This window comes from Rhodomicrobium sp. Az07 (genome assembly GCF_018619475.1).
Classification (GTDB): Bacteria; Pseudomonadota; Alphaproteobacteria; order Rhizobiales; family Rhodomicrobiaceae; genus Rhodomicrobium.
The window spans coordinates 1-44,362 of the sequence record NZ_JAHFZG010000022.1 but is presented as its reverse complement, the minus strand read 5'-3'; the positions used below and the strand labels follow the sequence as shown (position 1 = coordinate 44,362).

Below are 44,362 nucleotides of genomic sequence, written 5' to 3'. Positions count from 1 at the left end.
GAGGAATGTTGGCGGACATCGACTGGCAAGCGCACGCTTGTGAGCCGTCTTTGACGACTGTGCGATGTCAGAGAAAGGCTTTCTCTTTACATCACTCGCGTGAGGGCAGAATGTAACCAAGTAAGAATCGCACGGGCGATCTTTGCTTTTAGACGGCATAAGGACTGCGCTGACTATAGAGGACGCGTTTTGACGTGCAGGGCTGCTGGTTAAGCGGTTCTCAATTTTATGTAGCGCTGAAAAGAGCACAAATGGGAATTGATAATGAAATGGTGGCGCTCGACTCCAATGCTATGACCTATTTGATCGACGGGCTCAATTGCGTGAGCGGTCCTCCATTAGGCCCTGAATCAGAGTCGAAAAGAGCGCTTGTTCAGAGTTTTTTATATCTTCCGGATTGCTCCTGCTTTCATCTAACGCCAACTGTTGAGGTCGAATACAAGCGGATCAAAGATCGATTGAAGCGTGATAATCACGATAGTTGGGCGATGGTACATTTTTTATCAGTGCACCCTATTTTAGATCAAAATCAATTTATAATCAGAGTTCATCAGCTTCAGATGCACCATAGAGGTCATGGTGATTGCAAAGTGCTTGCAGAGTGTGAGATGAGTGGGATAAAGGCGCTAGTTACGAGAGACAGAGAATTCAAGGAACGCCTCGCGCCTCAAGCAGTTGGTGTCCGAGTCTACACGCCGCTAGAATATTGGCGGTCGCTAGGGATCGCCCCTGGTACGCCTCCGCGCCGCATTCCCAAGCATAACAACCCACTAAGTCGAACTGATTGGTGGCACGCTTAGGGCCGCTATTGTCGTTTACTTGGCCTTTTCACCGCAACGGCCAAACGGATCTCCCGCCTCCAGCCCGCGTTTCTCTCTGACAAGCAGCTAGACCGCGCAGCGGAGTGAAGCAGGGCGGATCGCTCCGCCCGCCCCCGGCGCCATCACTTCCGCCCGTTGAGTCCCGCCTTGCGGAACGCGTCCGCGAACGCGCCGCCGCCAGCCTCGGGCCGGGCGCCAGCCTTCGGCGCGGCGCTCATCTTCTTCGGCGTAGGCGCGCGGCTTCCCGCCCCCTGCGGACGCTCGCTCTCCGCGCCAACCGGATCGTCGAGCCGCAGCGTCAGCGAAATGCGCTTCCTCGGCGCATCCACCTCCAGCACCTTCACGCGCACGACATCGCCCGGCTTCACCACGTCGCGCGGGTCTTTCACGAAGGTCTTCGACAGCGCGGAGACATGCGCGAGGCCGTCCTGATGCACGCCGATGTCGATGAACGCGCCGAACGCGGCCACGTTCGTCACCACGCCTTCGAGCACCATGCCGGGCTTCAGGTCGGAGATCTTCTCGACGCCCTCCTGGAAAGTCGCGGTCTTGAAGGCGGGGCGTGGGTCGCGGCCGGGCTTCTCAAGCTCGCGCAGGATGTCGGTCACGGTCGGCAGGCCGAATTTCTCGTCGGCGAACTGCTTCGGCTGGAGGCCGCGCAGCACCGGCGCGTTGCCGATGAGCGTCTTGATGTCCACCTTCGCCGCCGACACGATCTTGCGCACCACGGGATAGGCTTCCGGATGCACGGACGACGCGTCGAGCGGGTCGTCGCCGTTCGGGATGCGCAGGAAGCCCGCCGCCTGCTCGAACGCCTTCGGCCCAAGGCGCGGCACCTCCTGAAGCTCGGCGCGACGCTTGAACGCCCCCTTCTGGTCGCGATAGGCCACGATGTTCTTGGCGAGGGTTTCGCTGATGCCCGACACGCGCGCGAGCAGCGGCACCGACGCCGTGTTGAGGTCCACGCCCACGCCGTTCACGCAATCTTCCACCACCGCGTCGAGCGAGCGCGACAGCTTCGTTTCCGACAAATCGTGCTGATACTGGCCGACGCCGATGGACTTCGGGTCGATCTTCACCAGTTCGGCGAGCGGGTCTTGCAGGCGACGCGCGATGGACACCGCGCCGCGAATCGACACGTCGAGGTCCGGCAGTTCGGCGCTGGCATAGGCGCTGGCGGAGTAGACTGACGCGCCCGCCTCCGACACCATGACCTTCGTCAGCTTCAGCTCCGGCGCGAGCGCCACGAGTTCGCCCGCGAGCTTGTCCGTCTCGCGCGAGGCGGTGCCGTTGCCGATGGCGATGAGGTCGACATTGTGCTGCTTGCACAAGCGGCCGAGGATCGCGAGCGATTCCGTCCACTGCCGCTTCGGCTCATGCGGATAGATCGTGGCCGTCGCGGCAACCTTGCCGGTCGAGTCCACAACCGCAACTTTCACGCCCGTGCGGAACCCCGGATCGAGGCCCATCGTGGCGCGGGTTCCGGCGGGCGCGGCGAGCAGCAGGTCGCGCAGATTGCCCGCGAACACCTTCACCGCCTCCTCTTCCGCTGCCTGCCAGAGCCGCATGCGAAGGTCCACGGAAAGGTGGCCCTGAATGCGCGTGCGCCACGCCCAGCGAACCGTGTCGTTCAGCCATTTGTCGGCGGCGCGGCCCTTGTCGGCGATGTTGAAGCGCCGCGCGATGCGCGCCTCATACAGCGACGGCCCGGAGGGCGCGGCCTGCGCCGGGTCTTCCGGCTCGAAATTCAGGTCGAGGAAGCCTTCCTTCTCGCCGCGGAACATCGCGAGGATGCGATGCGACGGCATCTTGTTGAGCGCCTCCGCCTTGTCGAAATAGTCGGCGAATTTCGCGGCTTCGGGTGAGTCCTTCTTGTCGTCCTTCGCCTTGGCCGCGAGCCGCCCGCGCCCCCACATCTCTTCGCGCAGGCCGCCGATCAGGTCCGCGTCTTCGGCGAAGCGCTCCACGAGGATCGCGCGCGCGCCATCGAGCGCCGCTTGCGCATCGGCCACGCCCTTCTCGGCATCGATGAAGGTCGCCGCAATCGCGTCCGGCAGCTTCGTCGGATCGGTCAGCAGCGCGTCCGCCAGCGGCTCAAGCCCGGCCTCCTTCGCGATCTGCGCCTTGGTGCGCCGCTTCTGCTTGAAGGGCAGATAGATGTCTTCGAGCCGCGCCTTCGAATCCGCCGCCATGATCCGCGCCTCAAGCGCATCGTCGAGCTTGCCCTGTTCGCGGACGCTGTCGAGGATCGCCTTGCGCCGGTCCTCCATTTCGCGCAGATAGCGCAGCCGCTCCTCCAGCGTGCGGAGCTGCCCATCGTCGAGCATGCCGGTCGCTTCCTTGCGGTAGCGCGCGATGAACGGCACCGTGGAGCCGCCGTCGAGGAGATCGACCGCCGCCTGCACCTGCGCGGGGCGCACGCCAAGTTCTTCCGCAATCCGCTGTTCGATGGACTTCATCTGTCTCGCTCTTCCGCTGATGGGGGCCGGCGCGGGAACGGGCCGGCGCGAATCGCCCGATCATACAGAACGCCGCACCCTCGGTTCAAATGATGAAGTCGCAATGGCGGCGATGCGGGTTTCGGCCTCACCCGAAAGGATGTTGCGGCATTGCATCATGAACGCCACCAAACCGGGATCCGCCGGTGCCAAAGCCGGGGCGTGGCGTCCAGCCAATTGATCGAAACCGCGTTTCCGGCGGTGCCTTGCTGGCGAGTTGAAAAAAGGGTAAACGAATGTTGCAACCGGAGGGCAGCGGATGAGCGATCGGCTTGAGACGGACCGCGTAACGCTTGAAAATCCTCCCGTTCAGATCGAGACCGAAACCGGCATCGACACCGTCCCCGGCCAGGCCATTCCATCGGTCGTTGCGGAAAAATTCATAACGGTGGATCGCGGGGAGATCATTGACCGCGCGATCGACAAGCTCTTCGAAACAGGCCAGCGCGTTCTCGCTGGAGAAGTCTTCCAGCATATTTGCGCCCTGCGGCAAGCGGAGGCGGCACGCTCGCTCGACAGGCTCGTGGACCTCTACGATCCGTTCAATCCGGACGACGAAACCGTCAACACTCGCAAGACGGGCGCGGACGCCCGCAAGCAACATCTCGAAAAGCTCAAGAAGAAGATCATAGAAACTGCCACGGCGGCAAATTACTTAGAGATCGATCAGGAAGAGCTGGATAGAATCCTCGGCGCGGAAAATCATCAGGGATTCGCCGCCGAAGTCGATCTGAAAGAGTTCGACTTTAATCTTCTCTTCTATCGGGGAGACATAAAGGTCAAGGCAAAGACAACGTCGTGGAAGACGGCATGGCTTATCGAGCGCGAGATCGAAGTGGAGGCCTATCGGCGGCTGTTCATCGGCCTCAAGCTGAAGCCGGTGGAAACGCGCATCGCCGAAATCGAACGCATCGAGAAGATTTCCCACGAAAAAGCTAAAAAGCGCGTTCGGAAAATCCGGAACCAGAAGATGCTGGAAGGGGTCTCCGAAGAAACGCTGCACCTCAAGATCTTCCGTCGCATCCCGAAATCAGACATCGAAATCCTTTTTCCGAACGCGAAGATAAAATTCAACCTGTTCGACAAGCTGTGGCTCTGGGTCGGCTCCGGCGGGAGCACCCTTTTCGCCATCACCATGGCCGTGCTGAAGTTCCTTGCCGCCGTCGCGATCAGCGTTTTCTTCGTCATTTTCACGATCGCGGGCGCCGTCGGCGCGATCATTCGCAGCTTCACGAGCTTCCTCAACACGCGCACGCGCTACATGGCGAAGCTCGCGCAGAGCCTCTATTTCCACAACATCGCCAGCAATCAAAGCGTGCTCGCCGCGCTGAACGACGATGCCGAGGAAGAGGACATCAAGGAAGCCGTGCTGACCTACGCCCTGCTGCTCCGCCACGGTCATCTCGGAACCGAGTCGACGAAAGCCGAGGCGGAAAAATTCCTCAAGGACGAGTTCGGCGTGGCGTGCGATTTCGACATCGCCGACGGCTGCCGCCATTTGCGAAAGCTTGGCCTGCTCGTCGAGGACGAGACCGGAGCGCCGCGCATCCGGGATCTTGAGGACGCACGCGCGCACCTCGAAGGGCTGTGGCGCGCCGTGCCTACTGCGGCCGCGTAGCTCGTTCCGGCAAGAAGAGGCTTGCGCCGAATGCCGGAGCCGATCAGTCTCGGCGTTGCTCCATTCCATTAAGGCGATCCGCCTCATTCGGGGTTCCCATGCGATTGACCCACAAGACGGTGTTGAACTTTGCGTCCGAGAACGAGGCGGTTGCCGCAAGCGAGATCCTCGGCGAAGTGCCCGACTTCGAGGAAACGCCGGTCGTCGCGCTTGAAAACGCGGATGGGAAGCGCTGGTCGGTCGAAATCTATGATGACGGCGCGCTCTGCGATGTCGCAACGGCGGCGCTGGCGGAGGCGGGCATCGCACCGGCCGCGACCGCCGTGGAGGCCATCCCCGATGCGGACTGGGTGAGCGAGACGCAGCGCGCGCTGCCGCCGGTTCGCGCGGGCCGCTTCATCGTCCACGGTAGCCACGACCGCGCGCGCATAGCCTCGCAATGGGCCATCGAAATCGACGCGGGCCGCGCCTTCGGGACCGCGCATCATGGCACGACGAAGGGCTGTCTGCTGGCGCTGGAGCAGCTTTCGCCTATCGGCGTCGACCGCGTGCTCGACCTCGGCACCGGCTCGGGCGTGCTCGCCATCGGCGCGGCGAAGGCGCTGGCGCATTGCCCGCACATCGTGGCGGTGGATGTCGATCCGATTGCGGTTGAGGTCGCGCGCGAGAACGTGCGCCTCAATGGCGCGGGCGCGGACATCGCGCTGTTCACCGGCGACGGCTCCAAGCCGCGCGACGCCTATGCGCTGGCGCCGTTCGATGTGATCGTCGCGAACATCCTCGCGAAGCCGCTGCTGAAACTCGCGCCGCGCATCCGCGAACTCACCCGTATCGGCGGCACGGTGATCCTCTCCGGCCTGCTCTCCGGGCAGGCGCGCGAAATGGTGGCGCGCTACCGCGCCACGGGCTTCGTGCTCGTGCAACGCCGCGACCTCGAAGGCTGGGCGACACTCACGCTGCGGCGGGTGGGTTAGAACGGGCGGCGTTCAAACTGCGCCATTGTTGCCCGTCTGCGACTTTCGTATAATTCGCGCCCGCGCCATATGCCGAATAGCGCTCGCCCATTCAGCCGAGGTTAGCCCAATGCCGCACACCCACGAAAGCCGCCTCGCCGCGCTGCGCGACGCTCTCGCCGCCGAAAAGCTCGCGGGCTTCATCGTCCCGAAAGCCGACGAGTTCCAGAACGAGGCGGTGCCCGCATGCTGGGATCGCCTCGCGTGGCTGACGGGCTTCACCGGCTCGGCGGGAACGGCGGTGGTGCTCGCCGACAAGGCCGCGCTGATCGTCGACAGCCGCTATACGCTCCAGGCGAAGGCGCAGGTGGACACGGCGCTATTTGCGGTCGAGCTGTTCCCGAAGGCGACGCTGGCGAAATGGCTCGGCGAGCACGCGGGCGAGGGCGCGGCCATCGGCTACGACCCGTCGCTTTTCACGCAGGCGAGCTTCAAGCCGCTGAACGCGGAGGCGGAAAAGGCCGGTTTCGAGCTTCGGGCGATCAAGGCGAACCCCATCGATGCGCTGTGGGAGGACCGGCCCGCGCCGTGTTTCGCGCCCATCGTTTTCCACGACGAGGCGTTCGCGGGCGAGAGCGCGGCCTCGAAGCTTGAGCGCGTGCAAAAGGAGATCGCCGCGCGGAAGGCGACCGGGCTTGTCGTCAGCGCGCCGGATGCGGTGGCGTGGCTGTTCAACGTTCGCGGCGGTGACGTGGCGCATACGCCGGTGGCGCTTGCCCGCGCCTATGTGCCGTTGAAGGGGAAGCCGACGCTGTTCGTTTCGCCGGGCCATGTGACGGATAAGAACCGCGAAGGGCTGGAAGCGCTGGCCGCGCTGCATCCGCTCGGCGATTTGTGGAAGGTGCTTCCGCGCCTTGTGGGAGCGGCCGCGAAAGTGATCGCCGATCCCGCGCATACGACGCTTCGCGTGGCCGATATCCTCAAAGCAGCGGGCGCGAAAATCGTCGAGGCCGACGATCCGGCGATCCGCTTCAAGGCCGCCAAGAACGCAACCGAACTCGAAGGCGCGCACGCGGCGCATCTGCGCGATGGCGTGGCTGTGGCGCGTTTCCTCGCGTGGCTCGATGCGAACGCGCCGTCCGGCACGGTCGACGAACTCGCGGCGTCGGACAGGCTCGAAGCCTTCCGCCGCGATACGGGCAAGCTCGTCGACCTGAGCTTCGACACGATATCCGGCGCGGGGTCGAACGGCGCCATCGTGCATTATCGCGCCACGCCAGAGACGAACAAGCCGCTTCTGCCGGGCACGCTCTATCTGATCGACTCCGGCGGCCAGTATCGCGATGGCACGACCGACATCACGCGCACCGTCGTTATCGGCGAGCCAAGCGCGGACATGCGCCGCCATTTTACGCTCGTGCTGAAAGGCCACATCGACATCGCGGCGGCGCGGTTCCCGGCGAAAACCAACGGCGCGGCGCTGGACAGCTTCGCGCGGCGCGCCCTGTGGGACGCGGGGCTGGACTACGGGCACGGCACGGGCCACGGCGTCGGCAGCTTCCTTTCGGTGCATGAAGGCCCGGCGAGCATTTCGTCGCGCGGAATGGCGCAGCTTGAGCCGGGCATGATCCTCTCGAACGAGCCGGGTTATTATCGCGAAGGGCATTACGGCATTCGGTTGGAAAACCTCATTGCCGTCACGCAGCCGCAGGCTATCGACGGCGGCGAGACGGAGATGCTCGGCTTCGAGACGCTGACGCTCGCGCCGTTCGACCGTCGGCTGATCGATGCGGCGCTACTTTCGCCCGGCGAACGCGATTGGCTCAACGCCTATCACGCACGCGTCCGCGCGGCGCTTGGCTCCCATCTCGATGACGCGAGCCGTGCGTGGCTGGATGCAGCGACGGCGGAAATCTAGCCGCCGCCCTGCTCCGCCCAATTCGGCTTGCGCTTCTCGATGAAGGCTGCGAGACCTTCCGTGCCTTCCGGGCCGCGCGCCGCTTTCGCGAAGACGGCTGCGGCGTGTTCGACCAGCGCGCCCGCATCTTCGAAACGCGCGCGCCGCAACAGCGCCTTGGTTTCCGCCACCGCGCCCGGCGCGCAGGCGAGGATCTGGCGCAGCGTTTCGGCGAGCGCGGCGTCGAGGTCCGCAGCCGTCTCGCAGACACGATGCACGAGCCCGATACGATACGCTTCGTCCGCGCCGAAGCGTGCACCCGTCACCCCCAGTCGCTTCGCTTGCCCATAGCCGAGCCGCTCCACGAGGAACGGCGCAATCTGCGCCGGGATCACGCCGAGCGATGTCTCCGGCAGGCGGAAATCCACGTCGCGCGAGGCGAGCGCGACATCCGCCGTGCAGGCGAGGCCGAAGCCGCCGCCCATGACGCTCCCTTCCAGGACCGCGACCACCGCCAGCGGCGAGCGGGCATAGGCCGCGCAGACATGGCCGAACGCCGCGTTCGAGGTGGCGATGGGGTCCGTCGTGCCGACGGGAGCCATGCGCGCCGCCGCCATGTCGCGCAGATCCGCGCCCGCGCAGAAATGGCCGCCCGCGCCGCGAAGCACGACAATACGCGCGCCGGTCGCCTCCGCATCCGCGAGCGCGGCCAGCAATTCCGCGAGCATCGCCTGCGACATGGCGTTGCGGACCTCCGGCCGGTTGAGGCGGATCGTCAGCACGCCGCCGTTGCGCTCCAGCGCCAATGTGGTTGGATCGGCCATCGTTCAATCCTTCCTCTCGCGCGGCAACGTGCCTTCGAGCTTGCAGATGATGCCGAGCATCACTTCGTCCGCGCCGCCGCCGATGGACACGAGCCGCCCGTCGCGCATCGCGCGGCTCAGTGGATTGTCCCACGTGAAGCCCATGCCGCCCCAATATTGCAGGCAGGAATCCGTCACCTCGCGAATGAGCCGCCCGCATTTCAGCTTCGCCATCGAGGCGAGTTTCGTCACGTCACGGCCCGAGACGTATTCCTCCACCGCGCGCCATGTCAGCGAGCGCAGCGCTTCCACTTCCGTGCGCAATTCCGCGAGCCGGAAATGCACCACCTGATTGTCGAGGATCGACTTTCCGAACGCCTTCCTCTGGCGCGTGTAGTCGATGGTGGCGTCGATGAGTCGGTCGAGCATGGTGAGCGAGTTCGCCGCGCCCCACAGACGCTCTTCCTGGAATTGCAGCATCTGGAACGTGAAGCCCATGCCTTCCGCGCCGATGACGTTCGTTTGCGGCACGCGCACATCGTCGAAGAAAAGCTGCGCGGTGTCCGACGAGAACATGCCCATCTTGCGGATTTTCTGCCGCGTGATGCCCTTTGCGTCCATGGGCACGACGATGAGCGACTTGTTGCGATGCGGCTTGTCGTCCGACGTATTGGCGAGCAGACAGCACCAGTCGGCCTTCATGCCGTTGGTGATCCACATCTTCGAGCCGTTGATGACGTAATCGCCGCCGTCTTTCCGCGCCGTCGTCTTGATCGACGCGACATCCGAACCCGCACCCGGTTCCGACACGCCGATGCAGGACACCATCTCGCCCGCGATACTCGGCGCGAGCCATGCGCGCTTCAACTCCTCGCTGCCGAAGCGGTGCAGCGCGGGCGTCGCCATGTCGGAATGCACGCCGATGGCCATCGGCACGCCGCCGCAGTCGCAGGTGCCGAGCGCTTCCGCGACCGTCGCCGAATAGGAGAAGTCGAGCCCGAGGCCGCCATAGGCTTCGTCGTATTTCGTGCCCAGCACGCCCAGCGCGCCAAGCTTCCGGAAGAGCTCGTGCGAGGGAAATTCCTCCGCGCGCTCCCATTCATCCACGAACGGGTTGATCTCGTTCTTGACGAAGCGCTCCACCTGGTCGCGCAACTGCTCATGCTGCGGCGTCAGAAGCATCGCGGTTTCCCCCTTGTTCTTTCTTAGGGCGCAGGCGCCCTTTTTCTCAGGATGACACGGCTACCGAAAAAAGTGAATTGCACTTGAGGTGAGCATCGCGCGGCGTGTTGGCGGGCCGCTGCTCGTGATTTCCGCTCATCGCTGCCATGTTGGGTCTGAAATCGTTTGGTTCGGGAACGCCTTTCCGGCACGCTGGCGAAAAACGGAGCGAGGATGCGATGGGGTTCGAGACGGAAGCCGAAAAGAAACTGATCGTGGCGCTGGATTTCCCGCATGCGGACGAAGCGGCGGCCTTCTGGCACAGGCTTGCCCTGCCGCATGCCGTGGCGAAAATCGGCCTCGAACTTCTGATGACGGCGGACGGCGTGGCGCTCGTCAAGCGGCTCGCGGATGCGGGCGCGAGCGTGTTCGTCGACGCTAAGTTATATGACATCGCCGCTACCGTGGAGAGGGCGACGGCCCGCGTGGCAGCGCTCGGCGCGTCGTTCCTGACGGTGCATGCGCAGGACGACGCGACCGTGACGGCAGCGGTGCGCGGCGCGGCAGGGACGCCGCTCAAGCTGCTCGGCATCAGCCTGCTTACGAACGCCCGGCCGGAAAGCCTTGCAGGGCAAGGCATCACGCTGTCCGCCAGCGACCTCGTTCTCACGCGCGCGGCCTTCGCCGCCGAGGCGGGGTTTCACGGCGTGGTTTCGTCGGCATGGGAGGCGCGCGCGCTGAAAGACGCCTTCGGCTCGCGGCTTGCGGTCGTCACCCCCGGCATTCGCCCGGCAAGCGCCAGCGTCGCGGGCGACGATCAGGCGCGCACGGCGACCCCGGCCGAGGCTATCGCCGCGGGCGCGGATTACATCGTCGTCGGCCGGCCGATCACGCGCGCCGCCGATCCGAACGCCGCCGCCCGCGCCATCGTGGGGGAGATGGCCGTCTTCTTGCATGGGTAGACAGGGTATTGGCAGTTTTTGGGCTGCCCCCCGGCTCGCCGCGATGCCCAGTTCCGTAAGGTTGCTCTAAAATGCAGAAAACTGAACTGGCGAAAGCCAGCCCGAATGTTTTGGCTGGGTTTGCCAGCGGCGGCGCGATTGGCGCGCTCGGTGGCCTCATCGGCTTGGGCGGAGCTGAGTTTCGGCTTCCGGTCCTGATTGGACTGTTCCGGTTCGCCGCCCTGGAAGCAGTGATCCTCAACAAGGCGATGAGCCTGGTTGTAGTTGCGACGGCGCTGCCCTTTCGAGCCGGAACGGTGCCGTTTGGCGCGCTAGCGGAAAACTGGTCGATTATCGCCAATCTCTCGCCGGCAGCCTTGTCGGCGCTTGGTTCGGCGCGGGCTGGGCCACGCGGCTGAAATCGGAAACGCTTTATAGGGTCATCGCCATCTTGCTCGTGGCCATAGCGCTCGTTCTCGTGGTCGGCCACGATACCACGGCACATCAAGCCCTGCTGACAGGCCCGGCTCAGTTGTTCGTCGGCGTTGTGTCCGGCTTCTTCATCGGAGTCGTCGCTGCACTGCTTGGGGTAGCAGGCGGCGAGCTTCTAATTCCGACGCTCGTTCTACTTTTTGGCGTGGACATCAAGCTCGCGGGCAGTCTCTCGTTGGCCGTAAGCCTTCCGACGATGCTTGTCGGCTTTATCCGTTATAGCCGCGACAACAGCTTTTCCGTATTAGCCCGCTACAGGCCGTTCGTTCTCGTCATGGCGGCGGGCTCCGTTGCTGGAACCTTTATCGGGAGTTGGCTGCTCGGTATCGTGCCGACCGACGTTCTGCTTCCGATTCTCGCTGCGATCCTTATGATCTCGGCCGTGAAGGTTTGGCGCCATGCGTAGCCGGAAAGCGGCTCAAAGCCCCGTCAGAATGCGGGCAACCTCGTCATAATCGCGCGCGATGAACGTCGCGCCCGCCGCGACGAGCGCCGATTCGTGGTCGGGCGGCAGGTGCGACGCGGCCACAAGCCCGATCACGCGCATGCCCGCCGCCACGGCCGCACGGACGCCGCTCGCGCTGTCCTCGATCACGATGGCGTCGCGCGGCTCGACGCCTTCTTCGTGTGCAGCTTTCAGGAAAATATCGGGGAACGGCTTGCCGCGCGCCACGGTCTCGGCGCTGTAGATGCCGCGCGGGAAGCGGTCGGCAAGACCCATCACGCCGAGACACAGGGCGATGCGGCGCGGCGAGCTTGACGACGCGATGCAGCGCGGCATGTCCGCGTGGCGCGCGATGAAATCGGCGACGCCGGGGATGGGGCGCAGCGAGCGCTCGAACAGCGCGAACGTGCGGCGCTCAAGCTCGGGCAGGAAGTCCGGCAACGGGCGGCCCGCCAGCGCTTCCATGGTGGCGACCTCGTCGGACGCGCGCTTGCCGACGAACAGCTTCGCAGCTTCTTGCCAAATCATGGGCGCGCCAAGATCGCCCGCATAGGCGGCGAGCGCCTCGCAGGCCAGCACTTCGCTGTCGGCGATGACGCCGTCGAAGTCGAAGATGATGAGGCGTGGCGGCGTGGTGTTCTCCGCCACTAATCCAGATCCTCGATCTTGGCGGGGCCGCCGCCATGGACGCGCTGCGCCAGCGCCGCCTCGATGAAGGCGGTGATGTCTCCGTCCAGCACGGCCGCCGGGTTCGTGTTCACGATGCCCGTGCGCAGATCTTTCACCATCTGATAGGGCTGGAGCACGTAAGAGCGAATCTGATGCCCCCAGCCGATCTCTGTTTTCGAAGCGGCGGCGGCATGCGCGGCATCCTCGCGCTTCTTCAGTTCCATCTCGTAGAGGCGCGCTTTCAGCATGTTCCACGCGGTGGCGCGGTTCTTGTGCTGCGAGCGCTCCATCTGGCATTGCACCACGATGCCGGTCGGCACGTGCGTGATGCGCACCGCCGAGTCGGTGGTGTTGACGTGCTGGCCGCCTGCGCCGCTCGCGCGGTACGTGTCGATGCGGCAGTCGCTTTCGGCCACCGCGATATCGATGGTCTCGTCCACGACCGGATAAACCCAGACGGACGCGAAGCTCGTGTGGCGGCGCGCGTTGGAATCGTAGGGGGAGATGCGAACGAGACGATGCACGCCGGACTCGGTCTTGAGCCAGCCGAAGGCGTTGGAGCCTTTCACCTGGATCGTGGCCGACTTGAGCCCAGCTTCTTCGCCCGCCGCGCTTTCGATAAGTTCGACCTTGTAGCCCTGTTCCTCGGCCCAGCGCATGTACATGCGCAGCAGCATTTCGGTCCAGTCCTGGCTCTCGGTGCCGCCCGCGCCCGCGTGAACTTCGAGGAAGGTGTCGTTGCCGTCGGCTTCGCCCGAAAGCAGCGCTTCGACTTCGCGCTTCTGCACTTCGGTTTGCAGCGCGGCGAGCGAGGCCTCGGCCTCGTTCACAACCTCATCGTCGCCTTCTTCCTCGCCAAGTTCGATGAGGCCGACGGCGTCGTCAAGGCGCGCGGCGAGCTGCGAATAGGCGGTGAGCGCCGTGTCGAGGTGTTGCCGCTCGCGGAGCAGCTTTTGCGCCCGCTGCGGATTGTCCCACAGCGTCGGGTCTTCGACGATCTCGTTCAGGCTCGCGAGGCGGGCTTTCGCTTTATCCCAGTCAAAGATACCTCCGCAGGAGCGAGAGGGACTGCTTGATTTCGTCGACGATGGCTTGAGTTTCGGGGCGCATGAAAAGGTTCCGTCTGTGAGGCTGAAGCCGGAGCGAAAGACTGGCATCCGGGTCCGTTATTACAAAACTGTGAAGATTGAGCCGGCATGGCGTCAGTACGCTGCGCGCGCTTGCCGGGCGTTGGGGCTGGTTTCGACAATTACACCGGGCTGCGCTGAGTTCCAGTCTTAATGTCTAGCCTGTCTGCATCCGGTGTCCCGCCCCGGACGCAGATGGGATGACAAAAAGCTAGTACAAGCCTCCGGGGCTAGGCGCGGTCCGCCCGTAAGGCGGCGGATAGCCGCCCACTGTGCCCTGCTGGTTCGGAGGCGTTGGCTGCGGCTGGCCCCATCCGCCGGATGAGGGCTGAGGCGGCTGCCTCCAGCCTCCGTTGTTGTCGCCAGGGTATCCGCCCTGCTGGCTGTAATCCTGTTGCTGATCGCCGGCCACCGGGTAGGAGGCCGAAGCAGTCGCATAGCCTTCCGGCGGCTCGGTGCCCGGCTTGAAGTATTCGGTAATGGCGTCGGGATCGGCCGGGTCGGTGCGCTGGCCGGTGCGCTTGTTGACGCGGACCTGCCGGATGTCTGCCGGCGTGCGGAACGGAACCGCGGGCTTGTCCTTAAGTGCCATCTTGAAGAAGTCCGCGAAGATAGGCGCTGCCAGTTCGCCGCCCGTTTCACCGTGGCCCATCGGCTGCGGGGAATCGTAGCCGATGAAGACGCCCATGGCGATGTCGGGCGAAAAACCGATGAACCACGCATCCTTTTCGTCGTTCGTCGTGCCGGTCTTGCCGCCGAGAGGCTTCTGCACCCGCTTCCAGACCATGGAGCCCGTGCCACGCACAACGACGCCTTCAAGCATCGACGTGACCTGATAGGCCGTTATCGGGTCGATGATCTGCGCGCGTTCGTCGGTAAGCTGGGGCTCGGCCTGACCTCGCCACGCTTCGGCATTGCAGCTTTCGCAGGGGCGGTTATCGTGCCGCCAGATCGTCTGGCCCATGCGGTTCTGGATGCGGTCGATGAAGGTGTAATTGATCTTCTTGCCACCGTTCGCAAACATGCAATAGGCGGTCGTCAGCCGTATGAGCGACGTCTCGCCCGCGCCGAGCGCCATGGAGAGCAGCGGCGGGAGATCTTCATAAACCCCGAAGCGGCGCGCATATTCGCTCACGATCGGCATGCCGAGATCCTGCGCGAGGCGCACCGTCATAAGATTTCGAGACTTCTCGATGCCAATACGAAGCGGCTGGAGGCCGTGCACCTGCTTGTCGTAATTCGAGGGCTTCCATTCGCCCTGTCCGTTGCCCTGATCGATCGAAAAGGCCGCGTCGTTCACCACGGACGCGGGCGTATAGCCGTTGTCGAGTGCGGCGGCGTAGACGATCGGCTTGAACGACGAACCCGGCTGCCGTCGCGCTTGCAGTGCGCGGTTGAACTGGCTTTCGGCGAAGCTGAAGCCGCCAATAAGCGCAAGAACGCGGCCGGTATGCGGGTCCATGACGACGGTCGCGCCGCCGACCTGCGGCACCTGCATCAGCGACCAGGCTGGCAGCAGCGTCTTGCCTGCCGCGAGCTTGGGATTGCGCTCGCGTTCCTTCATGAGGTCGATTTCGTTCGGCGGGGAAACGTAGACTACATCGCCGAGACTGAGAATGTCGCTGACGCCGATGGGCCCTTTCGTTTTGACCTTGAGCTTGTCCAGGGCCCATTTCACGCCATCCTTGCCGAGTTCGACAGTCTCGCGCTCGGCTTCGAGCGCATTGTTCGGCATGCGGCCCGGCTGCAAGCCGATAACCGCCTTGTCCTTCGCGGTTTGCAGGACGACGCCGAGCCGCCATGGTTCCACGTCCGACAGCGCGGGCACCTCGGCAAGCTTGACGCCCCAGTCGCCGGCCAGGGCGAGATCGATCTTCGTGATGGGCCCGCGCCAGCCGCGCTTGCGGTCGAAGCTTACGAGCCCGGCGCGCAGCGCGGAGCGCGCCATCATCTGGAGGCTGGGATCGAGCGTGGAGCGCACGGAGTATCCACCCGCATAAACGCTCGAATTGTCGTCGTTGTCTTCGAGGCCGTACATGTCGGCGAGCGTGCGGCGAACTTCTTCGGCGAAGTATTCCGCGGCGAAGGTCGACGGGCCAACGGTGCGGGCCACCATTTCGAGCGGCTGCTTCTTCGCCTCTTCAGCGTCTTCCTGCTTAATGAAGCCGAAACGCACCATGTTGTTGAGGATGTCGTTGCGCCGCAAGAGGGCATCCTTGAAGGCTTTGCTGCCGGGTCTCGCGGTGGTGAGCTGAAGCTTCGTCGGCTCTTTCGGCAGCGCGGCGAGATAGGCGACCTCGTGCAGTTGCAGGTCGTTCAGTTCCTTGCCGAAGTACCGGAGGGCAGCCGCCGCGACGCCGTAGGTGCCGCCGCCGAGATAGATCTGGTTCAGGTAAAGATCGAGGATGCGTTCTTTTGTGTACGCGCGCTCGATGCGGATGGCGAGGATCGCCTCCTTGGCCTTGCGGAGATAGGAACGCTCGCTTGTCAGCAGGAAATTCTTGGCCACCTGCTGGGTGATGGTGGACGCGCCTTCCTTCCTGTTTTTCGTCAGGTTATTGTAGACGGCGCGCAGGATGCCGCGAAAATCGAGGCCGCCATGTTCCCAGAAACTCTGGTCTTCGGCGGCGAGGAATGCATTGATGAGCGGCTTCGGCATGACCTGAACGGGCACGTAGATTCGTCGCTCCTTCGCGAACTCCGCGATCAGGCGCCCGTCGCCGGCATGCACGCGCGTAATAATGGGCGGCTTGTAATTAGCGAGCTTGTCGTAGTCCGGAAGGTCTTGCGTAATCGTCCAGAGAAAATAAGCAGCTCCCGCCGACGCAGCGATAAACATGAAAACGCCTGCCGTGAACGCAAACCCGAGAAAGCTCAGGAAGAGACTCCTGTGGCGCTTTTTCTTCGCGGGGGGCGGAAGGACAGGCGACTTGCTTTGCATCGGTTCCACGCTTGATTATTCGGCCGTTTCCACGATCAGACCAAACAAAGCGACCGGAGGGATTCAGGCGCCGCCATCACGAGCATAACGGCTTGCCCAAATTGTGACAGCATATATGCCTCATCTCATACCGCTAACCACAACTTCGTATTCTGCACAATCGCAGGTTAACGCGAGCACGACCGCAGCCGCGGTTTTACAGCGGAATGTGTGCCTGCCGTTCCGCCATGAATGCGTTAACCGCCTCCCCCAAAGCCGATGCGATCGCTTCCCGCCACTCCTCCGAGATGAGGAGCTTTTCATCGTCTTCGTTGCTGAGGTAGCCGAGTTCGATCAGGACGGCGGGCACGCCATGCGCTTTCAGCACGCGGAAATTCGCCGAGCGCTGCGGCCTGATGTTGAACTTCATCTTGCCCTTCATGTGGTCGATGAGGTAATGCGCGAGAGAGGCAGACCGGTTCCTTTTGATCCGGTTTTCGAGATCGTTGAGGATCGAGGCTATTTCCTCGGAGACGACCGGCGTTGTCTGCTCGTTCTCGACACCGGCTTGCACGTCGACCTTGTTTTCGTTCTGTGCGATAACATTCGCCTGCTCGTCGGAGGCTTCTTCCGACAGTGTGTAGATCGTGCCCCCGCGAACTTCCTTCAACGCTTTCACGCCAAGGCGCTTCGGGTCGAGGGCGTCTGCGTGGATCGAGATGAGAAGATCCGCCTGCGCCTTGACCGCAATAGCCGCCCGGTCGTCGAGGGAAACGAAGACGTCCGACGTTCGCGTCAGGAGGATGCGGTAGCGCGTCGTCGCTTCGAGCTTCGTGGCGAGCTTCCGGCAGAAGTCGAAGACAATGTCCTTTTCAAGTGTATTCGTAACCCGGCCGACAGCGCCCGCGTCGATGCCGCCGTGTCCGGGATCGATGACGATGAGCGGCCGCCTGTCCCCCGCGTCCGGCTTCGCGGCGGCGCTTTGCTGCTCGTCGGGCTTCGGCGTCGGCGGCGGGGTTTTGGCGGAGGCGAAGAAGGTCTTGTGTGTCGTGCGAGCGAGGTCGATCACAAGCCGGGCTGGTAGATCGTTCTCCGGCGGCAGCAACTCCGCTTTCTCAATGAGCGCGGGCGCGGCGAGGTCGATCACGATCCGCGACTTGCCCGGCGCCAGCAGGCCCGAGCGCGATGAAAGGATCAGCCCGCGCCCCTTTGCGCCCGGCACCTGGATGTCCGTCTCGGGCATGTCGATCACGATCCGGTAGGGATTGGCCATGGAGAAGGCGCGAAACTCGACCGCTTTCGAGACGAAGGCGACGAAGCGGGTGCGTTGGCTGTCGCCACCGATCTGCGCGCTTACCACGATGTCCTCGGCGCGGGCGCTCCCCATGAAAAAGGCGAGGACGAGGATGGTGCAGCACGCCGCGAAAGCCACTGATGGTCTCAGGCCGGTTTTCATGTTCGATGCCCCTGGTGCAGGAATTTTACGTTTGATTCACGCCCGCTGGTGGCACCATCGAATGTGAATTCGAAGCTGCACTAGATCGATTGGTTGCTAGTGTGCTCTCGGAGGCGCATACGTTTGCCTGAGATCGTGCAGAAAAGTGGACCAAAGTATGCGCCCAGGGCACCTGCGCCTCGTCCTACAGTATGGGCTTGTTCGCGTCCACCCCGGCACCGCCGGGACGCTTCGGCGTCCGCAATTTCACCATTTCGTCGACCGTCGCTTATGTCTTGCTTGCGGCGGGGTCAAACACAACGTATTAGAGATATGTCAATCCTGATCGATTAGGCTGGCTTCCGCTTTGCTAATCCGCCTAACAGGATCAGGGGGTGAATTTGGCAATCGCCCACGGGCATCGATCCACATGGATCGGGCAGCACCGCGAGTGTCGAAGGCAAAGCAGCCGGGATGTCGTATCCCTGAACAATAAGTAGCCACGGAATCGTGGTCTCGCCGCATCGTTTCGAGGAAGAAACGAGCCCGTCGGCGAACCGAGACTCAAACAACAATGTCAACTTCGCGCTCCGACTTGCTTGAAATGAAAGGTGCCGTGTCCGGCATCGAAAGCCTGTCGACCCTCTTTCTCCAAAATGGAAAAGACGGCGCTCCCAGCCCTGCGCTGGTTCGAAGCGGCGAGAGCGCGATCAACAAACAGTGCGTCCGTCCGACCGGTCCGCTCGATCATGTCGCCATGATCGCGAGGCCACGCTTTGGCGCGGGCGCGCCAGGAAGCATTTGCGATGGCAAACAAGATGTTAATCGATGCCACCCACCCGGAAGAGACACGGGTGGTGGTGACGCGCGGAAATCGCGTCGAGGAATTTGACTACGAGTCGGCGTCGCGGAAGCAGCTTCGAGGCAACATCTATCTGGCCAAGGTTGCCCGTATCGAGCCCTCGCTCCAAGCGGCGTTCGTGAACTACGGCGGCAATCGCCACGGCTTCCTCGCCTTCGCGGAAATTCATCCGGATTATTACCAGATCCCGGTCGCTGTTCGCGAACAGTTGATGAAGGAAGAGGCGGCGGACCGCCAAGGCCGTTACCGCGACGCCCGCGAAAGCCGTTCGGATCGCCCCGACAGGACGCCGGAGGCCGAAGGCGCCGCGGCGGCTTTCTCCGAGACGGGCAATGGCGATGGCGAGCCCGAGGCCACGGCGGCGGCTGTCGAAGCTTCGAATGAAGAGGTTCGCTCTGAATTCGCGGCGGCGGTCGACACGGAACAGGCCGAGGCAGGCGAAGGCGCGCCCGCGCCCGAAGAAAACAGGGACAGCGAATCCGGCAGTGGCGGCGCCATCGCGCTGGAAGCCGCGCTTCCGCCCACGCTGTATGAAGAGTTCACCGCTGCTATCGCGCGCGGCGAGGAAGCCCGCGACGAAATACCGAGCCATCCCGACGACGTGGAAGGCGGCGCCGTTTTCGAAGATGACGAGGCTGACGACGACGACGACGAGACCGAGGAAGACGACGAAGAAGACGAGCGTGGGGACGAAGCGGAAGACGAAGGCGACGAACAGCCGGAGGCGAAGCATCGCTCACGCGGTAACGATGCCGGAGACGGCGACAGCGGCTCGTCTCTGGACGATGGCGGCATCATTTCCGTGCCGGAAAGCGCCACGCCCGCGCCGGTGGAGGTCGTCGGCTCCGAGGATGCTCTCGAAGAGCTGCCGCAGCGTCACAAGCGCCGCTGGCGTCACTACAAGATTCAGGAAGTCATCAAGCGCAACCAGATCGTCCTGATCCAGGTTGTGAAGGAAGAGCGCGGCTCTAAGGGCGCGGCGCTGACCACCTACCTCTCGCTCGCGGGCCGCTACACCGTGCTGATGCCGAACACGGCCAGCGGCGGTGGCATTTCGCGCAAGATCACCGTTCCGGCCGACCGCAAACGCCTCAAGGAAATCGCGCAGGAACTCGAAGTGCCGGAAGGCATGGGCCTCATCATCCGCACGGCGGGCGCGTCGCGCACCAAGGCGGAAATCAAGCGCGACTTCGAATATCTGCTGCGCCTGTGGGAGAACGTCCGCGATCTGACGCTCAAAAGCACCGCTCCGTGCCTCGTCTACGAGGAAGGCGACCTCATCAAGCGCTCGATCCGCGACCTCTACAACAAGGACATCGACGAAATTCTTGTCGCGGGCGACGAAGCGCATCACGAGGCGAAAGAATTCATGCGCATGCTCATGCCGAGCCATGCGAAGAACGTGCTGCTCTACAAGGAGCCCGAGCCGATCTTCACGAAATATGAGGTCGAGCGTCAGTTGAACCAGATGTTCAGCCCTGTGGTCACGCTGAAATCCGGCGGCTACATCGTGCTGAACCAGACAGAAGCGCTTGTCGCCATCGACGTGAACTCCGGCCGCTCGACGCGCGAATACTCCATCGAAGACACGGCGCTGAAGACGAATATGGAAGCCGCCGAGGAAGTGGCGCGGCAGGTGCGTCTGCGCGACCTCGCGGGCCTCATCGTCATCGACTTCATCGACATGGACGAGCGGCGCAACAACCGCTCCGTCGAACGCAAGCTGAAGGAAAGCCTGCGCCACGACCGCGCCCGCATCCAGGTCGGCCATATCAGCCATTTCGGCCTTCTGGAAATGTCGCGCCAGCGGCTGCGTCAGGGCGTCGTCGAAGTTTCGACGGTGCCTTGCCCGGTGTGCCAGGGCGTCGGCCATATCCGGTCGACCGAGTCGGTCGCGCTGATGATCCTGCGATCGATCGAGGATCATCTGCGAACGCAAGGCCCGGCCAACATCACCCTGACCGCGTCGACGGAAGCCGCGCTCTATATCCTCAACAACAAGCGTTCCTATCTCCGCGACATCGAACTCCGCTACGGCGTGACGATCGTCCTCCAGCCGGACGACAAGGCGCACGGCGCGCATTTCGTGCTTGAACGGGGCGCCGAAGCCGTGCCGCCGGTCGTGGGCGATGCGCGCGTCATCAACATGGAGACCGCCCCTCTGGCGCAGTCGGACGAGGAAGAGGAAGTCGCGCCTGCGTCGACCTCTCCCGCTTCTGCCGAAGGGGAAGAGAAGCGTTCATCGCGCCGCAAGCGCCGTCGCCGCCGTCGCCCGGGCGAGTCAGCCTCGGAAGCGCCGCTCCCGAATGGCCATGCAGCCTCAATGGCGGAAGGCTCGGACGATGACGACGAAGAAGACGATACGGACGGGGCCGACGAAAGCGCGGTGACAGAGGCCGGGGCGCAAACGGTTGGCGCGGGACGTGAGGAGAGCACCGAGGGACAACAAGAGGGCCAGTTCCGTCGCAACCGGCGGAGGGGCCGTCGCGGCGGCAGGCGCCACCGCGAGGACTTCGCGGGACAGCCCGGCGAGATCCCCGGACTTGGCGAGCAGCCTCAGATCGACTTCGAGCACGGTCTGCCGGCGGTGTTGCAGGCGCCAGCGGCCAAGCCGGTGTCATCAGACGCGCCCGCCGATGCTTTGCCGGAGCCGGAGCAAGTCGCCGTGGCCGCGACAGTCGAAACCACGGCAACGGTCGAAGCCGAGCCTCAGCCGCTTCAAACCGCCTCCGGTGATAACGGCGCGACTGCCGACGAAGCCCCGACCGTTCCGGTCGAGCCCGAGCCGGTCGCCGAAACTGCGAGCGCGCAGCCTGCCGTCGAGGCAGAAGCGAAGCCCGAGGCACAACAGGCCGAAGCCGGCGCACCTCAAGCGCCAGCAGCCGACGAGGCGGAACCCGCCGAGGCGAAGCCGGACGAAACTCCGGCTGAGGAGCAGGCGAAGCCCGAGGCCGAGATCGCGATTCTTCCGCCGCCAGCGCCGGAACCCAAGCCCAAGCCGGTGCGTACCGGTCCGCCGAAAAAGGGCTGGTGGCAGCGCAGCGCCAACTGATCTTGAGCACAACGAAATGGCCGGGATTGCTCCCGGCCACCTCGGACCTTGCGCGCGGCGAGCGGCGGTCTGCGGCGCGTCTCAATAGTGATTGCGCCGATAGCGGTCGCGGCGAAGCTCCGCGCGGCTGCGCCAAAGCTTCTTCCGCTGTTCGTGAATCTGCGCCTGCTCCTGCCGCTTCTTGATGCCGAAGTAGCGCGCCGCGCGATAGTTGCCGTCGCGAGCGGCCTGAGCCTGCCGTGCGGCGTAATAGGCGGCCTCCTGCTTGTTCTTCTGAATCTGCTGGCGATGATGCGCGATGTGCGCCCGGTCGCGAGCGATCTGCGCGCCATACGGCTCGGCGGATGCGGTCTGCGCCGAGGTGATCGGCAGGGCGATGAGCGAAAGAGCGAAAAGCGCGATGCGGGTCTTCATGTTGGCCTCCAGAGGGTTTGCTTGACCTCATGAAGGAACCTTAGGCGGTGCTGACTGAACGGACACGGAACCGCGCGTTCAGACTGCGTTCAGGCTGTGTGCATCGTTTTGCCTATGCGACCAGTGCTGCTCGGTTGCTTGGGGATGGCGAGATGCTGGAGGTATGCAACTAAAAGTAGAGGAATACTGCGAATCGCGATAGCAGGATGCCCATGGAGGCTGGCCATGGGGTTTAGTTCTACAAAAGAAGATATAGAAGAGCGCCTAGAAGGCAACATCCGCAGGGATTGGGATTGCCTGAGGGAGCGTTTTGTCGGGAGCCTGAAAGATGGAATTCTTACCGAAGCTAAAATGCAGCAAGAACTTAGCCATTTTGAGAAAAGAGTTATTGAGCCGCTAGAAGCCATCAGGAGGCAGTCGGGTGAATGCGGATTAGATCTTGGCAACGAACTTCGTAAGATACAGATGCATATCAATAGTGCTTCTAACGAAATAAAATGTCTAGTAAAAGAAAGTGAACCCCAGCCTGGGGAGCAGATATATTCTATTGATATTTCGTTAAATGAAATCATACAGAGGTTCATTGATCAGCATATCCGACTAATTCGTATAGTAGAAATATTTTCCAGCGCGACAAATGCAAGAGACAGGCCACTAGTCAATAAAATAAAGTGCTCTTGCGAGCGCGACATCTCTGCCATCAAACGATTTAATAAGATCCTCAGTTGCCGAGAGAAGAGCATTGCGGACTTATACCAAAAGCTCCAGTCTCTTCAGACCGAATTGGATTTCACTAGAAAGCCAGGATCTGCCGAACTAAACCCTTCAGGATACGACGATTGGCCAGACTACACGCAAAAGATGCAAATTCGCCCGATAAAACACAAAAGATAAACTTATGAGGTTCCCTCCCTTTATATCGGAGGGAACCTCATCGCTTCAGAAGCGCAGCCGCGCCGCGCGCACGACGTGCGGCAGGCCGAGCACCTTCTCAATCGTTCCATCGCTCACCGGCTCATCGACCGTAACGAGCGCCATCGCCTTGCCGCCCTGCGCTTCGCGGCCGAGGTTGAACGTCGCGATGTTCACGCCCTCGTTGCCGAGCAGCGTGCCGAGCGCCCCGATATGGCCCGGCTTGTCGGCGTTGACCGTGAACAGCATGTTCGGCGCGAACTCCGCGTCCATGGGGACGTGGTTGATCTGGATCACGCGCGGCTTGCCATCCGAGAACACCGTGCCGCCGATGGAGATTTCCTGCTTTTCGGTTTTCAGCGTCACGCGAACATAGGTTTCGTACGCGCCTTCCTGGCCGCGCTTCGTTTCTTCGACCTGAATGCCGCGTTCCTTTGCGACCGCCGGGCCGGAGACCATGTTGACGTGCAGGAAGTGGCGCAACACGCCGGAAATCGCCGCCGAAGTCAGCGCGCGGGTGTTCATGTCGGCGACGTCGCCCGCATATTCGAGGCGGATGAAGTTCGGCGCGGCCTCGGTGAGCTGACCGGCGAAAGAGCCGAGCAATTCGGCGAGCTTAACGAAGGGCTTCAGCTTCGGCGCTTCTTCCGCCGTGATCGACGGGAAGTTCACGGCGTTGGAAATCGCGCCCGTGAGGAGGTAGTCCGCCATCTGCTCGGCCACCTGAAGCGCGACGTTCTCCTGCGCTTCCGACGTGCTCGCACCAAGATGCGGCGTGGCGATCACTTCCGGAAGGCCGAACAGCACGTTTTCCTTCGACGGTTCCACCTCGAACACATCGAGCGCCGCGCCTGCCACGTGGCCCGCCTTGATAGCGTCGGCCAGCGCCTGCTCGACAACGAGGCCGCCGCGCGCGCAGTTGATGATGCGCACGCCCTTCTTCATGGTGGCAATGGATTGGGCGTTGATGATGTTCTTCGTCTTCTCGGTCAGCGGCGTGTGCAGCGTGATGAAGTCCGCGCGGCGGAACAGCTCTTCGAGGCTCACGCGCTCGACGCCGAGGTCGAGAGCGCGCTCTTCGGTGAGGAACGGATCGTAGGCAATGACCTTCATGCGAAGGCCCTGCGCGCGGTCGGCGACGATGGAGCCGATGTTGCCGCACCCGATGATGCCCAGCGTCTTGGACGTGACTTCGACGCCCATGAATTTCGACTTCTCCCACTTCCCGGCATGCGTGGAGCGGTCGGCTTCGGGGATCTGGCGGGCGAGAGCCATCAGCATGGAGATGGCGTGCTCCGCAGTGGTGATGGAGTTGCCGAACGGCGTGTTCATCACGATGACGCCGCGAGCGGTGGCGGCGGGCACGTCGACATTGTCGACGCCGATGCCCGCGCGGCCGACCACCTTCAGGCGGTCTGCGGCGGCGAGAACCTTCTCGGTCACTTTGGTGGCGGAGCGAATGGCAAGGCCGTCGTAATCGCCGATGATTTCGGCGAGTTGGTCCTTGTCGAGGCCGATCTTGGTGTCGACTTCGATGCCGCGATTCCTGAAGATTTCGGCGGCGGCGGGGGAAAGCTTGTCAGCGACGAGAACGCGAGGCGCAGTCATGGGTGTGTCTCCTGAAAAGTCCAGAGACAGAAACGGGGTGTCATCGCGGGATTGACCCGTCAATCCAGGTCGCGGGCTCTGGAGGTTCCGCCGCTGGATGGCCGGGTCGAGCCCGGCCATGACAGAGGATGAACCTTAAGCGGCGACCTTGGCCTTCGCGTTGGCGAAAGCCCAGTCGAGCCACGGAACAAGCGCTTCGAGGTCGGACGCCTCGACTGTCGCGCCGGCCCAGATGCGAAGCCCGGCGGGTGCGTCGCGGTAAGCGCCGATGTCGAGCGCAACGCCTTCCTTTTCGAGCGTGGACGCGATGTCCTTGGCGATTGCGGCTTGAGCCTCGGGCGTCGCGATCTCCGGATCGACGATCTTCAGGCACACGCTCGTGTTGGAGCGCGTCGTCGGCTCGGCGGCGAGAAAATCCACCCACGGCGTCTTTTCGACCCAGTCGGCGATAACCTTGAAGTTCGCGTTCGACCGCGCCTGAAGCGCTTTCAAGCCGCCAAGGCCTTCCGCCCAGTTCAGCGCATCGAGGTAATCTTCGACGCAGAGCATGGACGGCGTGTTGATCGTGGAGCCGTCGAAGATTTCGCGGTTGAGCTTGCCGCCCTTCGTCATGCGGAAGAGCTTCGGCATCGGCCACGCGGGTGTGTAGCTTTCGAGGCGTTCGACCGCGCGCGGCGAAAGGATAAGAATGCCGTGCTGCGCCTCGCCGCCGAGAACCTTCTGCCAGGAGAAGGTGACGACATCGAGTTTCGGCCAGTCGAGTTCCTGCGCGAAAGCCGCCGAAGTGGCGTCGCAGAACGTCAGGCCCTCGCGATTGTCGGGGATGAAGTCGCCGCTCGGAACGCGGACGCCGGAGGTCGTGCCGTTCCACGTGAAGACGACGTCGTTGCGGAAGTCGGCCTGACCGAGGTCGGGAAGCTCGCCGTAGGGCGCATCGAACACGCGCACGTCCTTCAGCTTGAGCTGCTTCGTGATGTCCGTGACCCAGTCCTTGCCGAAGCTCTCCCAGGCGAACACGTCGACGCCGCGTGCGCCGAGCGCGGACCACATGGCCATTTCGAACGCGCCCGTATCCGAGGCGGCGACGATGCCGATGAGGTAATCCGCAGGCACACCGAGGATCGCGCGCGTCTTGTCGATCGCGAGCTTCAGCTTGGCCTTGCCCGGCTTGGAGCGGTGCGACCGGCCCAATTCAGCGGTTTTGAGATTGTCGAGGGAATAGCCGGGGCGCTTGGCGCAGGGGCCGGAGGAGAAATGCGCGACATTGGGGCGCGCGGCAGGCTTGGTGGCCGTCATTGCGGTCTACCCTTTCAGATAGTTGCTTCCCGGTGGGGGGAAGTGTCCCGCGACGACGCATAAGCGCGCGTTTGTAGCGTGTCAACAGAAATGGGTTTGCCATTATTAACTTGAACGGCAGCGAGATGCCAAAAGCTTGGCAGGTCGCGAAACTTTTGTACGCTCGCCCTGTTCGGTTCCCTTGCGCGCCCAAGAATACAGCATTTCCCGAAGTAGCGATAGATAATGATGAAGGAATGCTTTTCTTTACGCGGCGTCTTTTGATTATGTGTGGGAGCATATCGAAATAAGTCATGCCTATTCTTTGCGTTACACCACCATCAAGGGGAAAAAGAAGAATGCGTAATCCGTTCAAAAGTGCCGCGGTTGCCTTTTCAGTTGTCACCGCAGCGGCTATGCTTGCTTCGCCCACGACCTTTGCGAAGGACGATGATTCGCGAAGCGAGATCCGCCAGGGCCTCAAGCAGGGAGACATCAAGTCTCTGTCTGAGATCCTCCTTATTTCGAAGGACAAGGTCGTCGGCGAGGTCATCGAGGCTGAGATCGACCGCAAGGGCGGCAAGTGGATCTATGAACTCGAAGTGCTCGATCCCGAGGGGCTCAAGTCCAAGGTCAAGGTTGACGCCAAGACTGGTGATGTCATGGAAGCCAGCAAGAAAGCCAAACGCGATTAAGGCCGCGAAGAACGCCGCCTAAAGCGCCGCTGAAGCAACTGACAGTGGCCGGGGGGTGTCCCGGCCACTTGGCCTGCCGCATGCTGCTTTTCGAATACTGGTCAGCGCGTGAAACGGAGCGGAACCGAAAGAGTGATCGTTCCTCGTCCCAGTTCCGCGGGGGGCGCGGGCACGGGAGAGGCGCGTCTCGCAAGTGCTACGGCCTCTCCATCGAGTTGGGAATTCCCCGAAGAGCGCGTGAGGCGGGCCCAGAGAACGCGGCCTTGCCTGTCGACGGCGAAGGCGACGGAGGCCGTGCCTATCGATGCGCCACCCGGATGGCGCTTGTGGCGGTTCAGGTGGCCGACGACCGCGCTTCGCCACGACGCCGTAGCCGCCGAGGAAGAAACGCCCGCAGAGGGCGCAGTATTGACGGCGGCATGCCTCGACCTGTTCGGGCGGGGCGCGGCCGCAGCGCGGGCGGTGGATTTCTGCCGTTGCGGTTTCTGCACTTCCGGCTTCTTTTCAACTGGCTTGTTTTCAGTCGGCTTCTCGGGTTGCGGCTCCGGCCGCGCCTGCTCGATCACAGCCTCGGCCTTCTCGAACTCGGGAAGCTTGATCTCTTCTTGCTCTTGCCTTTCTTCCGGCTTGGGCTCGCTGATTTCCTGTTCGGGCGAGGCTTCCGCGAGCGGCCCCGTCGCAACGTCGAGCGTAGGCGTATCGGGGGCTGCCACAATTGGCGAAAGCTCGACCATGACCGCGCCACCGGGATCGCTCGACGCCTGCGCTTCGGTGTCGGGCGGCGCAAGGATGGCAAGCGCCACGCTCGCATGCAGCGTTGCGACAGCCGTCGCGGCGACCGCCCAGCGCACGGCCTCGCGCCGGCGCTCGTCCGCGCCTCTCGTCGCGTCGTCGAAGCTCCAGTTCGCTGCGGTCATGGCGTAGCCCCGCCGGTTCCTGCGTCGGCGTCAGCCCGCGGCGCGGCCTCAAGTCCGACGAGCCCTATTTTCAGATAGCCCGCGATCCGAAGCAGGTTCATCGCCTCCATGAGGGAGCCGTAGTCCACGCTTTTGTCCGCGCGCACGAAAACGCGCTGCTCCGTGTCGCCCTTCGTCTTCGCGTCGAGCGCGGCCTTGATGGCCTCGCGCGGTACGGAATCGTTGCCGACGGCGATTGTGAGGTCGGCCTTCACCGTGATGAAGATCGGTTCGGCTGGCCTCGGCTTCGGTTGTGCATTCGATGCGGGAAGATCGACTGCGACATCGACCGTGGAGAGCGGCGCGGCAACCATGAAGATGATGAGCAACACCAGCATCACGTCGATAAGGGGCGTGACGTTGATTTCGTGGCTTTCCTCGACGGCGTCGCTCGGTTCGCGCTTCAAACTTCCGGCCATTGCCCTTACTCCGCTGCCGCCTTGATGCGAGGCCGCGTCATGCATCCTGCATCGAGATCGAAGCTCACGAGCCTTTCGACCGCTGCCGAAGCATCGGCGAGAAGCTGGCGGTAATCGGTAATCTGCCGCGCGAAAGCGTTATAGACGACCACGGCGGGGATTGCCGCCACGAGGCCCAACGCCGTAGCGAGAAGCGCCTCGGCGATGCCCGGCGCGACAACGGCCAGGTTCGTGGTTTGCGCTTTCGAGATGCCGATGAAGGCGTTCATGATGCCCCAGACGGTTCCGAACAACCCCACGAACGGCGCAACCGAGCCTATGGTGGCCACGATCCCGATGCCGGTCATGACGCGGCGGCTCGCCCGCGCCTCGGCGCGCGACAGTCTTGAGGCGACGCGCTCCTTGATGCCGTCCCGGCTGGCATCGCCAAGCGTTCTGGAGCGCTGAATTTCGCGAGCGGCCTCCCCGACAATCGCCGCGCCCGGCCCCTTTGTTTGCGCGACCGCCTCGGCTGCTGCATCGAGACTTTGAACAGTTTCGAGGTTCGCGATCGTCTCTCTCAGGCGGCGCTTCGCCGCCCAAAGCTCGGCCGTCTTCGCGAAGAACACCGTCCATGTGAGGAATGAGGCAAGCACCAGCGCAATCATCACCGTCTTTACGACGATATCGGCGGCCTGAAACATGCCGAGCGGAGACAGTTCGTGCGGAAGCGGCTTGTTGGTAGAGGCGTCGACGGGAGGGGGCGTTAGCGCATCGGCTTCCGGCGCCGCGATGGGAGGCTGTGCCTCGGCGAGTGGCCCGGCGTCGACCTGCGTCGCTTGCGTCTCGACCTGCGCTGCTTGCGGCTGCGTGGCTTCCCGGTCCTGAGCGGAAGCGGGTGTCCCCGCCATCAGAAGCGCTGCCGCTACAGCGATCATCACCACGGCACTCTGACGCCGCGTCGTGGCCTCCGACTGCATCTGTTCTCCCTCATGTCATGAGATATGCCTGGCGCGGCCCTGATCTTCGCAGCACTCGCCGGCTGGCTCCCGCGCGCCTCAAAGAACAATAAACCGGCAAGACAGGACAAGCAATAATAATAGTTTATAACTATTATAGGTTTAGTTCTACTTTGGCGACGCTCGGAAATACTATTTGAGGCAAGTCATTGAAAAAAAGAAGCCGGCGGACGAGCCGCCGGCTTCGTATCATGTAGAGCGCCGCTCTCGAATAGCTACCACTTCACGGTCCAGCTCACCGCGCCCTTGAAGTTGATGCCTTTCTCATACACATCGGCGGCGATGAGTTCATAGGCTTCGTCGGTGATGTTATCGACGCCGAGGTCCATCCGGAAACCCTTGAACGGCCCTTCCTTGGGCTCGATCACGGCGAACAGGTCGACAAGGTTATAGGCGTCGCGAATGCCGCCTTTCGTGAACTCGTCCGCGAAGGTGAAGCGCGTGCCGATCCGCGTCCAGTATTCCGGCAGCTTCACGCCTGCGGTCAGGATCACCTTGTCCGGCTGAAGCGCGCCGACATATTCGTCGGTATCTGCATCGCGGCCGGTCATTGTCGCCCAGGAGACGCCGCCGAAGAAGCGAGCGCTGTCATAGGTCAGCGCGATTTCCGCGCCCGAAAGGATGGCGTGGTCGGTGTTGAAGAAGCGCGTGTAGCAAGCGCCGCCGGGGATAAAGCAGCCCATGTCGGCGGGGCCGCCGACGCCAGCGCCGACGACCTCCTGATTGATATAGTCGTGGGCGTCCATGTGCCAGTACGAGCCCTTGAGCTTCACAGCGTCGCCCCTTGCCACGACGTCGGCGAATTCGAAGCCCGCACCGATTTCCCCGGTTTCCGCCGTCTGCGGCTTGAGGTCCGGATTGGGTACGAAAATGTTGCAGACGGGGCCCATGCAGAAATGGTTGCCCATGGCGTAGAGTTCATTGTAGTCCGGCGCGCGGAAGGCGCTTCCGTAGTTGCCGAACAACAGGAACCACGGCACCGGCTTGTATGCGGCCGCGATCTTCGGCGAAAACGCCTCGTCGGAGAAGTCGTCCTGCCCGCTGGCCTCCATCGAGAACGAGTCGAAGCGCGCGCTCGGGGTCAGCGTAAGCACTCCCGGAAGGGATGCAGGGCGAAGCATCTTGATTTCGGCCTGCACGAAAGTGCCGGTGTAATCGGCTTCAGCGCTCGGGATCGACGAGATGGAGTTCCCATACTGCCAGCCCACGGGAAGGCTGTCCGCACCCGCCTGCTTGTCCTTGCGGTAGTCGACGCCGTAGGTGAACGTCACCTTTGTTTGCCAGTCGGCCAACTCGAACCACGAGCGGTTGTCGGCCTTCACGCCGACCGTCTCGACGTCGCGCGTCTGATAGCGAGTGCTGCTGTAGTAGTTCTCGGTCACCTTGTTCTGCGCCCAGTAGGCGAGGAAGTTGCCGTTGAACCACTGACTGCCTTCCGGGGTATAGCTGAGTTTGCCGGAAACGGTGTCGCTCAGGATGCCGCGCTTGACGAGCGCGTTCGACGAACTGACTTCACCGTTGGACTGCGGGTTCGCCGGCGTGACGCCGTCGTCGGCGAAATGCACCCAGGTCGCGGTCGCCTTCAGGTCCGGCGTGAGCTGCGCGGAGCTTTTTGCGAGCGCGGACTTTATGTTGTCCTTGTTGCTGAGGTCGTCGCCGTTGCCAAGCTCGATCGACCCCATGCGCCGGTAGGTGAAGCTGCCGAGCGTTTCGAACTTGCCGTCTTCCGTGCGAGCGAAGCCCGTGGTCGTAAGAATCGGCTGGCCGTCCGCCGTCTGGAAGCCGACCTTGAAGCGCGCGCCCGCCGTTTCACCCGCATCGAGAAAGTCGCTCGCATCGACCGTCGTCATGGCGATGACGCCGCCGAGCGCACCTGACCCGTATAGCGACGAGTTCGGCCCCTTGACCACTTCGACGCGCTTCAGAAGATCCGGGTCGACGAAGAGGCGCCCGTCATGCCCGGACTGGAAGGTCTGGGGCACGCCGTCAAGCAGGATGAGGACGTCTTCGCCTTCAAAGCCTCGAATGTTCGGCGTCTGCCCGCTCATGCGCGCGCCGCCATCAACGAACACGCCTGGGACGTTTTTCAGCGTCTCAGCGGCTGTTGACGCCTGCGCGATCTGGATCTGATCGCGATCGACTACATCGACCTGCCCCGGATAGTCGAAGGTCGCGATCGGATTGAGTGTCGCGAAGATCGAAATCTCGTCGAGTTCGACCCGTTGCCCCGCTTCATCTTGCGAAAACGCGGACGCGGAAAGAAGAGTGGACGCGGAAAGCGCCACTGCGGCGGCATAAGCCGCCCTGCTGCCCCATAACATTTCACAACCCCAGTCAAGTGCCAAAATACCCGACGCAAGGTTGGGATAAGGTAACGGGCTGCGCAACCGAAAATATCGAGTCGAGTTCGCCTTTTTACTTGAGTGTGTCGAATATATTTAGAATATTTCGTGAGTCACCGCGTTTTTAATTATTTTAATAGTAGTTATAGGTGTGCGATTGTACGCGATGAAGATTCTGGTCAGCTAAAGTTTTAGAATTATTCGAAATACAGATTAATGTTGTTGCTACATTAATCGGCATGGTCTAGCTTTTTTACTTAAGCTGGAGCCTTGCCCGTCCTCTGTCCACCGACTGTCAAACGGGACTGTGCAATTGCGCCCCAGCGTCCGGGCACAGTTGGGGAGGGACATTCATGCAGCGCACGCCGCTCGCCGAAAAGAAGGGCCGCTCCGAGCCGTCGCGCATCGACGCGCAGCCTCCCGCAAACCATCCAGGCAGCAGTGGCGGCGGCGCTGGCCACGCAGGCGGCACGCGCGGGCATCCCGGCGGGCACCCGATGTCCGCGCCGAAGACCATCGACGCTTTCTTTGTTCCGGCCGGACGCGACCCGCTGACAGAGGCGTTTTCCGGCCGAGAATTTTCGCCGCCCTGGCGCGGCAGCGTCGCCATCGATCCCGCCGAAGCCGGAAACGCGGTCGCCCAAGCCTTCGCAACGCCGCGAGCCGAGCCCGCCGCGATCTATATCAACGTGCCTTATTGTCAGAGCCGTTGCCTGTTCTGCGGGTTCTTCCAGAACATCTGGCGACCCGAGCTATCCGATGCATTCGTGAACGATGTCGTCGCCGAAATGGAAGAAATGGCTGCGACGCCGCTGGTTTCGACCGCGCCCATCGAGTCCGTCTATCTCGGCGGCGGCACGCCGAGCGCGCTTCTTTCCGCACCGCTGGCCCGCCTCATCGCGAATGTCCGCCGCCTGCTGCCTCTCGCGCCCGGGTGCGAAATCACGGTGGAGGGACGCGCTTACGGCTTCGGCCTTGAAAAGGCGGTGGCTGCGTTCGATGCGGGCGCGAACCGCGTCTCGCTCGGCGTGCAGACCTTCGACACGGCGGTCAGGCGGCGGCTTGGGCGCAAGCTGGACGGCGCGGAAACGCTCGCTTTCCTGAACGATCTCGCCGCGCTCGACCGCGCGAGCATCGTCTGCGATCTGATGTACGGCCTGCCCGGTCAGTCGCGCGACATCTGGCGGCGCGACATCGAAACCGTCGCGTCCAGTCGCATCGATGGCGTCACTCTCTACGCCCTGAACATCTTTCGCGGCGGCCCGCTCGCGAAGTCCATCTCGGACGACAAGCTGCCTCCGGCCGCGCCGGTGGGCGAACAGGCGCAGATGTATGCCGAGGCCGCCGAATTTCTCGTAGCGGAAGGTTTCCGGCAGGTGTCGCAGTCGCATTTCGCGCGGGGCGAACGCGAGAGGAACCGCTACAACAGCGGGATCAAGCGCGGGGTGCCGTGCATCCCGTTCGGCCCCGGCGCGGGCGGCCAGGCGCACGGCGTCCGCTGGAGCAATCTTGTCAGCATCGAGGAACGCAAGGCGGCGAAGGCGGAGGGTCACGCCCCCATCGCGGGCGCATCGCGCATGCCAGCCGCCTATGCCGCGCAAGCCGCAATCACGGCGGGGCTCGAAGCCGGCGCGCTCGCCATCGCCTCGGTGGACGCCATCGCGCCCGGCTTCCAGCGCACGGCTGCGCCGCTTCTCGACAATTGGGCGGCCGCGGGGCTGGGCACGGTCGAAAACGGCGTGTTCCGCGCCACGCGGGCAGGCGCTTTCTGGATCACCAACCTGACCGGCGGACTTTACGCCGCGCTCGACGCCATTCAGCACAAAGATCACGGTAACGGAGGAAATCGCATGACCGAAACGCAAACAGCCTTTGCTTCGAAAGAGGAGGCGCTGGCGGCGCTCGCCGCGCGCCTCGAAACGAACCCGGACGGCGTCATCGAGGCACTCGCGGAGTCGCACGGCGTGAGCGTCGTGGAAGCGATGCAACTTCTGCCGCGCGTTAACTGCACCTTCGCGCCCGCTTCCGCCTTCGACGACATCATGAACGACCTCGCGGAATGGGGCGACGTGACCGTTGTGGTTCACACGAAAAATCTCGTTCTCGAGTGCCGCGGCCCGCTCCCGAAGGGTGAGTACGGGCGGGGCTTCTTCAACCTGCACGGCAAGAGCCCCATCGGCGGGCACATCAAGGCGTCGCGCTGCGCCAGTATCGCTTTCGTGCGCCGCCCGTTCATGGGCAAGGAAAGCTGTAGCGTGCAGTTCTTCGACACCGAGGGCGAAGCCATGTTCAAGGTGTTCGTCGGTCGACTGGCGGACTATTCGCTCAACCCGGAGCAGGTCGCGAAATTCGAGGCGTTGAAAGCGCGGGGCACGAAGGCCTTGGCCGACGCATAGGAAAGTACGGGTAGACGCAAGCGGTGCCGCCAAACGCATCGCTTGCGGCTTGACCTCAGGTGATTACATCCGGCTGCGCGCGCCCGGTGCGATCGCGGATCCCGGCCAGTTCATCGGCAGTTGCGATGAGGTCCGCCAGCGCCTCTTGCGTATCGAGCGCCAGACGAGCGGGGTCGGCTTCATAGCGCTCGATGTACACGCGCAGCGTCGAACCCGTCGTGCCAGTCCCGGACAGGCGGTAGACGATCCGAGCCCCGTCTTCGAAGACGATGCGCAGCCCCTGATTTTTCGAAACGCTGCCGTCCACCGGGTCCGTGTAGCTGAAGTTATCGGCCATCGCGACGCGGCGGCCGCCAATCGTGGTGCCCGTCAGGCTGACTAGCCGCGCCTCAAGCGCGCTCATCAGCGCCTGCGCCGCTGGCGTATCCACGCCCTCATAATCGTGGCGGGTGTAATAATTGCGCCCGTAGGTCGCCCAATGGTCCTTCGCGATGTCGGCTGCGCTCTCGCCGCGCGCGGCCAGGATGCTCAACCACAGCAGCACCGCCCAGATGCCGTCCTTCTCGCGCACGTGGTCGCTGCCGGTGCCCGCGCTTTCCTCGCCGCAAATCGTGATGCGCCCCGCGTCGAGCAGGTTGCCGAAGAACTTCCAGCCGGTGGGCGTCTCGTAGCAGGGCACGCCGAGCTTTGCGGCGACGCGATCTACCGCGCCGCTCGTCGGCATCGAGCGCGCCACGCCCGCAATGCCGTTGCGATAGGCCGGAGCGAGGTGGGCGTTCGCCGCGAGCATCGCGAGCGAATCCGAGGGCGAGATGAAAATGCCGCGTCCAATGATGAGATTGCGGTCGCCGTCGCCATCCGAAGCCGCGCCGAGATCGGGGGCATCGGCGCTCATCATGAGATCGAGCAATTCCTTGGCATGAACCAGATTGGGGTCCGGGTGATGGCCGCCGAAGTCGGGCAGCGGCGTGCCGTTGCGCACGGTTCCGGCGGGCGCGCCAAGCTCGCGCTCGAAAATCGCCTTGGCGTAAGGGCCGGTCACCGCGTGCATCGCATCGAACGCAAGCGTCAGCCCCGATGCAAACTTCACGCGGAGAGCCGGGAAGTCGAAAATCTCGCGCATCAGTTCGACATAATCGGCGACGGGATCGATCACATCGACCTCCGTATCGCCGACGCGGTGGGTGCCGATCTGGTTGAGGTCGATATCCGGCGTGTCGAGCGTCAGGATTTCGTCGATCGACAGCGTCGCGGCATAGATCGCGTCGGTGATCTTTTCCGGCGCGGGGCCGCCGTTCGCGGCGTTGAACTTGATGCCGAAGTCGCCGTCCGGACCGCCGGGGTTATGGCTGGCCGACAGGATCAGGCCGCCGAACGCCTTGTGCTTGCGAATGACGCACGACGCAGCGGGCGTGGAAAGGATGCCGCCCGCGCCGACCAGCAAGCGCCCGACGCCGTTGGCCGCCGCGATGCGGATGACGGTCTGGATCGCTTCCGCGTTGAAGTAGCGCCCGTCGCCACCGACCACGAGCGTTACGCCGCCGAAGCCCTCGGGCGGCCGGACCGCGTTGAGCACCGACTGGATGAAGTTCGCGAGGTAATGGCCCTCGGCGAACTCGGTCACCTTTTTGCGCAGCCCGCTCGTGCCGGGTTTCATGCCCTCGATGGGGGTGGTGGCGATACGCTGGATTTTCATGGAGGCTCCGAAGGCTCTTGTCGGCTTCTGCATAACCCGCCCCGCCATTTTTTGCCAGCCGGGATCGTGACGCGCACGACGCTGTGGCGCAGAGGCTGGGCCAGGAGTTAAGCGGTTCGATCAATTTTTATCTATCCAACTAAATTGCGCGTCAGTTGAATATATTTTGGTAGGCAACCGGAATCGCCGCATCAGGCCGAATCTCGGCCCCAGCTGACTGCTATTGTTCCTTGTCTGCAACACTTAACAAGGAACGTACAGATGAATGAGCATTTCAATCTCTCCCGCCAAGCACGGGTTGCGTCGGATCCTAAGTTCTTGTTCGACCGGGTCGAACGCTACTACCGTCAGCGGATCGAGGAGGCCTATAGAGGCAGGCATCCGATGAAGGGCCTGATCCCTGGCCGCTCTGCTATCAAGTTGCGCAGCAACGACTACCTGTGCGTCGCGGCCGATCGGCGCGTGATCGAAGCGGAAGTCCGCGCATTACAAGCCGCCGGTCACGGCGACTCCGTATCGCGAACCTACGTCCATCACGAGGCGGACGGCCTCAATGCCTTCGAACAGCGCGTGGCGCGCCTTATGGGTGCAGAAGCCGCGGTTCTGGCCAACTCGGGCTATTGCGCCAATGTTGGTCTGATCCAGGCAATCTGCCAACCCGAGACGCCCGTGTTTCTCGACATGAAGGCGCACTTGTCGCTGTGGGAAGGCGTGAAGAGCGCGGGCGCCAAGCCGACGCCCTTCCGCCACAACGATGCAGAGCACCTGGATCGTTTGATCAGCAAGGTCGGTCCCGGCGTGATCGTGATCGATGCCCTTTACAGCATCGACGGCAACATCGCCGCTCTCGAAGACTTCGTTGATGTCGCCGAGCGGCGCGGCTGCGCGCTGGTCGTCGACGAGACGCACTCCTTCGGCACGCACGGGCCGAACGGTGCGGGTCTTGTCGCGGCACGCGGTCTCAGCGATCGCGTGCATTTCCGAACCGTAGGCCTGTCCAAGGCGGTGGCGAGCCGCGGCGGTCTGGTCGTCTGCTCGCAGCGCAATGCCGAGTTCCTGCGCTACGAATCGCTGCCGGTGATCTTCAGCACACAGGTTCTGGCGCACGAGGTCGCGGGGTACAATGCTGCCCTCGACATTTTCGCCAACGAACCCTCGCGGCAGCATGTCCTGCACAGCAACCATCGCTATCTTGTCGATGGCCTCGACAGTCTGGGCTACAACGTCGATCTGTCCAGATCGCAGATCATCGCCCTGGAAGCGGGGGAGATACTCCAGACGATCGACCTGCGCGATGCTTTGGAGAAACGCGATGTGTTCGGTGCGATCTTCCTGCCGCCGGCCACGCCCACGAAGCGGTGCCTCATCCGCTTCACGGTGAATTGCGGCCTGACCAAAGACGAGCTTGATCGCGTGTTGGCTGTATGCGCGGAGATCAGGGACGAAGTCGGTCTGGCATCGTGGCCGTCGACACGGCGCCGGGGCCGTCAGGCACGCGGGGCCGGCCAATCTGTTGCGCTTGCGGCATGACCGGAGCTTGACAAACTGGACGCGGCACCCGCCGCGTCCAGCGTCTTCGCCTCGACGATGGGGAGCCTGATTTCGAAGGTCGTGCCCCTGCCGGGCTCGGACGAGCAAGAGATGCTGCCGTCGAAACCTTCGATGATACGGCGGCAGAAGGACAGACCGATACCGGTACCGCCGGTTTCCGCGTGGCCGGTTACAAACGGTACGAAAATATACGGGATCATCGATGGCTCGAAGCCGCGGCCCGTGTCGCTGATCGAGAGCAAGTGACCGACCGGCGTCGTTCTGGCTTCTATGGAGATCTGCCCTTCTGCCATGGCGACGGCGCGCAGTGCGTTTTTCACGAGATTGAAAATGACGTGAACCATGAGCACCTCGATACCCCGATAGGTGAAGTTTTCGTCGACGCGAACCGTGATCAGCTCGCGTTCGCCGGGGCGGAACTGAAAGCGGTTGATCGCCTCGTCGATGGTGCCGGCAATGGCATATAACTTCATTCGCTCCTGGGAATAGCTCTCCTGGCGGAGGTTGGTGAGAAGCATGTCGATGACGAGGTTCGCGGCGACGGCGTGTTTGTCGACACGTTCCAGGGCACCGGTCAGCGCAGCCAATTCACGGTCGCTCATGCTGTCGTGGCAGCCGCGTTCCCGCGCCCACTGATTGACCGCGCCGAGTCTTTTGAGATGGTCGCTGGTTCTGTTGGCGTCGAGCCTTATGCCGAGAAGAGGCGTGCGCATCTCATGCGCGATACTGCTCGCAAGGGCGCGGGCTGCCACGAGCTTGTCACGCGCAACCAGTCGCTCGCTGTGCGAGAGGAAAACAACCCCGCACAGGATGAAGCCGTAAACAGGAAGGACGACCAGATACTCTGTCGGAACATCGACGGTCCCGGACAGAAGCCAATAGCCGATCAACCCGATCAGCGCCCCCAGAAGCGAGACAAACACGCCGTTGGCGAGGTCATAGAGCAGAAACGTGAACAGGATGATGACGGTCACCGACATCAACCAGACGCTGTTGACACCGTTCATGAGCAGCATCAGCGTAAAGAACACCGGTCCAATGAACAGAAGCGCCCAATAACAATAGGTCAGGTAATACGATATGAGCAGCCGGGGCCAATGGGGCCGGAGGGCAATGGGCAGGCAAAGCACGCATCCCGCCAGCCTCAGTTCCAGGTTCTCATAAGGTTGCGGAAAAACATATGCCCAGATCACATAATACAATGGGAAAGTAATGATGGCGAGCATCCCGGCCGCAGGCAGCTTGTACGCTGCGACGGCGTGGTGCTCGACATAGGCACCGCGAAGACGGCGCACGAGATAACGCAACCGGGCGAGCAAGGGTTGCCCCTTCGGGCGTTGGGTCTTCATGCCAGGTCGCACGACTACAAACTTTCACTTGCGCGATATCATAAGCGGTAATTATAAAGTTTTTCGCCCTACCAACCCGGAATGCCTAACATGCGCGTTCGGCATCCGAGGACCAGGATCGGACTTATGAGCTCCCTGCTTCCGCTCTACCACCCGACGACATGTCTCGTCATCGACGATGACCGGCTCTATCTCGAAAGCTTCGATTACAATTATGCCAACGTCACGCTGTGTGCAACCGAGCATCGCCCGGAACAAGCCATCGAGCGCCTCCTGAAGGACGCGGAGCGGACAGGCTTGACAATCGAAGAAGCCAATCGCGCTCCGGTTGACGATGGAGAGGCCGCCGATCCTTTCATCCGGCTGCCGATTTCGCGCATTGCCGCAATGGCGCGCGATCCCGCCCGCTTTTCACGCATTTCCGTGGTCGTCGTCGATTTTGCCATGCCGAGCATGACCGGCGTCGAGTTTCTCAAGAAGATCAAGCACCTGCCGGTCAAGAAGGTGCTGCTCACCGGTAAGACCGGGGATTCGACGGCCGTCGCCGCTTTCAACGAGGGTTTGCTCAACCTTTTTCTGGTGAAGCATGACCCGGACCTCCCCGACAAGTTGAGGCGGGTCATTCGGGAACTACAGTACGGCTACTTCAAGGACATCACCGCGCCGCTGGAACCAATCGCGAAGCTTGAGGATACAGCGTTTCTCGACGATCCCCAGATCGCGATTTGGTACCACAAGCTCGCCGAGCGGATCGGCGCTGTAGAGCACTATCTCCTGATGTCTCCGCCTGGGCTCATGCTGGTTGACGAGGTGGGACAGGTCACCATCGCATGGATCAACAATCAGGATCGGATGCGCGCCCAGCTTGAGATTGCAATCGACGTCGACGCTCCCGCAGAACTTGTGAGCCGGTTGCGCGCGGGCAATATAATACTCGCGTGCCCGACGCCGACAGGGTTCTACGAAGATCAGCATCTAGCCGATTGGCAGAAATATGCTTTGCCGTGCGAGACTATCGGGGGAACTACACTCTGGAAAGTGGCGATCCAGAGGGATCCGGCACTTAGCCTGTCGGCCGTCTCGTTGAGACAATACCGCTGGTCGCAGGACAGACACGTCTCCGAAACTTAGTGCAGCCCGCGAACTTGCATTTCAGCGCGGAGCCTCGAAAATCCAGAGGCGCCGCGCTGTGTCGGCACTTCTACAGCGTCGTGCCGCAGATCAGACGCGGCACAACGCTGTAAATTTCTGTTGTCGATCTGCTTCTCTGCGTCAAATCGGGTCCGGTTTAACGCAGGCTGATCTAATGCTTTGGCCGCGCGATGGCCTCGGCCATGGCGAGCGTCTGTCGCGCGATGTCGGCATGGAGCCGCTCGACCATGCGCCCGTCGAGGCTGATCGCGCCTTTGCCCTGATTTTCGGGCAGGTCGAAAGCCTCCACGATCTTCGTTGCGGCGGCGATTTCCTCGGCCGACGGCGAGAACACCTCATTGCAGGTGGCGAGCTGATTCGGGTGGATAAGCGTCTTGCCATCCATGCCGAGCGCGCGGCCCTGCACGCATTCCGCGCGGAAGCCTTCTTCGTCCTTGATCGAATTATAAACGCCGTCCACCACCGCGATGCCGTAGGCGCGTGCGGCAGCGACCGTCAGCGACAGCCACGCGATAAGCGGTAGACGATCCGCGCCGGGCTGCACGCGTGTGGCTTTCACGAGGTCGTTGGTGCCGAGCACGAAGCAGGTCAGCGGCAGCTCGTTAGAGGCGGCGGCCTGCGCGATTTCCTTCAGGTTGAAGATGGCGAGCGGCGTCTCGATCATTGCCCAGAGCGAAATCCCCGTGCCGTTCGGCGCGCGCTTGCGAGCAAGATCAAGATCCGCGGCGGTCTCGACCTTCGGCAGCAGGATCGCATCGGGCATCGCTTCGAGCGCCGCCGCGAAATCCGCCTCGCCGTAGGGTGTCGAGAAGCCGTTTACCCGGATGACGATCTTGTGCGCGCCGTAGCCGCCCGCCTTCACCGCCTCGCAAACCTGATTGCGGGCGAGTTCCTTCGCGTCGGGCGCGACCGCGTCCTCAAGGTCGAGAATGAGTGCGTCGGCGGGCAGAGTCTTTGCCTTTTCGAGCGCGCGAGCGTTCGAGCCGGGCATGTAGAGGACGCTGCGGCGAGGCTTTATCATCGGCTATTCTCCTTCGGATATGACTCAACTTTGCATTGGACTGGCAAGCGCATTGCCGTCATCGGCGAAAATTTTCCGAGCCAAGGCGGCGCATTCCGCGTAAGACTGTCCAAAAAGAGCGCGCGGTCCATATGGCGAAAGTTCTATCGATCTCGTCCCAGGTGGTTTACGGGCATGTCGGGAATTCCGCGACGGCCTTCGTCATGCAACGCATGGGGCATGGTGTCCTTCCCTTGCCGACGATTCTGCTCTCGAACCGGCCCGGATACAAGGCGCTGGCTGGCGAGCCCATCGCTGTTGAAAAGCTCGACGCTCTGCTCCGCGCGGCGGAGGAAAACGGCTGGCTTTCACAAATCGACGGCGTGCTGACCGGCTACATTCCAACGCCGTCGCATGCGGAGCTTTGTCGGGACTGGATCGCGAAGATCAAGGCGGCAAATCCGGCGGCGCTTTATCTGTGCGACCCCATCATGGGTGACCTGCCGCACGGCCTCTATGTCAGCGAAGGAACCGCCGAGGCGGTGCGCGATGTGCTTCTGCCTGTAGCTGACGCCGTGACGCCGAACGTCTTCGAACTCGGATGGCTGACAAGGCGCGCCATTGCGAGTCCGGCGAGCGCGATAGCGGCGGCTCTGGCGCTCGCGCGGCCGACTGTCGTCGTGACGTCGGCCCCGGCAGCAAAAGCCGATGCGCTTGCCAACATCCTCGTAAAAGGCCGCGAAGTCTTCGCCACGGTGTCTCCAAGGCGCGCGCTTGCGGCGCACGGCACGGGCGACGTGCTCGCGGCGCTCCTGCTGTCCTACAAGCTGAACGGCTTCGTGGCGAGCGCCGCGCTTCGCGCTGCCACCGCCGCCATCGATGCCATCACGGAAAAGAGCGAGGGGCGGACCGAACTCGCCTTGATCGAAACGCAAGCGGCATGGGCGGCGGCCGATCCGTTACTTGCGCCGCTCGCGGCGCTGCCGGGCATCGACGACGGCGAAGCTATATAGCGCCAAAGCGCCTGTTGCCTAACGTTCGACTGTGGCGACGCGCGTCTTCACCGGCGGGCGGCGCATCAGCTCATCGATGCGGGCCCGTTCCTTGCGGAAATCGGCGAGCAGGCGCCCCTGAAGTTGGCGCGCCTTCGGAATCTTGATCGAAAGCGGATTGGTGAAGCGGTTGTTGATCAGCACCTCGTAATGGAGATGCGGCCCCGTCGACATTCCGGTGTTGCCGAGATAGCCGATCACCTGCCCCTGCCGGACCTTGACGCCCGTCGCGACACCCTGGGCGAAACGCAGCATGTGAGCGTAGGCGGTCTTGTAGCCGTTGGCGTGGCGGATGCGCACATAATTACCGTAGGCGCCGTTGCGTCCCGCCGTCTCGATCACGCCGTTACCGGCGGCGTAGATCGGCGTTCCGATCGGCCCCGCCCAGTCGACGCCCGAATGAAGACGAAGCGTATGCAGCAGCGGGTGCTTGCGCCATCCGAAGCCGGATGTCAGACGGGCGCCGCGAATGGGCGTGCGCATGAGAAACTTCTTCGAATTCGATCCCCGGTCGTCAAAATAGTCGACGCCATCGGAAGTGCGGAAGCGATAATAGCCGTGCGTTTCGCCGCCGATGGTGACGGAGGCGTAAAACAGTTCGTCGGGCCGTTCCACGCCGTTTTCGTCCTGCACCAGGTCGAAAAACAGCTCGAAACTGTCGCCGGCCTTCACGCGCTGCTTGAAGTCGACATCATAGGAATGGACCTTGATGAACTTCATGAGAAAGTCGTGCGGGATTTCCTGCGATTGCGCCGCGCGATATGCGCTGAGGTAGACGGTCGCCCTGTCGCCGACAGTCTCTTCCGCCTTGTGTTCAGGCTTCAGGTGTTTTTCGCTCCGGGAAAAGCCGCCCTCACCGTCGCGCATGACGGTGACGCTTGTCCCTTGATAGGCCACGGTGATCTTGCCGACGTCGACGCCGCCTTCCTCCGATGCCGAGGGCGTCAGGCCGAGCCGAACCTCCTCGCCCGCACGAAGTTTCTTCGATTTCGTGACGGCGGCGACAGCGGAGGAAACCTGCCCGGCCTGCATGAAATCGACGCCGACACCTCTGATCACCGAATCCAGCGTTTCGTAGCCCTTCGCGATGATGGAGCGCCTGTCGTATCCTTCGTCCGCGCTTTCTTCCTCTTCGACCCGCTTCACGAGAACGGTCGTGTGGGGTTCCGGAGCGGCATACGCCATCTCGGGCTCGGCAGTCCGCTTGCTCTCCTGCGGCGCCGGTCCGTCCAGACCGACTTCGCTTTCGGTATAGACGGCATCCGTTTCCGCGACGAGACGCTCAATTTCTTCGTCGGACAGTTCCACATGATCTTCGCGAGGCAGGAAGCCGCCGGGCACGTCGATGAACCGCACCGAGACGCGTGGATCCGTGCTGAGTTCGCCGCCGGACTGGTCCTTGCGAGCGATCGGTGTATTATTTTCATAGAGCGTGGCGGGATTGAACGCCGGAACATCCACATCTTCGACCGGCTTTTCGGTGGCGAGCGTTGCGACGAGCTTCACATAAGGCTTCGTCGAGAGGTATTCGCCGGTCCCCCGTCGCTGAACCACCTGCTCATAGATGAGATTCCGTGTGGTGAGGCCCTTCGAGGAAAGGACGAGGCGATCCGTCTTGAGACCGATGGCGACAGGCGTTTCTGCGCCGATCAGGCTCGCCGCTCTGGGCCGCATCGCGTCGACGCTCGCCCTGCGGAACGCGCCGAACAAGCCTTTGCCGGCCTCGCCCTCACCGACATTCATTGACGTATAGATAACGACGCCAATGATCGCGAGGCCGGAGACCGCAACAATAACCGTTGAAATGAACCACTTGAGCTGCGTGACGACGCGGCGCGGCCCGAGTTCGCTGAGATAGATTGCGGGCGCCTGTTTTCGACCGGCGTCTCGACCGAATTTGGAAACGCCACGCGTCTGCTGCACGCGCACGAGATCCGTGCCGCGCCGCCGGGCCTCTCCTCGGTCACCACGATCGAGCAAGCTCAGTCTCCATTCCCTCGTCCGGCCTTATGCTAGCGCCCGTGTTTGGGCGAAGATGCGGCGGTCATCGCAAGGGATGAAGCCGATTTTGTGAAAAGCCGCATTCTTGATGTGGTTGAAGAACGGACGATGACACGAACGCACATTTTATCCAGAATTTTTCCCCAATTGAGGAAAGTTGTCGTTTTTTACGTTGCGTTCACATTTTTGGGGTTTATATAAGGCCATCGGAACGCGGCGGCGACGCCTCGCTCGATCGATGCCAGAAAAAGTTGGGCATTCGTGCTTGACATTCGGTTGGCGGTGTTTAAATAACGTCTTCCGCGATTGGTCGGGTTCCGACGGATCGCAGCATCTCCAGAAAAGGTGGCGGTTTGAACCGGTTGCAAAATCGGCGAAAATCTTTTTCGGCTTTTCCAGTGATGCATCTCGCCGGTTTCCGTCGGGTTGTTTTTTGAGAAGAAAGCGCTTGACGGGGTTAGCTGGCGGGGTTAGGTAGCGTTCTCTGCGGTTTTGAGGTATTCGATGCTGCGGTTACTTCGGGGTTACTTTGAATTTTGGGTTAGTCTTCTTTGATTGGCTCTGGTTTGATTTTCCTGAAGGGGCTGAGGATCGGGGTTCAAGAAAAAAGATCTTGACAACGATTTGAGGTTTGGTTATAAAGGTTGCTCTGAGGCATTGCCGGGATGGCGAGGCTGACGGGTTTCCACCCTGGTTGAGGGTTTGATTGGTCTGAGAGGATCGATTGCTTTCGCGGGGTTCGAGATTTGGGCTTATGGCCTTTGACCGGGACTTATGTTTCGGGTTCTTTGACAAGTTGGACATTAGAGGAAAGAGAAACGTGGACGGCGGAACTCTGGCGCTCTGGCGGTA

General features: G+C 62.6%; 30 protein-coding genes and 1 pseudogene. 13 read left to right on the top strand and 18 right to left on the bottom strand.

The genetic code is table 11. The features are described from left to right. Nucleotides 1–251 precede the first annotated feature (251 nt). The gene (locus tag KKP04_RS14045; RefSeq protein ID WP_215032884.1) at nucleotides 252–800 is read left to right on the top strand and encodes a type II toxin-antitoxin system VapC family toxin; all 549 of its coding nucleotides are present in this window, start codon (nucleotides 252–254) and stop codon (nucleotides 798–800) included. A 143-nt stretch (nucleotides 801–943) separates the two neighbouring features. Here the strand turns inward: KKP04_RS14045 and KKP04_RS14040 are convergent, their stop codons facing one another. Further along, the gene (locus KKP04_RS14040) at nucleotides 944–3,280 is read right to left on the bottom strand and encodes a Tex family protein (RefSeq protein WP_215032881.1); all 2,337 of its coding nucleotides are present in this window, start codon (nucleotides 3,278–3,280) and stop codon (nucleotides 944–946) included. A 298-nt stretch (nucleotides 3,281–3,578) separates the two neighbouring features. On the opposite strand from KKP04_RS14040, the gene KKP04_RS14035 reads away from it, so the two are divergent. The 3 genes from KKP04_RS14035 to KKP04_RS14025 all read left to right on the top strand — a co-directional run bounded on the left by KKP04_RS14035 (nucleotide 3,579) and on the right by KKP04_RS14025 (nucleotide 7,808). After that, on the top strand, nucleotides 3,579–4,937 hold the full coding sequence (locus tag KKP04_RS14035) for a DUF3754 domain-containing protein (RefSeq protein ID WP_215032878.1): 1,359 nt from the start codon (nucleotides 3,579–3,581) through the stop codon (nucleotides 4,935–4,937). Nucleotides 4,938–5,035: 98 nt separating this feature from the next. Next, nucleotides 5,036–5,911: a 50S ribosomal protein L11 methyltransferase gene (locus KKP04_RS14030; RefSeq protein ID WP_215032875.1), complete on the top strand. Its 876-nt coding sequence runs from the start codon at nucleotides 5,036–5,038 to the stop codon at nucleotides 5,909–5,911. A gap of 109 nt (nucleotides 5,912–6,020) precedes the next feature. Beyond that, nucleotides 6,021–7,808 (top strand): aminopeptidase P family protein, encoded by a 1,788-nt coding sequence (locus KKP04_RS14025; protein WP_215032872.1) that lies wholly within the window; start codon nucleotides 6,021–6,023, stop codon nucleotides 7,806–7,808. Here KKP04_RS14025 and KKP04_RS14020 read toward each other — a convergent pair. Both KKP04_RS14020 and KKP04_RS14015 read right to left on the bottom strand, forming a co-directional pair. Continuing rightward, nucleotides 7,805–8,611, bottom strand: a complete 807-nt coding sequence (locus tag KKP04_RS14020) for an enoyl-CoA hydratase/isomerase family protein (RefSeq protein ID WP_215032869.1) — start codon at nucleotides 8,609–8,611, stop codon at nucleotides 7,805–7,807. The two genes, KKP04_RS14025 and KKP04_RS14020, sit on opposite strands and share 4 nt — an antisense overlap. A 3-nt stretch (nucleotides 8,612–8,614) precedes the next feature. Beyond that, nucleotides 8,615–9,772 (bottom strand): acyl-CoA dehydrogenase family protein, encoded by a 1,158-nt coding sequence (locus KKP04_RS14015; RefSeq protein ID WP_215032866.1) that lies wholly within the window; start codon nucleotides 9,770–9,772, stop codon nucleotides 8,615–8,617. A gap of 218 nt (nucleotides 9,773–9,990) precedes the next feature. Between KKP04_RS14015 and pyrF the strand changes: the two genes are divergently transcribed. Together pyrF and KKP04_RS14005 are read left to right on the top strand one after the other, a co-directional pair. Then, a complete protein-coding gene (gene pyrF / locus KKP04_RS14010; RefSeq protein ID WP_215032863.1) occupies nucleotides 9,991–10,713 on the top strand; it encodes an orotidine-5'-phosphate decarboxylase in 723 nt (240 codons plus the stop codon). 203 nt (nucleotides 10,714–10,916) lie between these two features. Next, a pseudogene (locus KKP04_RS14005) lies at nucleotides 10,917–11,590 on the top strand (sulfite exporter TauE/SafE family protein). A 12-nt stretch (nucleotides 11,591–11,602) separates the two neighbouring features. Here KKP04_RS14005 and KKP04_RS14000 read toward each other — a convergent pair. The 4 genes from KKP04_RS14000 to KKP04_RS13985 form a co-directional block, all read right to left on the bottom strand. Beyond that, nucleotides 11,603–12,277: an HAD-IA family hydrolase gene (locus tag KKP04_RS14000; RefSeq protein ID WP_215032860.1), complete on the bottom strand. Its 675-nt coding sequence runs from the start codon at nucleotides 12,275–12,277 to the stop codon at nucleotides 11,603–11,605. Continuing rightward, a protein-coding gene (gene prfB / locus KKP04_RS13995; RefSeq protein WP_215032857.1) for a peptide chain release factor 2 occupies nucleotides 12,277–13,408 on the bottom strand; the annotation gives its coding sequence in 2 pieces (ribosomal slippage) (nucleotides 12,277–13,338 and nucleotides 13,340–13,408; 1,131 coding nt in all). The genes KKP04_RS14000 and prfB overlap by 1 nt, the downstream gene beginning before the upstream one ends. 228 nt (nucleotides 13,409–13,636) lie before the next feature. Further along, entirely contained in the window at nucleotides 13,637–16,264 is a 2,628-nt protein-coding gene (locus KKP04_RS13990; RefSeq protein ID WP_251134128.1) for a penicillin-binding protein 1A, read from the bottom strand. 298 nt (nucleotides 16,265–16,562) lie between these two features. Further along, nucleotides 16,563–17,801 carry an N-acetylmuramoyl-L-alanine amidase gene (locus tag KKP04_RS13985; protein ID WP_215032851.1) on the bottom strand — a complete coding sequence of 413 codons (1,239 nt, stop codon included), beginning with the start codon at nucleotides 17,799–17,801 and terminating at the stop codon, nucleotides 16,563–16,565. 785 nt (nucleotides 17,802–18,586) lie between these two features. Between KKP04_RS13985 and KKP04_RS13980 the strand changes: the two genes are divergently transcribed. After that, nucleotides 18,587–21,694, top strand: a complete 3,108-nt coding sequence (locus KKP04_RS13980) for an Rne/Rng family ribonuclease (RefSeq protein ID WP_215032848.1) — start codon at nucleotides 18,587–18,589, stop codon at nucleotides 21,692–21,694. A gap of 81 nt (nucleotides 21,695–21,775) precedes the next feature. On the opposite strand, the gene KKP04_RS13975 is transcribed toward KKP04_RS13980, so the two are convergent. After that, a complete protein-coding gene (locus KKP04_RS13975) occupies nucleotides 21,776–22,108 on the bottom strand; it encodes a hypothetical protein (protein ID WP_215032845.1) in 333 nt (110 codons plus the stop codon). A gap of 225 nt (nucleotides 22,109–22,333) precedes the next feature. Between KKP04_RS13975 and KKP04_RS13970 the strand changes: the two genes are divergently transcribed. Further along, a complete protein-coding gene (locus tag KKP04_RS13970; protein WP_215032842.1) occupies nucleotides 22,334–23,002 on the top strand; it encodes a hypothetical protein in 669 nt (222 codons plus the stop codon). 45 nt (nucleotides 23,003–23,047) lie between these two features. Here KKP04_RS13970 and serA read toward each other — a convergent pair whose 3' ends face one another. Both serA and KKP04_RS13960 read right to left on the bottom strand, forming a co-directional pair. After that, entirely contained in the window at nucleotides 23,048–24,628 is a 1,581-nt protein-coding gene (serA, locus tag KKP04_RS13965; protein WP_215032839.1) for a phosphoglycerate dehydrogenase, read from the bottom strand. A gap of 135 nt (nucleotides 24,629–24,763) precedes the next feature. Then, nucleotides 24,764–25,924, bottom strand: coding sequence for a phosphoserine transaminase (locus KKP04_RS13960; RefSeq protein WP_215032837.1), 1,161 nt, complete (start codon nucleotides 25,922–25,924; stop codon nucleotides 24,764–24,766). Nucleotides 25,925–26,262: 338 nt separating this feature from the next. Between KKP04_RS13960 and KKP04_RS13955 the strand changes: the two genes are divergently transcribed. After that, nucleotides 26,263–26,598 (top strand): PepSY domain-containing protein, encoded by a 336-nt coding sequence (locus KKP04_RS13955; RefSeq protein ID WP_215032834.1) that lies wholly within the window; start codon nucleotides 26,263–26,265, stop codon nucleotides 26,596–26,598. A 101-nt stretch (nucleotides 26,599–26,699) separates the two neighbouring features. On the opposite strand, the gene KKP04_RS13950 is transcribed toward KKP04_RS13955, so the two are convergent. From KKP04_RS13950 to KKP04_RS13935, 4 genes are all read right to left on the bottom strand, one after another. Continuing rightward, nucleotides 26,700–27,515, bottom strand: coding sequence for an energy transducer TonB (locus tag KKP04_RS13950; RefSeq protein ID WP_215032831.1), 816 nt, complete (start codon nucleotides 27,513–27,515; stop codon nucleotides 26,700–26,702). Then, the gene (gene exbD, locus KKP04_RS13945; protein ID WP_215032828.1) at nucleotides 27,512–27,973 is read right to left on the bottom strand and encodes a TonB system transport protein ExbD; all 462 of its coding nucleotides are present in this window, start codon (nucleotides 27,971–27,973) and stop codon (nucleotides 27,512–27,514) included. Before exbD ends, KKP04_RS13950 begins: the two co-directional genes overlap by 4 nt. 5 nt (nucleotides 27,974–27,978) lie before the next feature. Continuing rightward, the gene (gene exbB / locus KKP04_RS13940) at nucleotides 27,979–28,932 is read right to left on the bottom strand and encodes a tonB-system energizer ExbB (protein ID WP_251134127.1); all 954 of its coding nucleotides are present in this window, start codon (nucleotides 28,930–28,932) and stop codon (nucleotides 27,979–27,981) included. Nucleotides 28,933–29,186: 254 nt separating this feature from the next. Beyond that, entirely contained in the window at nucleotides 29,187–31,292 is a 2,106-nt protein-coding gene (locus KKP04_RS13935) for a TonB-dependent hemoglobin/transferrin/lactoferrin family receptor (protein ID WP_215032825.1), read from the bottom strand. Nucleotides 31,293–31,666: 374 nt separating this feature from the next. Between KKP04_RS13935 and hutW the strand changes: the two genes are divergently transcribed. Then, nucleotides 31,667–33,709 (top strand): heme anaerobic degradation radical SAM methyltransferase ChuW/HutW, encoded by a 2,043-nt coding sequence (gene hutW / locus KKP04_RS15610; RefSeq protein WP_251134126.1) that lies wholly within the window; start codon nucleotides 31,667–31,669, stop codon nucleotides 33,707–33,709. Between the two features lie 55 nt (nucleotides 33,710–33,764). On the opposite strand, the gene KKP04_RS13920 is transcribed toward hutW, so the two are convergent. Next, on the bottom strand, nucleotides 33,765–35,405 hold the full coding sequence (locus KKP04_RS13920; RefSeq protein WP_215032822.1) for an alpha-D-glucose phosphate-specific phosphoglucomutase: 1,641 nt from the start codon (nucleotides 35,403–35,405) through the stop codon (nucleotides 33,765–33,767). A 261-nt stretch (nucleotides 35,406–35,666) separates the two neighbouring features. On the opposite strand from KKP04_RS13920, the gene cqsA reads away from it, so the two are divergent. Then, complete coding sequence (gene cqsA / locus KKP04_RS13915) at nucleotides 35,667–36,935, top strand: alpha-hydroxyketone-type quorum-sensing autoinducer synthase (RefSeq protein ID WP_215032820.1); 1,269 nt, start codon at nucleotides 35,667–35,669, stop codon at nucleotides 36,933–36,935. Here the strand turns inward: cqsA and KKP04_RS13910 are convergent. Next, nucleotides 36,893–38,305, bottom strand: a complete 1,413-nt coding sequence (locus KKP04_RS13910) for a HAMP domain-containing sensor histidine kinase (RefSeq protein ID WP_215032818.1) — start codon at nucleotides 38,303–38,305, stop codon at nucleotides 36,893–36,895. The genes cqsA and KKP04_RS13910 overlap by 43 nt on opposite strands. 126 nt (nucleotides 38,306–38,431) lie before the next feature. Here KKP04_RS13910 and KKP04_RS13905 point away from each other — a divergent pair, with 126 nt between their 5' ends. Further along, nucleotides 38,432–39,436 (top strand): hypothetical protein, encoded by a 1,005-nt coding sequence (locus KKP04_RS13905; protein ID WP_215032816.1) that lies wholly within the window; start codon nucleotides 38,432–38,434, stop codon nucleotides 39,434–39,436. Nucleotides 39,437–39,608: 172 nt separating this feature from the next. Here the strand turns inward: KKP04_RS13905 and KKP04_RS13900 are convergent, their stop codons facing one another. Next, nucleotides 39,609–40,478, bottom strand: coding sequence for a CoA ester lyase (locus KKP04_RS13900; protein ID WP_215032814.1), 870 nt, complete (start codon nucleotides 40,476–40,478; stop codon nucleotides 39,609–39,611). Nucleotides 40,479–40,609: 131 nt separating this feature from the next. Here KKP04_RS13900 and pdxY point away from each other — a divergent pair, with 131 nt between their 5' ends. Then, on the top strand, nucleotides 40,610–41,470 hold the full coding sequence (pdxY, locus tag KKP04_RS13895; protein WP_215032812.1) for a pyridoxal kinase: 861 nt from the start codon (nucleotides 40,610–40,612) through the stop codon (nucleotides 41,468–41,470). Between the two features lie 18 nt (nucleotides 41,471–41,488). Here pdxY and KKP04_RS13890 read toward each other — a convergent pair whose 3' ends face one another. Further along, nucleotides 41,489–43,489 carry a M23 family metallopeptidase gene (locus tag KKP04_RS13890; protein ID WP_215032810.1) on the bottom strand — a complete coding sequence of 667 codons (2,001 nt, stop codon included), beginning with the start codon at nucleotides 43,487–43,489 and terminating at the stop codon, nucleotides 41,489–41,491. Nucleotides 43,490–44,362: the final 873 nt, after the last annotated feature.

Bases quoted from the DNA above. Each gene is read 5' to 3' on its own strand.
- KKP04_RS13910 (WP_215032818.1), bottom strand. From the start codon at position 38,305: ATGAAGACCCAACGCCCGAAGGGGCAACCCTTGCTCGCCCGGTTGCGT.
- KKP04_RS13970 (WP_215032842.1), top strand. From the start codon at position 22,334: ATGGGGTTTAGTTCTACAAAAGAAGATATAGAAGAGCGCCTAGAAGGC.
- pyrF (WP_215032863.1), top strand. From the start codon at position 9,991: ATGGGGTTCGAGACGGAAGCCGAAAAGAAACTGATCGTGGCGCTGGAT.
- KKP04_RS13955 (WP_215032834.1), top strand. From the start codon at position 26,263: ATGCGTAATCCGTTCAAAAGTGCCGCGGTTGCCTTTTCAGTTGTCACC.
- KKP04_RS14030 (WP_215032875.1), top strand. From the start codon at position 5,036: ATGCGATTGACCCACAAGACGGTGTTGAACTTTGCGTCCGAGAACGAG.
- KKP04_RS14015 (WP_215032866.1), bottom strand. From the start codon at position 9,772: ATGCTTCTGACGCCGCAGCATGAGCAGTTGCGCGACCAGGTGGAGCGC.
- exbD (WP_215032828.1), bottom strand. From the start codon at position 27,973: ATGGCCGGAAGTTTGAAGCGCGAACCGAGCGACGCCGTCGAGGAAAGC.
- KKP04_RS13990 (WP_251134128.1), bottom strand. From the start codon at position 16,264: ATGTTTATCGCTGCGTCGGCGGGAGCTGCTTATTTTCTCTGGACGATT.
- KKP04_RS13920 (WP_215032822.1), bottom strand. From the start codon at position 35,405: ATGAAAATCCAGCGTATCGCCACCACCCCCATCGAGGGCATGAAACCC.
- hutW (WP_251134126.1), top strand. From the start codon at position 31,667: ATGCAGCGCACGCCGCTCGCCGAAAAGAAGGGCCGCTCCGAGCCGTCG.
- KKP04_RS13905 (WP_215032816.1), top strand. From the start codon at position 38,432: ATGAGCTCCCTGCTTCCGCTCTACCACCCGACGACATGTCTCGTCATC.
- KKP04_RS14040 (WP_215032881.1), bottom strand. From the start codon at position 3,280: ATGAAGTCCATCGAACAGCGGATTGCGGAAGAACTTGGCGTGCGCCCC.
- KKP04_RS14045 (WP_215032884.1), top strand. From the start codon at position 252: ATGGGAATTGATAATGAAATGGTGGCGCTCGACTCCAATGCTATGACC.
- KKP04_RS13935 (WP_215032825.1), bottom strand. From the start codon at position 31,292: ATGTTATGGGGCAGCAGGGCGGCTTATGCCGCCGCAGTGGCGCTTTCC.
- KKP04_RS13975 (WP_215032845.1), bottom strand. From the start codon at position 22,108: ATGAAGACCCGCATCGCGCTTTTCGCTCTTTCGCTCATCGCCCTGCCG.
- KKP04_RS13950 (WP_215032831.1), bottom strand. From the start codon at position 27,515: ATGACCGCAGCGAACTGGAGCTTCGACGACGCGACGAGAGGCGCGGAC.
- pdxY (WP_215032812.1), top strand. From the start codon at position 40,610: ATGGCGAAAGTTCTATCGATCTCGTCCCAGGTGGTTTACGGGCATGTC.
- exbB (WP_251134127.1), bottom strand. From the start codon at position 28,932: ATGCAGTCGGAGGCCACGACGCGGCGTCAGAGTGCCGTGGTGATGATC.
- KKP04_RS13985 (WP_215032851.1), bottom strand. From the start codon at position 17,801: ATGAAAACCGGCCTGAGACCATCAGTGGCTTTCGCGGCGTGCTGCACC.
- KKP04_RS13900 (WP_215032814.1), bottom strand. From the start codon at position 40,478: ATGATAAAGCCTCGCCGCAGCGTCCTCTACATGCCCGGCTCGAACGCT.
- serA (WP_215032839.1), bottom strand. From the start codon at position 24,628: ATGACTGCGCCTCGCGTTCTCGTCGCTGACAAGCTTTCCCCCGCCGCC.
- KKP04_RS14020 (WP_215032869.1), bottom strand. From the start codon at position 8,611: ATGGCCGATCCAACCACATTGGCGCTGGAGCGCAACGGCGGCGTGCTG.
- KKP04_RS14035 (WP_215032878.1), top strand. From the start codon at position 3,579: ATGAGCGATCGGCTTGAGACGGACCGCGTAACGCTTGAAAATCCTCCC.
- KKP04_RS13980 (WP_215032848.1), top strand. From the start codon at position 18,587: ATGGCAAACAAGATGTTAATCGATGCCACCCACCCGGAAGAGACACGG.
- cqsA (WP_215032820.1), top strand. From the start codon at position 35,667: ATGAATGAGCATTTCAATCTCTCCCGCCAAGCACGGGTTGCGTCGGAT.
- KKP04_RS14025 (WP_215032872.1), top strand. From the start codon at position 6,021: ATGCCGCACACCCACGAAAGCCGCCTCGCCGCGCTGCGCGACGCTCTC.
- KKP04_RS13960 (WP_215032837.1), bottom strand. From the start codon at position 25,924: ATGACGGCCACCAAGCCTGCCGCGCGCCCCAATGTCGCGCATTTCTCC.